Origin of the sequence: Bacteroides sp. AR20 (genome assembly GCF_964250605.1) — a bacterium.
GTDB classification, from domain to species: domain Bacteria; phylum Bacteroidota; class Bacteroidia; order Bacteroidales; family Bacteroidaceae; genus Bacteroides; species Bacteroides uniformis.
Genome location: NZ_CAXUGK010000004.1, coordinates 57672 through 115342, shown reverse-complemented (window position 1 = coordinate 115342; position 57671 = coordinate 57672). Strand labels below are relative to the sequence as shown.

Below are 57671 nucleotides of genomic sequence, written 5' to 3'. Positions count from 1 at the left end.
GTGCGCTTCCTCTCCATGAGTGACGGCGGGACGTTGTGCTACAGTTACGACGGCGAAATCTATACCCAGCAGCCGGATGCCACCCCGAAGAAAGTCGCCATAGAACTGGTGCGCGATGACCGGCCGCAATTCGCCAACCTGCAGTCTTCCGACGGAGCCACCTCTGCCGTTGTGTCCCCGGACGGAAAACAGATTGCCTTCACGCTGCGCGGAGAAGTCTTTGTCACTTCGGCAGACTATGCCACTACCAAGCAGGTGACGCACACACCGGCACGCGAAGCGGGCCTCTCCTTTGCGACGGACAACCGCACCCTGGCCTACGCCAGCGAGCGAGGCGGCAACTGGCAGCTCTACCTTGCCAAGATAGCCCGCAAGGAAGACCCTAACTTCCCGAACGCCACGCTGATTGAAGAAGAAGTGCTGCTGCCCTCCACCACCGTGGAACGTGCCTATCCGCAATTCTCGCCCGACGGCAAGGAACTCGCCTTTATCGAAGACCGCATCCGGCTGATGGTGCTCAATCTGGAGACGAAGAAGGTGCGCCAGATTACGGACGGCTCCACCTGGTACAGCACCGGCGGAGGATTTGACTACGCATGGTCGCCGGACGGTAAATGGTTTACACTTGAGTTCACGGGTAACAAGCACGACCCCTACTCCGACATCGGCCTGCTCAGCGCAGAGGGAGGCAAAGACATCATCAACCTCACCAATAGCGGCTACATGAGCGGCTATCCCCACTTTGCGCTGGACGGCAACGCCATCCTTTTCACCACCGAACGCTACGGCATGCGTGCCCATGCCTCATGGGGCTCGCTGAACGACGCCATGCTCGTCTTCCTCAACCAAGACGCCTACGACAAATACTGCCTGAGCAAAGAAGACTACGAGTTGCGCAAGGAGCTGGAGAAGGAGCAGAAGAAGTCTGCCGGGAAGGACACCCCCCAAGGCAAAAACAAGGATAAAAAGAAGAAATACGACAAGAAAGACAGCAATGCTGACGAAAAAGATGACCAGCCGAAAGACATCGTCGTAGAGCTGAAAGGCATCGAAGACCGTGTGGTGCGCCTCACCCCGAACTCTTCCGACATGGGCAGCACCATCATCTCCAAGGATGGCGAGACACTCTACTACCTGGCAGCCTTCGAAGGTGGCTACGACCTCTGGAAGATGAACCTCCGCAAGAAGGAAACCAAACTGCTGCACAAGATGGATGCCGGATGGGCAGACATGCAGCTGGACAAGGACGGCAAAAACCTCTTCCTGCTGGGCAGCCGCAAGATGCAGAAAATGGACACTTCATCCGACGCGCTGACCCCCATCACCTTCCAGGTAGATGCCAAGATGGACCTGGCTGCGGAGCGCGAATACATGTTCGACCACGTGTACCGCCAACAGCAGAAGCGATTCTACAATACCAATATGCACGGAGTGGACTGGGACAAGATGACCGCCGCCTATCGCCGCTTCCTGCCCCATATCGACAACAATTATGACTTTGCCGAACTGCTGAGCGAATGGCTGGGCGAGCTGAACGTATCTCACACCGGCGGCCGTTTCTATCCCAAAGGGCAATCCGAACCTACTGCCAGCCTGGGACTGTTCTTCGACTGGAACTACACGGGCAAGGGCATGCTCATTGCCGAAGTAGTGGAGAAAGGCCCCTTCGACACAGCCAACACCCGGGTGAAAGCCGGCACAGTCATCGAAAAGATAGACGGCGTGGAAATCACCCCCGATGCGGACTATTACACGCTGCTCAACAACAAGGCACGGAAGAAAACACTTGTTTCTCTCTTCGACCCGCAGACCAAGGAGCACTGGGAAGAGGTCATTATCCCCATTACGAACGGTGCGTTCAGCGATTTACTCTACAGCCGCTGGGTGAAACAGCGTGCGGCAGACGTTGACCGATGGTCGGGTGGCCGATTGGGTTACGTGCACATCGAGTCTATGGGAGACGACAGTTTCCGTTCCGTCTACTCGGACATCCTGGGAAAATACAACAACCGCGAAGGCATCGTCATCGACACCCGTTTCAATGGCGGTGGACGCTTGCACGAGGATATAGAAATACTTTTCAGTGGACAAAAATACTTCACCCAAGTGGTGCGCGGTCGCGAGACGTGCGACATGCCCAGCCGCCGCTGGAACAAACCCTCCATCATGGTGATGTGCGAGGCCAACTACTCCAATGCGCACGGCACGCCGTGGGTTTACAGCCACCGCGGACTGGGCAAGCTGGTAGGCATGCCCGTGCCGGGAACCATGACCAGCGTGTCGTGGGAACGCCTGCAAGACCCGTCATTGGTATTCGGCATCCCCGTCGTGGGCTACCGCCTGTCGGACGGCAGCTATCTGGAGAACTCGCAGCTGGAGCCGGACATCAAAGTAGCCAATTCACCCGAGACCATCGTGAAGGGAGAAGACACACAGCTGAAAGCTGCCGTAGAGGAACTGCTGAAGGAACTCGAAAAATAAGTACCGCCCTGCCCCACGCAGGAATACCGGTCATATAGGCCGATATATATATTAAGATGATGTGTCAAAACGGTTGATGGCACATCATCTTTTTTTATATGCCACAAGGAAGCAAGACTTTTTCTATCTCACTTTTTTGCACTATCTTTGTGACATAAATTCCTAACTCTTTAACTGATTATGTTTGCTGACTTGTTAAACTCCTCCTATTTCGCGCTCTTTCTCATTGTGGCTTTAGGCTTCATGTTGGGAAGAATCAAGATTAAAGGGCTTTCGCTCGACGTCTCCGCCGTCATCTTCATTGCCCTGCTGTTCGGACACTTCGGTGTCATCATCCCCAAAGAATTAGGAAACTTCGGACTGGTGCTCTTCATCTTCACCATCGGCATCCAGGCCGGTCCCGGATTTTTCGACTCCTTCCGGAGCAAGGGCAAGACGCTTATCATCATCACCCTGCTCATCATCTGCTCCGCCGCCCTGACGGCAGTAGGACTGAAATATGCCTTCGACATCGATACTCCCAGTGTCGTGGGACTGATAGCCGGTGCCCTGACCAGTACGCCGGGACTCGCCGTTGCCATTGACAGCACCCATTCCCCACTGGCATCCATCGCTTACGGTATTGCCTATCCTTTCGGCGTTATCGGCGTGATTCTCTTCGTTAAGCTGCTGCCCCGTATCATGCGCATCGACCTCGACAAGGAGGCGCGCCGGTTGGAGAAGGAACGCCGCAGCCAGTTCCCGGAACTGACAACCTGTCTGTTCCGCGTAACCAACCCCGCCGTCTTCGACCGGAGCCTGATGCAAATCAATGCGCGCGCCATGACCGGAGCCGTCATCTCACGCCACAAGCACAACGAGCAGATAGCCATCCCCACCGCCCAGACCATCCTGCACGAGGGAGACTACATACAAGCCGTGGGTAGCGAAGAGGCCTTAAACCAGCTCGCCGTCCTCGTGGGCGAACGCGAAGAAGGCGAACTGCCACTCGTAGACATGCAGGAGATTGAATCCCTGCTGCTCACCAAGAAGGATATGATAAACAAGCAGCTGGGCGACCTCAACCTGATGAAGAACTTCGGCTGCACCGTCACCCGCATCCGCCGAAGCGGCATCGACCTCTCCCCCTCGCCCGACCTCGCCCTGAAATTCGGCGACAAGCTGATGGTGGTGGGCGAGAAGGACGGCATCAAGGGAGTGGCACGCCTGCTGGGCAACGACACCAAGCAACTGTCCGACACCGACTTCTTCCCCATCGCCCTGGGCATCGTGCTGGGCGTGCTCTTCGGCAAGCTCAACATCTCCTTCTCGGACAGTCTGTCGTTCTCTCCGGGACTGACGGGAGGCATCCTGATGGTCGCCTTGTTCCTGAGCGCCATCGGAAAGACCGGCCCCATTCTGTGGTCCATGTCCGGCCCTGCCAACCAACTGCTGCGCCAGCTGGGACTGCTGCTCTTCCTTGCCGAAGTAGGGACATCGGCAGGACGGAATCTGATGGCCACGTTCCAGGAAAGCGGCTGGCTCTTGTTCGGCGTAGGCGCCGCCATCACGCTGGTGCCCATGCTGGTGGCAGTATGCGTAGGCCTGTTCGTGTTCAAGATAAACATTCTCGACCTGCTGGGCACCATCACCGGCGGCATGACCAGTACGCCCGGCCTTGCCGCCGCCGACTCCATGACGGACAGCAACATACCGAGCGTGGCCTATGCCACGGTATATCCCATTGCCATGGTGTTCCTCATTCTGATAATCCAGGTGATAGCCTCCGCAGTCTATTGACGCATGAAGACGTACAGCCGGACAGAAACCATCGCCCGCATGAACGCACTGGCCGGAGCCAATGTGCCCTTCCTCTTCATCGTAGACTACGCGCAAGAGCAGTCGCACATTGAGCCCCTCGACCGGATAGACCCCGCCACCTGCCTTTTCCAATTCCCGAAGGCAGGCAACACGGAGACGGCTGCAACAGCCCTTGCCAGAAGCACAGCCGCCCGATGCGCCGGCCCTATCCAGTGGGACATCACTCCCCCTTCCCCCGCCGCATACAGACATTCGTTCGACCTCGTGAAGCAAAACCTGCTGGCAGGCAACAGCTACCTGACGAACCTCACTTGCCGGGTACCCGTCACCACCAATCTGACACTGGAAGAAATATTCCTCCACTCCGAAGCCTTGTACAAGCTGTGGCTGAAAGACCGGTTCGTCTGCTTCTCCCCCGAAATCTTTGTCCGCATAGAGAAGGGCAAGATAAAGTCCTTCCCCATGAAAGGCACCATCGACGCTACCCTGCCCGATGCGGAACAGCTCTTGATGCAGGACACCAAAGAGGCAGCCGAGCACGCCACCATCGTCGACCTGATACGCAATGACCTCAGCATGGTTTCGGAACACGTCGAAGTGACCTCCTACCGCTATATAGACCGCCTGCAAACCAATAAGGGCCCCATCCTCCAGACCAGCTCCGAGATATGCGGCACCCTGCCCGAAGACTACACCGCACACCTGGGCGACATCATCTTCCGCCTGCTTCCTGCCGGCTCCATCACCGGCGCCCCCAAGCCCAAAACCGTAGAAATCATCGCCCAGGCCGAAGACTACCGCCGGGGCTTCTACACCGGCATCATGGGGCATTATGCCGACGGACAGCTGGACAGCGCTGTCATGATACGCTTCATCGAGCAGGAAAACGGCCAGCTCCACTTCAAGGCAGGAGGCGGCATCACCGCCAAAAGCCGGTGGGAAAGCGAATACAACGAAGTAATACAGAAAATATATGTGCCTATTTATTGAAACCATACGCATCGACCACGGAAGGGTCTGCAACCTTTCCCGCCACAACCGGAGGCTGAACGATACCCGCGCCCACTTCTGGCCGGAAAGCACACCGCTGCAACTGTCCGATTATCTGTCGTCTCCCGGCTGTGGAGCAGGCATCACCGGGGCGGGCATCGTCAAGGCACGCGTAGTGTATGGTGAAAAAGGTATTGAAGACCTCAGCTACTCCCCCTACGCCGTGCGGCACGTGCATTCGCTGGCACTGATGCAGGCCGATACCATCGACTACACCTACAAAAGCGCCGGACGCGAACCGCTGAACTGCCTCTTTGCCCTGCGCGGCGCATGCGACGACATTCTGATTGTGAAACAAGGCCTGCTGACAGACACCTCCATCGCCAACATCGCCCTTTCCGACGGTACCCACTGGTACACGCCGGCACATCCCCTGCTGAAAGGGACCAAACGGGCAGCCTTGCTGGAAGAAGGAATCTTGCAGGAAAAAGATATCAGACCGGAAGACTTGCCTTCATTCTCTACTGTCAGGCTGTTCAATGCCATGATTGACTGGGGAGAACTGGAACTCCCCGTACGGAACATCATCCCGTAGAGCCTCTACTCGTGCATATCGTTGAGATGTATCTCCAAAGACTTCACCGATATATATATTTCGTACACCGATATGGCCAGCGAAATAATCAGCAATATCAGCGCCAAACCGAAGATATAGGCCGAAAGCAGATGGAGACGGATATAGACAAAGAACATGCTGACCACGCACAGCAGCAGGCTGCCGATGCCCGCCACCTGCATGGCACGCGTCAGGTAGAGCCGCTTCCTCAGGTTGGCAATCTGCGCCGCCTTCACCGAAGACGGGTTCTCCATGTACTGTTCCTTCAAGGTGCGCACCAGTTGGGCATAGGACAAGAAACGGTTGGTATAGGCCAGCATAATCAGCGATATGGCCGAAAACAGCAAGGCGGGGGTGGTTAAATCTATTTCCATAAGAATGATGCTTAATTATATCTATCCGTCCCGATAGCAGGACTTACCTCCGCAAAGATAAACGAAAGATTGAAACCACAGAAACAAGTTTCCTTTTTTCCATTTCCCAAAGATTTATCCTACTTTTGCAGTGACAATAAAAAAACTCCTTACCACCGTAACTTAACAAATACGACCATGCGATATACCGTTTCCGCTCCTGCCTCACTGCACGCAGCCATACAGCTCCCGGCATCCAAAAGTATCAGTAACCGGGCACTCATCCTCCACTCCCTTGCCCACGGCAATATCCTGCCCCGCAATCTGAGCGATTGTGACGACACCATAGTGATGACTCGCGCCCTCGACGGAAATCCCGGACATATAGATATCCTTGCCGCCGGCACCGCCATGCGTTTCCTCACCGCCTACCTCAGCGTAACTCCTGGCACCCGAATCATCACCGGTACGCAACGCATGCAGCAACGCCCCATCCGCATACTGGTAGACGCCCTGCGAGAGCTCGGCGCCCGCATAGAATACGTCGGAAATGAAGGGTTCCCTCCCTTGCGCATCACCGGAACAGAACTGACCGGCAGCGAAATATCCCTCGCCGGCAATGTCAGCTCACAATACATATCCGCCCTGCTGATGATTGGTACCGTCCTTCCCAAAGGCCTGCGCCTGCACTTGACGGGTGACATCATCTCCCGCCCCTACATCAACCTGACCCTGCAACTGATGCGCGACTTCGGCGCCCAAGCCGACTGGGTCTCCGAAGATTGCATCACCGTCAGCCCCGGCGGATACACGGATACCCCTTTCACCGTAGAAAGCGATTGGAGCGCCGCCTCTTACTGGTATCAGATGATGGCAATAGAAGGAATTAAAAATGAAAAAATAAAAGGGGGAGACAGAAGTAGCGCAAAAGAAAGTGAAGACAGCACGAAGGAAGAAGCGCACACGGCAGAAATCGAACTGCTCGGTCTCTTCGCCCACAGCTATCAAGGCGACAGCCGCGGCGCGGAAGTCTTTACCCGCCTCGGCGTCCATACCGAATATACAGACCGGGGAGTAAAACTGACCCGGAAGGGTACTCCCGCCACCCGTCTCGACGAAGACATGGTGGACATCCCGGACCTGGCGCAGACCTTTGTCGTCACCTGCTGCCTGATGGACATCCCTTTCCGCTTCACCGGACTGCAAAGCCTTAAAATAAAGGAGACCGACCGTATCACCGCCCTCATTACGGAACTGCGTAAACTGGGTTACGTCGTGCGCTCCGAGCAAGACAGCATCTTGTTGTGGGATGGCGAACGCTGCCCGGCAGACGCTGACCCCGTCATCGCCACCTACGAAGACCACCGTATGGCCATGGCATTTGCCCCCGCCTGCCTTGTACTGCCCCAAATACAGATAGATGAACCACAGGTCGTTACCAAATCTTACCCTGCTTACTGGGAAGACTTGCAAAAGGCGGGATTTAAAGTCTGCCAAAATGCAATGCAATCTTAGAATAAAGCTTTTATTCTTAGAAATACAGCCTTTATTCTTAAGAATATAACCTTTATTCTTAGAAATAAAGGATACATTCTAAGATTAGGATGTATCCAAAGTAGTTTTACACTACGTTCCAAGCAAGTAATGCCTGCGTCGGGTGGAAGTAATCTACCTACCTGCAATCTGAAGCATTATTTTGTCGTGTACAAAACAATATGTATCTTTGTCCGTTCTATTAATGGAACATGTTTTTCAAGAAAAGGAAGCCCATGTGGATATTGATTATTAGCCTGATTGCCCTTGCCCTCGTGGCAGCCACAGCCGGAATTATACGCAACCGGAAACTGCAGAAGAAGATAGACCGCGGCGAACTGGACGCCATGCCCGAAGTGCAGGAAGTGGATGCCGAGTGCTGCGGACAGCATGAAATCTGCGAACGTGACAGCCTGCTGGCAGCCGTCAGCAAGCAAATAGAATATTACGATGACGAAGAACTGGACAAATACATCGGCACCGCTCCCGATGCCTATACTCCCGAGCAGGAAGACGAGTTCCGCGACGTGTTCTACACCATGCAAGACACGGACGTAGCCGGATGGGTGCGCAGCCTGCAACTGCGTGGCATAGCCTTGCCGGACAACATCAAGGATGAAGTGTTCCTCATCATCGGCGAACGCCGTCTCACCCCCCATTCCTAACACTCCACATCCAACTTTTAATTTTTAATTCTTAATTTTTAATTGAATAAATGGAGCTACTGCAATACACTTTTTTCCAACATGCCCTCATCGGCAGTCTGCTGGCAAGCATTGCTTGCGGGCTGATAGGCACATACATCGTCACCCGGAGACTAGTGTTCATCAGCGGCGGATTGACGCATGCATCTTTTGGCGGTATCGGCCTGGGATTGTATACCGGCATTTCCCCCATTCTGTCGGCAGCCTTGTTTGCAGTCTTGTCCGCTTTCGGTGTAGAGTGGCTCAGCAAACGGAAGGACATGCGGGAAGACTCCGCCATTGCCGTATTCTGGACATTGGGCATGGCACTGGGCATCATGTTCACTTTCCTCTCGCCGGGATTCGCACCCGACTTGTCCGCCTATCTCTTCGGCAACATTCTCACGATTACCTGGAGCGACATCGCTCTATTGGGAGGGCTTGCCCTGCTGCTGATACTGTTTTTCGCGCTGTATCTCCATCCCATCATCTACGTAGCCTTCGACCGGGAGTTTGCCCGCTCGCAAGGTATTCCGGTGCAGGTATTCGAATATGTACTGATGATGTTCATTGCGCTGACCATCGTGGCATGCCTGCGCATGGTGGGCATCGTGCTGGTCATTTCGCTGCTCACCGTTCCGCAGATGACCGCCAACTTGTTCTCGCACCGGTTCCACCGCATCATCTGGCTTTCCATCGGCATCGGTTACCTCAGTTGCCTGGGCGGGCTGATGATTTCTTTCTACTTGAATGTCCCCTCGGGTGCATCCATCATATTCTTTTCCATCATTATCTATGCCATTTGCAAGACAGGAAAAAGTTTTTGGCTATATTTGCAACGCTAAATCAAAAGACACAATGGAAATCAAAATTCAGTCATTAGACCAGATTCACGAAGCCGCCCGCCAGTTCATCGCTGAAATGGGTGATAATACCGTCTTCGCTCTTTACGGAAAAATGGGGGCGGGCAAGACAACTTTCATCAAAGCCGTTTGCGAGGAGTTGGGCGTTTCCGACGTCATCACCTCCCCTACCTTCGCCATTGTCAACGAATACCGTTCCGACACTGCCGGCGAACTGATTTACCATTTCGACTTCTACCGCATCAAGAAACTGGAAGAAGTGTATGACATGGGTTACGAAGATTACTTCTACAGCGGCGCCCTCTGCTTCATAGAATGGCCGGAGCTGGTAGAGGAACTCTTGCCGGGCAACACCATCAAGGTCACCATCGAAGAAGTGGAGAACGGAGAGCGGGAAGTCACGTTAGAGAGCTTTGAATAATAAGGCATGCTTTTCCCCCGCTTTAATTTTTAATTCTTAATTCTTATTTCTGATGAGCCAATACATCGTTCAAGGGATTTTCGCCGTCGCAGGCATCATCGCCTTGCTGGCAGCCATATTGGACTGGAACTGGTTCTTTACTGCCCGAAACACCCAGTTTATCGTACAAAATGTAGGGCGGCGACAAGCCCGCCTGTTCTACGGTGTATTGGGTGTCATTCTCATCGGCACGTCCATCTTCTTTTTTCTGAATACGCCACCGGTCACATAAAAACAAAAAATCGCGGATGAAGCCATGCCCATCCGCGATTTTCCTATACTTTTGATACAGACTATTCTTCGTCCAAAGATTCCGTATATTCCATCTCACCTTGTACGATGAAAAGGATTTCTTCCGGATCATAGTCACCCATCTCATCCTTATGGGCTTCCTTGACAATATAGTCCACGATTTTCCCCAAATCAATCTCGATGTACCCATCCGCATCCGGCTGTGCATCAAGGATGCCGCTCTCGGAATAGTACTCGTCAATCAAATCGAGAAAATAATAGAACTCGTCGTCAGAGAACTTCTCTTTCAACTCCTGCGGCAAATAATTCTTGATGTACTCGATGGTCTTTTCATCATCGACATCATTCTGCAAAAAATCGTCTTCCATTCCCATACTTACTATTGCTTAAAGGGTTAATGTTATTGACTATTTGACGATTTACTATTTACTATTTAGCTGCGCCATGATGCCGAAAGGGTAAATCGTAAATCGTCAAATAGTACCTTATAATATCGCTTCTATCTTGGCCACGTAAGCAGATTTCGGAGCAGAACCTACCTGCTTGTCCACCAGCTCTCCATTCTTGAAGAACAAGACTGTAGGGATGTTGCGTATACCATATTCGGCAGCCACATCACCGTTCTCATCCACGTCACATTTGCCAATAATCACCTTTCCTTCATATTCAGTAGCCAATTCATCGATGATTGGTCCCACCATCTTACAAGGGCCGCACCAAGGTGCCCAGAAATCCATAACGACCGGCTTTCCCTCTGCCAGGATTTCTTGAAAATTGCTGTCTGTAATTTCTAAAGCCATTTCTTTTAATATTAAATGTCAACTATAATTATTAATTTACTGTCAATTGCGTTTTATCAACCTTCGCTTTCGAAGCAAAGATAGTGCAAACCGAATGCAAAACAAAATGAACTTGTTCATTTTTTATGCCGAGGTGCAGCCTATCTTCGTTTTCCAACAAAGATAACTAATTAATCCTGAACTCAAGGTCTGGACGCTCTTTTAAATAAGTAATCAGTTCACGCCCCACGGAAAGCTTCACGGGACGGGAAATCAAATCGACCGTCATCTTGCTATCCTCATCTCTGACTTTGAAATAAAGCTCCGTACTGCCCGGACGTTCCTTGGTCAGTTCTGCCAGTTCAGTTATCAAAGCCTTGTTCAGCACACTCAGCGGAATGAGAATGGTTATCTTCTCAATCAGTTTCTCCTTGACGTCAGGCAACAGTTCCATGGAGGTTATCTTCAGCTCCAACTCATCCTGCCGCCATTGCTTGGGCTGGCAACGGGCTTTGATGAACAAGAAGGTACGTTCACCCAGATACCCCTGATAGGTCACCCAATCATTTCCGAAGAAAGGAAGCTCTGCCGAACCGGAATAGTCTTCAATCTTGGCTATGCCGTAAGGATTTCCATTTTTACTGATACCGCGACGCACGGCGGTCACGATGCCACCCATTGTTATTTCGCGTCCCACAAGTGCCGTCTTATCTTCCAGCTCTGCCATGTGAGTGTTGCAAACATGCTCCAGAACTACGGAATACTCATCCAACGGGTGTGCGGACAGATAGATACCTACCAAATCGCGCTCCCGGTTCAAACGGTCGAGGTCGCTCCAACGTTCCGCTACCGGTATTTCCGGAGTGGCGATATCCACCACATTCTCACCGCCGAACAAGGAGTTTGCAGCCGCAGCCTGGTCGGCCTGGTAACGGTTACCATACCGCACCAAGGTTTCGAGGAAGACCTCGTTCTTGGAATTTACGGCAAAATACTGCTCTCGCTTCAGCTCCGGGAAGCTGTCGAACCCGCCCGCCAAAGCAAGACATTCCAGATTCTTCTTGTTGCAGGCTGTCAGATTGACACGCTGCACAAAATCAAATATACCCTTGAAAGGACCATTCTTCTCGCGTTCCTCCATGATGCTCTGCACAGCACCCTCGCCTACCCCTTTCACCGCGCCAAGACCAAAACGGATATTGCCTTCCTTGTTCACGGTGAACTTCAGGTTACTTTCATTCACATCCGGCCCCAATGTATTGATGCCCATTGCCTTGCATTCATCCATCAGTTTGGTTATATCGGTAATATTCGCCAAACTTCGGCTCATGACCGCCGCCATGTATTCGGCCGGATAGTTGGCCTTGAGGAAAGCCGTCTGATAGGCCACCCACGAATAGCAAGTGGCATGTGACTTGTTGAAGGCATAGGACGCAAACTTTTCCCAGTCGGCCCAGATTTTCTCAAGCACTTTCGGGTCGTGGCCGTTCTTTTGTCCACCCGAAATGAATTTCGGCTTCATGTGGTCCAGCTTGTCACGCAGTTTCTTACCCATCGCCTTACGTAAGGCATCGGACTCACCACGGGTGAAGTCTGCCAGCAAACGCGACAGAAGCATGACCTGCTCCTGGTAGACCGTAATGCCGTAGGTATCCTTCAGATACTTCTCCATGATGGGGATGTCATACTCGATGGGCTTGCGTCCCCACTTACGGTCGATGAAGTCGGGGATATAATCCATAGGTCCCGGACGGTAGAGGGCGTTCATGGCAATCAAGTCCTCGAAAGTGCTCGGTTGCAACTCACGCAGATATTTCTGCATACCGGCCGATTCAAACTGGAACGTACCGATGGTGCGGCCGTCGCAATAGAGTTTATAGGTAGCAGGGTCGGAAATGGATATCTTGTCGATGTCGAGTTCCAAGCCGCGGTGCAGACGTACATTGGCAACGGCTTCCTTAATGATGGACAAGGTTTTCAGTCCGAGGAAGTCCATCTTGATAAGTCCCGTATCTTCGATGACGGAACCTTCGTATTGGGTAACGAGCATCTTCTCGCCCGTCTCCTTATCATCCGCCGTGCTGACGGGTACCCAATCCGTGATGTCGTCACGGCAAATAATAGTACCGCAGGCATGCACACCCGTACCGCGTACATTACCTTCCAGCATCTTGGCATATTTCATCGTATCGCGCACCAGGGGATCGGGCGAAGCCTCCGCAGCCTGCAATTCGGGCACGTAGGCAATGGCATTGGGCAGGTTGAGTTTCTTGTCGGGAATCTTATCCGGCACGAGCTTGCACAGACGGTCCGATTCGCTCAAAGGCAGTTTCTGCACGCGCGCCACGTCCTTGATGGCCATCTTGGTCGCCATCGTGCCATATGTAATGATGTGCGCCACCTTCTCTTGCCCGTACTTCTCCGTCACCCAGCGGAGCACTTCTCCACGCCCGTCATCATCGAAGTCCACATCGATATCAGGCAAAGAGATACGGTCGGGATTCAAGAAACGCTCGAACAGAAGGTCGTATTGAATCGGGTCTATTTTCGTGATGCCCAAGCAATAGGCCACCGCCGAGCCGGCAGCCGAACCACGTCCCGGTCCTACCGAAACGCCCAGCTGTGTGCGGGCGGCATTGATAAAGTCCTGCACAATCAAGAAGTATCCCGGGAAACCCATCGTCTTCATGATGTACAGCTCAAAGACCAGACGTTCCTTCACCTCGTCGGACAAGGGATCACCGTACAGTTTTTTAGCACCGTCGAATGCCAATTTTGCCAGATAGTCGGCTTCCAGCTTGATACGGTACAGCTTGTCGTAGCCCCCCAGACGCTTTATCTTGGCATTGGCGGCATCCTCATCCAGCACCACCTTGCCGTTTTCATCCTGGGTAAACTCATCAAATAAGTCCTTTTCGGTATATTTCTGCCGATAGCCCTCTTCCGTTCCGAAATCTTCCGGAATAGCAAACGTAGGCATAATAGGAGCGTGGTCGATGGAATAATATTCCACCTTGTCCAAAATCTCCAAGGTATTGGACAAGGCTTCGGGAACATCCTCAAACAAGGCGTTCATCTCAGCCTTTGTCTTCATCCATTCCTGCTTGGTATAAAGCATTCGGGTAGGGTCATCCAGATCTTTACCCGTGCTCAGACAAATCAGGCGGTCGTGCGCTTCTGCATTCTCTTCATCCACAAAGTGGACGTCATTGGAGCAGATAACCTTAATGTCATATTTCCGGGCAAGCTCCAGCAACTTGGCATTCGCCTTCTGCTGAAGCGGATAGGCTTCGTGGTTGGCACGGGGAACAGTGGCTTTATGGCGCTGAAGCTCCAGATAGTAATCATCGCCAAACAGATTCTTATACCAGCGTACAGCTTCTTCTGCCTCTTCCAGCTGGTCATTGATAATCTTCTTAGGAACCTCGCCACCGATACAAGCCGAGCAGACAATCAGCCCCTCATGGTACTTTTCCAGTTCACTGCGGTCTGTACGCGGACGCATATAGTATCCCCTTGTCCAGGCATGCGATACAAGTTTTATCAGATTGTGATACCCCTTCTCATTCTTTGCCAGCACAATCAGGTGATAGCCACTCTGGTCCGGCTTCCCCTCCTTCTTATCCATGGTTCGGCGGGCCACATACATTTCACAGCCTACAATCGGCTTGAACAGCTTGCTTTCCGCTTCTGCCATCTTGGCACGACAATCGGCAATCTCCGCTTCCTTGTCTTCACACTCTATCTCACCGCTTTCAATACCGGCAATCCTTTTCTTGAGGTCCTTTATCTCCCCCTTTGGCCCGCTGTTCTTCTTGTTGACATAGTTGGTGAACTCCTTGATACCGAACATATTTCCATGGTCGGTCACGGCAATGCCTTTCATACCATCCTTCATGGCCTTGTCAACCAGCCTGCTGACACTTGCCTGACCATCCAGAAGAGAGTATTGGGTATGGACATGTAAATGAACAAAATCTTGCATATATATCCTTTCTATTGAGAGCCTAAAATTACAACCTCTATCACAGCTAACAAAAATATTTCCCAAAAAGTTATCAACATGCACATTTCTCTCTCCAAATCCTTGTTAGATTTTCAAAATAAGCCTATTTTTGCAGATAATTTCTATCTAAATTAGCAAATACGATATACATGGGTCGATTAAAAAGATTAAAAAAGATACGCATACACCGTGAAGGAACACATACATTGGCAGGCAGCCTGGTTCTGATTCTGGCTGTCAACACTGCCCTTTACTTCGGATTGGAATGCAAAGTTCCTTTTTACGTAGTAGCGGTCATCAGCCTCATAGTATATGGCATACTCGTGAACTTCTTCCGCTGCCCCATCCGTTTGTTCGGACAAGAAACGGAGAAAGTCGTGGTAGCTCCTGCCGACGGTAAAATCGTAGTGGTGGAAGAAGTGGAGGAAAACGAATACTTCCACGACCGCCGTATCATGGTATCTATATTCATGAGTCTGGTTAATGTACACGCCAACTGGTATCCGGTAGATGGTACGGTAAAGAAGGTATGGCACAAAAACGGGAAGTTCATGAAAGCCTGGCTGCCCAAAGCCAGCACCGACAACGAGCGTTCCACCGTAGTAATAGAAACTCCGGAAGGCGTGGAGATTATGGCACGACAGATAGCCGGAGCCATGGCGCGCCGCATCGTGACCTATGCCGAACCGGGCGAGGAATGCTATATTGACGAACATATGGGTTTCATCAAATTCGGATCCCGCGTAGATGTCTTTCTACCGTTGGGCACCGAAGTATTCGTTAAACTAGGACAACTGACTACCGGCAATCAGACTGTGATAGCCAAACTTAAATAATAAAAGAACAACAATGGCAAACTGCATTACCCGCCATATTCCAAATACTCTGACCTGCCTGAACCTATTCTCCGGGTGTATTGCTTGTGTCATGGCATTCGAAGCCAGATATGAATGGGCACTCGCTTTCATTATCTTCAGTGCCGTATTCGATTTCTTCGATGGCATGATGGCACGTGCACTGGACGCACACTCCATTATCGGCAAGGATTTGGATTCTCTGGCAGATGATGTCAGTTTCGGAGTGGCCCCTTCCCTGATTGTATTTTCCTTGTTCAAGGAAATGGACTATTCGGGCGCAATGGAAAGCTTGGCCGGCGTTTTCCCCTATCTCGCATTTCTTTTGTCCGTATTCTCTGCACTGCGGCTTGCCAAGTTCAACAACGATACCCGCCAGACGAGCTCTTTCGTAGGACTTCCCGTCCCGGCAAACGCCTTGTTCTGGGCTTCATTGGTGACGGGCGCTCACGACTGGCTGGTGAGCAGCAATTTCCATCCGGTTTATCTGTTGCTGCTGGTCTGCCTTTTCTCATGGCTGCTTGTATCGGAGATTCCAATGTTCTCACTCAAATTCAAGAATCTGTCATGGAAAGACAATAAAACAAGCTTCATTTTCCTGCTTGTCTGCATTCCGTTCCTCATCTTCTTGGGAATCTGCAGCTTTTCTGCAATCATCGTCTGGTATATACTGCTTTCGCTTATTACAAGGAAAAGTAAATAAACAAATCTTTGGCACGGTTGTTGTATTGAAGTTCGCAGAAAACGAACACATAAAAAGACATTAGCCCATGTTTCATATTTTAGGATTTTTATTCATCATCATAATTGCCATTCTGCTCATTGGCCTCAGCATTATCGGTACTGTCATCCGGAACATATTCGGATTGGGCGGACGCCGTACTTCCTCCAACTCCGGTCCCTACCAAAAAGGAAATGGTAATTACCAGCCGGGAGGGTATTCCTACAATGATAATAGACAATCGTCTGAGGAGGCACAAACTGAAGAAGGTGAAATACGTCCCCGCCACAAGAAACTGTTCTCCAAAGACGAGGGAGAGTATGTGGATTTTGAAGAAATCAAGGAGTAGGGATTAGGGATAAAGGATTAGAGATTATTTGCGCTTGGCGGCAAAGAACTCTTTCATCAGGGCGGCACATTCATCTGCCAGAATTCCTTTTACTACTTGTGTTTTGGGATGCAATGCCTGCGAGGCATAGCGCTGATACCCTCTTTTCTCATCTTCGGCGCCAAACACCAGACGCCCCATCTGTGCCCAGGCAATGGCACCGGCACACATCACGCAGGGTTCCACTGTGACATAGAGAGTACATTCATTCAGATATTTGCCGCCAAGAGTTGCAGCGGCAGCGGTAATGGCTTGCATCTCGGCATGGGCGGTGACATCCGTCAAAGTCTCCGTCAGATTATGGGCACGAGCTATGATACGGTCCTTGCACACCACAACTGCACCTACGGGAACTTCTCCCCGTTCACCGGCCTTATAGGCTTCCAAAAGCGCCTGCTTCATATAATAGCTATCGTCCAACGCCACCCCCTTTAATTTTTAATTTTCACCTCCTCATGTCGTGCTCACCGAACAAAGTAGGATAATCCTCTTCCATATTCTTATGGATAAACATGAGAATAGTCTCCCGCAGCCAACGCGACTTGTTCGTTATCTTGTATTTCTCCAGATAACGGTCCACAATCCGCTGCTCTTCCTCGCTCATCAGGCATACCATGCGCTGCTCGCGTTTCGGTTCTTCGGGCGTTGCTTTCGCACACGTTTTATCTCTCTTTCTCATATTTCCTGCAAAATTACTTTTACTTCTGTAAAAACAAAACGAACCTACGTAATTTTTATATCGGAAACACTTAAATAGCACTGAAATATTTTTTTGACCGGTAAACTTAAAGTATTTCTTAAAAACATTTTAATTTAGTAATTAAAAACGTATTTTTGGAGAGTTCTAAATTTAAAAGGTATGAAACATGTAAATTATCTTAGTTTCTTTCTACTCACATTGTTCAGTATAAGTTTTATCTCATGTAGTGACGATGACGATAATAAACTTAATACCGGCATAACCAATCAGAGTTGGACAGAGGGAAAATCCCTGGAGATCAGCCAGGATAATGAGTTGTCTGTAAGCTTCAATGCTGCAGCCAAATGGGTAGCTTCCGTCACCTCAGGAGCGGATTGGTGCAAACTGAATACGACCTCGGGTACAAAAGGACAAAGCACCTTGAAATTATCTGTAAGTACAAGTTCCACCACCGACCGGACAGCCAGAATTTCCATTAATATAGACGGCTATTCTCCTGCAAGTTTTGAAGTTACACAAAAGGGGACCAGTGTTCCCCAAACCACTGAAGATATGGAGATTAACGCAAAAGTTGATGAATATCTGAGGGAAATGTATCTCTGGAACGATGAATACAAAACGTTGAATCTTGACCATAACAAAGGCTATGAAGACTTCTTCTATGATGCATTGGGAAGTATGACTACCAATACTTTGGATAAAAAGGCTACTGCTGATGGGAAATATACTCTCTTTTCATACATACAGAAAAAAAATCCCATCGGTTCAACCCGTTCCACTCAATGGGTAAAAAAAGAACAAACCTATAGTTTCGGTATTACCGGAGCAGACGTCCGCGCAATTGGAAGTGAAGATAATTACACTATCTACTTCTTTGTACAAGGTGTTTATCCCAATTCACCGGCAGCACGAGCAGGTATTAAACGAGGTTCCTCAATCATGCAAATAAACGGAGAGAAGTTAACCATGAATAATTATTGGCAACATTACCTAGATTTACTGATACCTGCTTCGGCTTTCAGTCTGAAAATTACAGAGGAGGATATGGAGGGAGGTACCCAGTAAAAAGACATATCTTCCGAAGCCATGTACTGCAATCCTGTTCTTTTCAGCAAAGTGACAACAGAAGAAGAAACTCCAGGGCACAGGATCGGCTATCTTGTTTATTCTGGATTTGAGGCTGGATATGACCAAGAATTATTCGATGTATTCAAAGAATTCAAAAGCCAGAATATCACTGACCTAATTTTGGATTTACGTTACAATGGAGGTGGCCACGTTATATCAGCCAACCTAATAGCAACTTGTATAGCCGGCGCAAAATCTGAAGGCAAGGTGTTTACAAGCCTGAGATATAATAAAGAAAGAATGGAAAAACGCAACAATAAACGTGAGGAAGAATTGTTTGCATATTCCAACTATGAGAATCTGGCTACATCTCTATCAGCAGGTGCCTTAAACCTTCAGCACGTCTATTGTATCGTAGGTAGCGGAACAGCATCAGCCAGTGAACTTGTCATCAATTCTCTAAAGGGAATAGATGTAGAAGTAACACTTATAGGTAAAAGAACTACCGGTAAGAATGTAGGTATGGAACCAGTAGAATATACCATAAGAAATAATGTCTACGAAGTAGTTCCCATTACCTTCCAGATCTATAATGCCAAAGGTGTTGGAGATTATGAAAATGGGTTCACACCTGACATCGAAATAGATGAAAACGACCCTTACGGCAGAGGAGACGGATATTACATATACAGAGACTATGGTTCGGATAAAGAGTTCCTATATGCCCGTGCCATCCAGGAAATCACCGGTCAGGCTCCGGTACCCACAACACGCAGTGCAGAAACCCTGATGAGAGGCAAAGCCTTGAAGGTCCCTGCCATCTACCGACGAGGACATGAAGGCATGATTAAATTGCCGAAATAATGGCAATACACAATATTCTTGGAAAAGCCGGTGAAGACGCCGCTGCCAAATACTTGGAACAGAACGGTTACACCATACGTGACCGTAACTGGCGGAAGAATCACCTTGAGCTGGATATTGTAGCCGACAAAGATAAGGAACTGATTATTGTGGAAGTGAAAACCCGTAGCAATACGGATTACATTGAGCCGCAGGATGCCGTGAACTGGCAGAAAATACGACGTATTGTCGTAGCGGCCGATGCCTATATCAAGCACTTCTGCTTGGATGCACCCGTCCGCTTCGACATCATAACGGCTGTAGGCGAACCGGGTGCATTCAGGATAGAGCATCTCAAAGAAGCCTTCTATCCGCCGATGTTCTGAGAGTTGAAAATTGACAAGCAAGAGTTATTTCAATCGTAAATTGTAAACCGTAAAACCGTAAATACCATCATGGACATCGAAACCGCCCGCGAATATTGCCTCAGCAAAAAAGCCGTCACGGAATGCTTTCCGTTTGACGAATACTCGCTCGTGATGAAAGTCATGAATAAAATGTTTGCACTTATCGACCTGGAAAGCGCCAACAAGATTTGTCTGAAATGCGACCCCGAATATGCACTCGAACTGCGGGAGCACTATGTTGCCATCGAAGGTGCCTATCACTTCAACAAAAAGTACTGGAACCAGGTGCTCCTTGACGGTGACGTCGACGACAAACTGTTGAAGCAACTGATAGACCACTCCGTGGAAGAAGTATTGAAGAAGTTCACCAAAAAAATGCGTACCGAATATGAAGCCCTGCCCTGACACATTCCCGTTCCCGCTGGTGGCATTGGACGAGACGGCATCGACCAACCAATACCTCAGCCAGCTTTGCAACCAGTTGCAAGAATCCGTTGCCGAACTAACAACCGTGACTGCCGAGTTCCAAACTGCCGGTAAAGGCCAGCGCGGCAACACCTGGGAAGCTGAAGAAGGCAAGAACCTGCTTTTCAGCTTTGTACTCTACCCTTCTTTTCTGGAAGCCCGCCGGCAGTTCATCCTTTCACAAATCGTTTCCCTCGCCATTAAGGAAGAGCTGAGCAGATGGTCTGATGAAATCACCATCAAATGGCCGAACGACATTTATTGGAAAGACAAGAAAATCTGCGGCATACTGATAGAGAACGACCTTTCCGGACATCATATCAGGCGCAGCATTGCCGGAATCGGCATCAACATCAACCAGGAAGTCTTCAACAGTGATGCTCCCAACCCCGTCTCACTGAAACAAATCACCGGAAAGGAGCACGACCGTTATGAAATCCTTGCCCATATCCTAAGACGTGTACAAATCTACTACAACAGCCTCCAAATGGAGGACTTCGCCGTCTACTCCGACGAGATATCCACACGGTATGCCCGCTCCCTTTTCCGTCGCCGGGGATTGCACCCTTATGAAGATGCCAACGGCAAGTTCCTTGCCCGGTTGCTGCGTGTAGAGCAAGACGGACGGTTCGTGCTGGAGGATGAAGGAGGAAGTGAACGGGAATATCTGTTCAAGGAAGTGCAATACATTCTGTAAGAAATGTACAACCCGTGCCATCGCATTGGCATAAAGACATCCGGATGTCCGGATGGAATCGCTCAACAAGTTGAAGGAAAATGCTACGAAATAGCCCTTAAACAGTCAGTTCATACACCTCCTCGCACACCGGCATGTCCATACCTTTGTACACCACTACAATCTTGTGCAGCTGCGTAGTGCCAACGGCACGTTTCACTTTCAGCCGACCGACTTCGCGACGGCGGCGATACAAAGATATTGAAAATCTACGGAATAGGCGAAGCAAAAAGAAGAAGAAGTAGTGCAAAAAAGGTTCATCCGAGAAAGGCGTCAAGCCTAAATCTGCATAAATATGTGTCGTGTTGCATATATATTTGCAGGATGCTGCATCTATAGATGCAGCGCGTTGGAACTATAGATGCAACGCGTTCCGTATATAGATGGAACACGCTGGAAATACAGATGCGGAAAAGTGCATGAAGTTTCACCGGAAAATCCGATGGATAGGTCGATATGCAGAAAAGGTGAAGGATGTGAGGCATTGAAACTCGAATAATTGATAACTGAAGTACACACAGATAATTTCTCATTTAACTACGCATTTTCCGGAAGAACCCCCAAAAAAACATTATATTTGCCCACATGAAAGTAATGACACAGGCGTTATTTCTTATCCTTGTCCTATTGGGCTTCTGCGCCTGCGGACACAAGCCCTATCCACAGTCACTGATTATTGCGGACAGCTTGACGAATGCATGCCCGGACAGTGCCATTGCTTTGCTGAAAAACATTGAAAACACCCTGCAGACCGAACCAGAAACCACGCAGATGTATTACCGGCTGCTCTGCATCAAGGCAAACGACAAGGCATACATACCCCATACGTCGGACAGCCTGATACTACCCGTATTACATTATTATATAGAGAAAGACGATGAACGACATCTGCCGGAAGCTTACTACTATGCCGGACGGGTGTATCGTGACTTGGGAGATGCACCGCAGGCACTGGATTACTTTGAAAAGGCTGCGGAGGCATTACCTGAAAACGAAGGATATCAGTTGAAAAGCAAGATTTACAGCCAGATGGGGACACTGTTCTCCTATCAAGAAATCCATGACGAAGCAATGAGGATGTATAGAAAGGCACAGCAATGTGATGAAGCCTTAAAAGACAGCTCAAGCATGGTTTTTATTTTACGGGACATTGCTTATGAATACCGTTGTTACGAACAGACAGACAGCACCTTATACTATTATCAAAATGCGTATGACCTGGCAACTGCCATACGAAATAGCAAGCTTGCAGACATGGTGCAAAACCAGATGGCAAGCCTCTACATTGAACAAGGGAAATATGCCTTAGCGAAAAAAGCCCTGCAACCATCTCTTAACAATATGGATGAACCAAGCAGAAGCGGTATCTTTTCCATAGCTTCAAAACTCTATCACAAGACCGGGCAACTTGACTCTGCTGCTTACTATTATCGGGAACTGCTGGACTTCGGCACTGTATATGCCAAGAAAGCCGCCCATCAGGGATTGGCTGAAATAGCCTTGACATACGGCAACCTGCAAGAAGCCGCCCTGCACTTATCCCTATACGAACACTACATAGACTCCATCAACCAAATCACCGATACCGAGAATATCCGCCGTCTGAACTCCCTCTACAACTATCAGATACGCGAAAAGGAAAACAAACGTCTAAAGACAGAAAATGAGCGCAAGCAGATAGTCATTTTCTGTATTCTGTCGGTTGCCGTTCTGACAGTTTTAGCTACCATATCTATCTATATACAGTATAGCAAGCGAAAAAAGGCTGAATACCAGATGCAGATAGAACGGCTGAACCGGCTGAAAGAAGAACAGTATCAGAGAAGCGCACGGTTCATAGAAGAGAACAAGCTGAAAATTGAAGAATTAGAAAGGCAGTTGGGCGAAGTCAATCAAGAAAACACCACCTTGAAATCTCAGTTACAAAAGCAGAAAGAGATCATATTCCACACTAACAAGCAGGCAGAAATGGAATGGGACGAACACGAGAAAGCAAAAGCCGCCTTTTTGAAATCGGACATCTATAAACATTTCAGGACATTGGCCCATTCCAAAAACAATATTCCCCAAAGCCCAAAAGAGAAAGAAACAAAAGAGCAACTTGCCCAAGACTGGATACTGCTGGAACAAGGCATAAACTCCGCCTACAAGGGTTTCTCTGAAAACCTGAAAAGACTACATCGGTTCAATGAACACGAATGGCATGTCTGTCTTCTCATCAAGATAGGAATACCGCCCGTTGATATGGCTATAATCACTCGACATAGTGCAGAATCCATCACAGCCACCCGAAGAAGGCTCTATGAGAAAGTATTTCAGCAAAAGGGAGATCCCAAAAAGTGGGATACGTTTATCCTCTCACTTTAAGCAAGTTATACGTTTTTTGTAGACTTTTTGTACACTCCATGTAGTTATTTTGTACACTCTCTGTAGGCAGTATAGTTGAATTGTACAGTTTTTGTAGGCTTCATTTCTTTCGTAAAACACAAAAAGGGAGTTGTTTTGCGAATAGAACTAAAAAGAAAAACTGAAATGAGACATTTACTACTTACTTGCATTTCTTTTCTATTTTGTATAAATAGCTTGGCTGAAGAAGTCGTTGTGGAACTTTATAGAAATTATCCAGAGGATAGGGTTAAAGACTATCGCTCCATCACTTTGGAGCCTACCGCCACTATTGACGGAAATACGATTCGTATCTATACAAATGTAGCAATTATGGACTTTCATGCGTCTATAAAAGATAGTATGGGTAATACTGTTTATACTTACAATGACACGGCACCTTCGCGATGCCATACATTCGAAGTATACGGTTTGCCTGAAGGAGAATATATCCTTGAATTCAAAATTGGAGAAGATTCTTTTTACGGAGACTTCATTATTGACTAAAAGTGATAGCTATCCCAATAATTATTAACTCAAAATGTAACGATTATGAATGAACTAAATTTTACTTTGCCCCTTGAAGTCATACAGCTTAAGGAGGAAGAAATGGCCCTACTAAAAGGAGGAGCCAATGAAGATGTTTACATGAATAACGGTTGTGATTGCAATTGCGGTGATTGCTGCAGCGCAAGCAAACCAACTATGCCACCACATCGTATAGAGCATACTTAAAACTCTTAGAACGGCAGAATATAGTATAAAATAGTATGAACTAATTATCTATATTCTGCCTTTTTGTCAACTTCAAATTTACATATACCAATGAAAAGCAGTTACTACAATTTGTATACGCCATGCAATGCAGGCATACTATGGTTCAACACATACCATGACAACTATATGGTGACAAATTGCCAGACCTATGACCTCATACAAAATGGCAAATATGACAAGATTAGCGCAACCACTTTAAAAGCTTTACAAGGAAACGGCTTTATTGTAGAAAACGATGTAGATGAATATAGTAATCTCATACAAGAATACCATAAAACCGAAAGCTCCGGTACTTTTAACCTGACTTTTCTTCCTTCTTTAGACTGCAATGTAAGATGCTGGTATTGCTTCGAAAAGCATATTGTAGGCAGTCATCTATCTTGTCAGCAACAAGACAAAGTATTCAGATATGCACAAAATCTACTAAACAGAGAAGACATATCCGTCATACATTTTTCTCTGTTTGGCGGCGAACCCATGCTGTACTTTAAAGAAGAAGTTGCACCTCTGCTGTTTAAAATAAAAGATTATGCAAAGACAATGAACAAGGATATTAAAGTTTCCATTGTCACAAATGCAACTTGCATCACAGAAGACATCATTCCTATATTGGCCGAACTAAATGCCACCTTCCAGATAACCATTGACGGATACAGAGAAAAGCACAATTCCATCAAAAAATCACCGAAGTTTAAAGAAGGCACTTATGATGTAGTAATGAAAGCTATTCATGACCTAACCAATGCTTATGATTCACGCATCAATTTAAGAATAAATTTCGACAATCAAACATTCAAGCATCTGAATTCTGTTATAAATGATATACAAGATGTAGAGAGAAAGAAGATAAGGATTCATCTGGAGCGTGTATGGCAAACCACAGCATCAGACGATTATACGACAGGTACTTATCTCAAAGAATTCATCAATGACATGTTACGATTAAATTTCCGTTTGTCATATCTCAATTTCGGCAGACGGAACTACTCGTGCCTCATGGATTTAAAGAACAATGTGGTCATATCCTATGATGGAAATGTTTATAATTGCACTGGAAGAGACTTCACGGACACTCACCAAGAAGGGGTACTGACTACGGACGGAAGCATAGAGTGGGAACTGAACAAGCTGGAAAGAAGAGCTACTATCAACACATACGATGATCCAGCATGTATCCGATGCAAACTATTACCACAATGTTGGGGACTCTGCAAACAAAAGATATTGGAACACCCCAATAAAGCAGAACAGATGTGTCCGCTAAAAACAATGGAAATCACCATGGACGAATATATTACATATCGTTTCAACAATGAATATATATCCCGCAAAATATTTGGCAATGAGCAACCCATCTCTTTTACTTAACGTTAACAAATCATGAATAAAACGTTCTTGATTATCCTTACTATATCATGCCTGTTTTTTCACTCAGCCAATGGACAAAACCTCCGGCAGCTTTCAGGCATCGTAACAGATACCCTTGGAAAAGGAGTTGAACACGCAACCATACGGATTCAAGCGATGTCCGACTCCTCTTCACATCAGACATTCACAGATAAAGACGGGCAATACATATTTGGAAAGCTACCGGAAAAAGAGTACACATATTACATCTTCCATGACAATTACCAAAGCGTGAACGGAACTATCTACCTGAACGGCGATAAGGAATTAGAGCATACTCTTTACCCAATAAAAAATGTGAATTTGGACAACGTCGTAATAACCGCAGACCGTAGCAACGTCATAAAATCCAATGCCCAAAGCACCCTTTTTCATCTGTCCGGAAATGCAAGGAAAGAGAAAAGCATTTACGAAGCCTTGCAAGAAATACCCAATTTAAAGGTGGATTTATCCATGCGGAAAATAAAGACCGCTGATGAACAGAATGTAATCATATTGGTCAATAATATGCAACGGGACACCTCCATAGAATCCATTGACCCGGAAGAAGTGGAAAGTATAGAAATAATGGAAAATCCACCGGTCAAATATCTAAAAGACGGATATACAACGGTGCTCAATATAAAACTCAAAAAAAGAAGCCAGACTTACCAGCTGCTGAATCTGTACAATGACGTCCATCCGGGAATGGTGACAAACTCTCACAGTGGAAGTTTTGAAACTGGGAACGACAAATTCTCTTTCTATACCATCTTGTTCTGGTCGGGAGCCAACCGTGAAAAAGGAAATGAATACGGAGAACAGCATTACTCCGAAACAGACAAAGACTACAGCGCAAATACCCGGCACAATTCGCACAATGCCGCCTTTTACATAGGGGGAGACTTTGTGCCCAATCTTAAAAACTATCTCTCTTACAGTTTATATGCCGATTATAGTAACACAAAAACAAGAAAGTGGGGAGAAGGGAGTATCTCACAAAAAGGGACTTCCTATGAATATGATGTCCGGAGATTAACCCACAACCGTCCCATTACCTATGCCGGAAAAGTATTGCACCAATATCGACTGAACGAGAAAAGCCTGCTCGAAAGTACCCTCAGTTACAGTTACAGCCTCAATAAAGACAACAACTGTAACCATGAATTTTCTGACAATTACAACTATTCCAATGAGAACCGCTATAAAATGGTTTATCAGACCGGCAGTTACATAGCCGAATACCAAAAGAAATGGGACAACAAAAACGAACTGACAATAGGAAGTGGCACTTACTATATAAACGGGAAATTGGACAACACTTCGACCGCAGGCAGCAATACTTTCGACTACCGAAGCTGGAACGAATACCTATATTCCACATACAGCAGTGCAAAAACACCTTTTTCGTATATGCTATCGTTGGGATTAGATTGTCATTACAATAAAATAGAAGACATCAAGAATCAATACTACAAGATAAGAGTTTCGGGAAATGCAAGCTACTCATTCCGAAAGCATCATCTGCTTAAAGGCTACGTCAGGGGATATACATCCAACCCCTCCATTTCCCTGCTGAACCCGTACAACACCTCCACAGACAGCCTTCAGGTCATCAAAGGAAACCCCTACCTTGAGCCAAGTTATACCATCGAGAGTGGAGTAGCCTACCGGTTCACACAAGGAGCGTGGTATATAGAACCCGACATCTGCTATGCCCAATATATGGATATATACGAAAGAATAGGCCGGAAGGAAGGAGAGGTTTATGCCTACACTTACGAAAACAAGAAAAGGGAGTCCCAGCTTATCGCCACGCTCAGTGCCAGATACAATATAAAAAATGTAGGGCATATCGGCTTGATGGGAAGATACCGTAGGTGCTTTTTTGAAAATACCACAAAAAGCTGGATAAGCATTTACCCCAATTGGCGTTTCTATTATAAAAACATTTCGTTGAACGGTTCCATCAGCTTCCAGCCCTATTCTCATGAGGAATATTCCAAAAGGAAGAATTCTACCGATTGCAGAATGGTACTTAACTGGAGTATAAATACCAATTGGAACGTAGGAATCGGCATGCGCTATATGATAGAACCTTATGAATATGCTTACTCTATTGACGATACCCGGTTGGATTATCACAGTTACATAAATTACGATTACCCCAAACGGGACAAAATGCTTTACTTCACCGTTCAATATGTATGGAAACATAAAGCCCCAAAAAGAAAAAGCCAATATCTGCAACAAGAAAAACCGAACATACAGTTATTGAAAGAATGATGAGATTCCCACTCCATAAACAGTACGACTCTATGCAGTGCGGTTTAGCCTGCTTACAAATGATATGCGATTTCTTTGGAACAAACTATTCATTGGAAACAATATCCCGATACTGTTTTGCAACTACGGAAGGAACATCATTACGCAGCATCAATGAAGCTGCTTTAAAATTGGGATTTCATACAATAGTGGGAAAGGTAACAATTCCCCAATTAAAAGAAGCTTCATTGCCTTGTATCCTATATTGGAATCAGAAACATTTTATCATATTATGTGATATAAAAAAACGAAAGAAGAAGAATATTTACTATATAGCCGATCCAGCAAAAGGATTGCTAAAATACACGGAAGAAGATTTTAAAGAAAATTGGTTTAATACATTTGTTAAGAACGAAGAAGCTGGCATCGCCCTCTTCCTCCAACCCACCCCAGCCTTCTACGAAAAGCAGGAGGAGCACAAATCGGAAAAGCGCTCCTTCTCCTTCCTCTTCGGCTATTTCCGCCAGTACCGCCGTTACTTCGGGCAAATCATCCTGGGACTACTGATTGGCAGTGTCCTGCAACTCATCTTTCCCTTCCTGACACAAGCCATTGTGGACGTAGGAATCAAGCACCGAAACCTGAATTTCATCTATCTGATACTTATCGGACAGTTGATGCTGACCGTCAGCCGCACATCAGTGGACTTCATACGTCGGTGGATATTGCTACACATCAGCATGAGGATAAACATCTCGCTGGTCAGCGACTTCTTCATCAAGCTGCTGAAGCTGCCCATGTCCTTCTTCGACACCAAGCTGATGGGCGACCTGCTGCAACGGATGAACGACCACAATCGGGTGGAAAAGTTCCTTACCACGCAGACACTCAGCGTGATGTTCTCGTTGTTCAGCTTCATTGTGTTCGGAGCCGTGCTGTTATGCTACAATCTGCCGATATTCTGTATTTTTCTGGCAGGCAGCATCGCCTACTCCGCCTGGATTGCCCTCTTCCTGAAACGCAGGAAGCAGATAGACTACCTCTACTTCGAGAAGCAGGCAAAGAACAACAACAAGACCTACCAGTTCATCACCGCCATGCAGGAGATAAAGCTGCAAGACTGCGAACAGCGCCGCCGCTGGGAGTGGGAAGACGTGCAGGCCGAACTTTTCGAAGCCAACATGAAGAGCTTGAAACTGCAACAAACACAAGAAGCAGGCAGCATCTTCATCAACGAAATAAAGAACATAGTGATTACCGTAGTGGCAGCAACCGCCGTGATAAACGGGCAAATGACGTTGGGTATGATGCTGGCGGTGCAGTACATCATCGGGCAACTAAGCTCGCCCATCGAGCAGCTGATGAATTTTATCTACTCTCTACAGGACGTGAAGATAAGTTTGGAACGTATCAACGAAATACACGAGATGGAAAACGAGGAAAGCGACACGAATGCCCTCACCGCCTTTCAAAGCCAAAACAAAAGCCTACGGCTGAAAATGGTGGACTTCAAGTACGACCCGCACGCCTTGAACAAGACACTGGACAGTGTGGATTTTGAGATTCCCGAAGGGAAAGTGACTGCCATCGTGGGCACCAGCGGAAGTGGAAAGACGACAATCATCAAGTTGCTGTTGGGCTACTACCAGGCATTGGGTGGAGAAATCTCTATCGGCGGCACAGACATCAACCGCTTCAACCTGAAGTGGTGGCGCAGGCAATGCGGCGTAGCGATGCAGGACGGGGTAATCTTCTCCGAATCCATCGCCAGAAACATTGCCGTGGACGACGGGGAAATAGACAAGACGCGCCTGGCAGAGGCCGCCCGTATCGCCCGCATAGACGACTACATCATGCGCCTCCCCCTAAAATACAACACCCTGATAGGACAAGACGGCGTAGGGCTGAGCCAAGGACAGAAGCAACGGATACTGATAGCCCGCGCCGTCTATAAGAATCCGCAGTACATCTTTCTGGACGAAGCCACCAATGCACTGGATGCCAACAATGAACGGGCGATTGTAGAAAACCTGATGGAATTCTACAAAGGGAAAACGGTAGTCGTAGTGGCGCACCGCCTGAGTACCGTCAAAAATGCAGACCGGATAGTGGTGATAGACCAAGGAAAAATCATAGAAACCGGAAAGCACCAGGAACTGATAGCCAACCGGGGAGCTTATTATAACCTCGTAAAAAACCAATTGGAATTGGGCAGTTAGCGCATGGGAGACAGCATGAATTACAGAATAACAGTATGGAGAACAAAGACATAGAGCTCAGAAGCGAGCAGGTACGGAGAATCATCGGGCAGGTCCCCCCGATGCTAGTGCGCAGCGGAATCGGCATTATCGGCCTCATCGTGGCACTGCTGCTGGCCGTAGCGGCATTCGTGCCCTACCCCGAAACGGCAGATACGGACATCACACTGACAGGCATCCGGAATGGGCAGGCCATCGCCACCGCAGAACTGCCATATGCCTGCATCACGCAAATCAATCCGGGCATGAAAGCCGAAATAGAACTGGAAGGATATACAAGCAAGGAATACGGCTACCTGCAAGGAACCGTCACCAACGTCTCTCCCCGGATAATCAGCCGCGACGGGGGGAACAACTATTTCTGTTTTACATTGTCATTGCAAGAAGCTCCTTTTATGCAGCAAGGCATGAAAGGGAAAGTTTCCGTCATCTTGTCCGAAAAGACTCTGCTCAAAAGGATATGGGAATAGACCGCTACGCCTCCACAATATTTCTCGGAATATTTAAAAAGGGCACGGTAGAGGTTATCAAACTCAAAAGTTTTCCCTACTCGACGACATCCATAAATAGCTATAAATTCAGACTCCTTGGAATCCATATATTCCATCAAGGCTTTTTGTTCCCTAATGCGCCCTACAATCTCTGTTTTCATGTTCCCCTTTTTATTACTTGCGCAAAGCTATAAAAAACATAGATTACGCAAGTAATAAATTTATTACTTGCGCAATCCATACTTCAAGAGGGAGATTAAGCTACTGTTAACTAAAGAAGAATATCCCGACAGCCTATTCACTACTGCCCTACTTCAAACTTTACTTCAGTTCCTTTCAGAAGGGGGGAAGCAAACTTTACTTTAACCGGTCCCTCTCCTCCGGTAGTCTGTATATAGGCCAGCAAACGCCCGTGGTATACGCGGTGACGGTTATCGGTATAATCACTCATGTCACTGTTGTCAGAGCCTTCGAGCCCAAGCAGACGCGCCGCTCCTTCAACTGTACACGTAATTTCATTGTCGCCAAGTTTCACAACAGTACCTTCTTCGTCAACCACCTCTACGGTTATGTGCGCAGTGGCGCGGTCGCCGGACAAAATAGTGCGATCCGCCGTGGCACGGATGGCATAAGGACGTCCGGATGTCCGGATGGAATAGCTCGACAAGGCATTTCCTTCCTTATCGCAGCCCTCAGCACGAAGCTCACCAGCCCGGAAAGGAATATCCCAGTAGATGATGCCGGTCTTTTCATCATAAGGTTTCATCTCGCCTACCACCCTGCCGTTGAGCAGCAAACGCGCCTGCGGAGCATTGGTATAACACACCACACGTATGTTCTGCCCCTCGTCATAGTTCCAGATGTCCCATGCATCAGGCGAAAGGAATACATGCTCGGGATGCTTGGGATGGACATATACCGGATATGTTCCTGCATACGTGACCGGATTCTCGCACCACAACGAAGCCCGGAAATGTCCGCGTGGCTTGGGGAAACTTCCGAAATCGAGCAAACCCGTGTACAAACCGCGGGACGGCCATCTGCCCGATTCACCCAGATAATCCGTACCGGTCCAGATGAACTGCCCGAAGATGAAATCCTTGTCGCGGACGGCATACCAGGCATCAAGCCCCGAACCCGTCTCGCTTCCATAGATAATGCGGTCCGGATAAGTGGCATGGTCTTGGTCGTAGCGGTTTTCCGTATAGTTATACCCCACCACATCCACAGCATCGGGATACTCCGTCTCGTTCGACATCACGACCCCCGCCAAAGCTCCGGTCACGGGACGGGAAGTGTCCACGGCACGTACACAGGCAGCCAGACGCTTTGCTATGGTTCCGATGCGCATGGCATCGGGAGCATCCGGCTTATAGCCCCCGAACATAGGCTGGTTGATTTTAGCTCCATCAAGAACGGGATGCGAATAAGGGTCGTTCGGATAATCCACTTCATTGCCGATACTCCACAAGAAAATACAGGTATGATTGCGGTCACGACGTACCATATCGGTTACGTCCCGTTCTATCCACTCCTCGAAGAAGTCGAAAGTACCGTCATAACTCGGAGTACCCACATTCCAGCCTTGTACCCATTTGCGTTTCGGAAACTCCCATTCGTCAGAGACTTCATCCATTACAAGAAATCCCAGGCGGTCACACAGTTCATAAAGAACGGGGGCTTGTGGGTTATGGCTCATGCGGATGGCATTTACGCCAATCCCTTTCAAGTTATTCAGGCGGCGTTCCCATACCTCCGGCGGCACTACTGCACCCAGCACTCCTGCATCATGATGCAGGCATACACCTTTTACCTTCATCCAGTTGCCGTTGAGGGCAAAACCTTTGTTGGCATCAAATTCCAGCGTACGCAGTCCCACTTTGGTCTCACTGCCGTCAATGCGTTTGCCATTGGCAAGCAATTCGGTTTTCAATGTATACAGATACGGATTATCCAGATTCCAACGATGGGGTTTGGACACTTTCAAGTCAAGACTTTGCTTGGCAATGCCCTCTTTTCCATCGGCAACACGCACACGGCGTTGTGCCACCTGCTTTCCGGCAGTATCGTACAGTGAAGCCTTCAGTTCCAGTTTGTCGGAAGTTGCCTTGTGCTTCTCCACCTCTACATCGACCGCAACGACGGCTTGCTTGTCTGTCAGCGAAGCGGCATGCCAGCCCACACCCCATTGCGCAATATGTGTATCGGGAGCAGCCACCAGCCATACATCGCGATAGATGCCCGACCCCGTATACCAACGTGAATCGGCATAACGGCTATGGTCTACACGGACAGCCAGCACATTGTCGCCTTCCTTCAGGTAAGGGGTCATGTCGTAAAGAAACGATACATAGCCGTTGGGGCGCCTGCCAAGCAGATGCCCGTTCAGGTAAACCTCGCTCCGGTTATATACCCCTTCGAAATAGATATAATGACGTGTTGCGTTGTCTTCAACCCTGAAGTGTTTGCGATACCAGCCTATCCCACCCGGCAGGTACCCGGTGCAACTGGCCAGTGTGGGCGACAATTGCCCCTCTATGGACCAATCGTGTGGCAAAGAAAGCTTCCGCCATTCGCTGTCGTCATAGTCAGTCCGGACAATAGCCGAGTCGTCCGTCAGCCGGAACAGCCATCCGTCATTGAATTTTGCGGCATCGCCAAATGCCACCTGCGCCTTTATCGGAGCAACGACCAGCATTGCCAGCAAAAAGACAAGAGCAGTCCTGTTATTCTTAAAATACATTTTCATATAGATTTTCTTTGAAGTTAAACTAATTCCTTACTTCAGGCTATACACCACGGTTGTCACACTCTTGGCTTCCAGAATCACCTGCTTGCCTGCCGCCACCGTTCCTTCCACCAGATTCTTGCTACCGGTAGTTGTATAAGTAGCTATTGACTTCGCTTCATTGCTCCATCCCACATGCGTTTCACCTAAGCGAACCGCCTTATCAGACATGTTTGTATAGACGGCCACTACCTTATCCCCCTCGGGAGAAAGCCAGGCGGAACCGAAAAAAGTACGCGATTCGTTCAAGTCGAGGGCAATACGGCGGTATCCCGGACGGATAAAGCGGCTGTAATTGCCCAGTACCCAAAGAGTGGCAGTAGCCTGATAGCTTCCCTCCTGCTCTATATCACCATACTCGCCACCGGCAGGTACCAGCGAAATCAAGAGAAAACGGTTCTTATGCCCCCAACGGGAAACATCCATCGATGTCCAGTAACTCCAGGAAGACACCCCAGCCACAGTGAGGTCATTGTGGATGACCTTCGACATGTAGAAAGCGATATCCATCTCAGAAGCCTGCTCGTAGCCCACGAATTCGGAACTGCTGTAATTATCGCCCAGCATACTCCATTCACTCTGCCAAACATCCAGATTATACTGACCGGCAGCCTGGGCCACTTGCTTGCGCACGTTGCGCATACCGTCCCATGTGCCGTCAGTCCAATAGCTGTGTCCGCAAATGAGATTCTTCACGTGTGCCAAGTCACCCACGTAGGCGGAAGAGCCGGGTGTAAAGAAAGCTGAGAATATATTACTGCGGTTGGCATCGCCTTTCACTTTATACAGATACTCCCAATCACCGGATTCGCCCAAGAGAATGTCTGTGGAAAGCCCCCGGTCATCCAACGACATATCCAACTCGCGTGCCAGTGCAGCCACTTCGTCATTGGTCCAGCCACTGCCCTCCTGACCGCTGTCCCAGTTGTACTGCGGCTCGTTGACGGGCGAGATATGGCTTATGTGATAGCCTTCACCGGTATAACGGGCCGCTACATCGGCCATATATCCTGCAAAGTCACCATAATGCTCCGGTTTCAGATTGGAAAGTCCCCCTCTGGCGGAAAATCCTTTTCCATTATAGGTGTACTGCACGGGAGGTGTATTGCTGAAAAGAACGAAATTGTTACATCCCAGCTCCTTGGCACGGTCCATGAAGTAACGTTGTCCCTCGCAACGGGTCCAGTCGTACGTCAAGTCATCCGTAAGATAGGATTCCGCACGACGGGATTTATCCTCGATGCCGCTGGCTTCACCTTGCGCGGCACTGCCGCCACCAAGATTCACCCGCCATTGGGAAAGGCCGATTCCTTTCGGCTTGCCGCCCACAATCTCTGAAGAAAAAAGCAGTTCCGTAATCCCCGCACGGTGCGAAGTCCATGACTTGCCCACAAAGGCAGGCGACCAACAGTCCGAAGCGCCAAAGCCGGCTATTGTCTGGAAAGTCTGTCCGGCATCGATGCTCACCAGTTTCTCTACGCTGTTTGTAATGTCCGGACCCTCAGGAGTGTCTGGAGTATCCGGCGTAACGGGAGAATCGTCGCTGCAAGCCATTGCAGCAAGCAGTGCCGGAAGAATAAAAATGTGTCTCAAATTCATGATATTGTTTCGGATTAAAAAAACTGCCGCGGATAATCCATTGCAAACTATCCGCGACAGAATATAAAGACCTATTGAATAATCAGTTCCTGCAACAATCTGTTTTCATCAGAATGTGTTTAATTCCAACCTGGGTTCTGGGTAATGGAACCGTTGGACATCGTGATTTCGTACAAAGGAATGGGGAACACCATGTCGCGGTTTTCATTGAAAGTGATGCCTTTGTCACTTGCTTCACCTTGATTTTCCCACTCAAGAGCGTCACGGGTAGCCTCTTCAGTGTTCCACTTCACAAAGGAACCGTTCGGTCCCAGGATATTGCTAATCATCTTTTTACCATTTGTATCAGTCCAGCGGCGGATATCATACAGACGGTTCTGCTCGAAAGCCAATTCCAAACGGCGCTCCAGGCGAATGGCACTTTGCAATGCCTTTCCACTTGCCGTAACGTCATCCAACTTGGCACGTCTGCGCACCTGATTGAGAGCATCACGGGCAGAAGCGTCATCACCCAGTTCATTGCAAGCCTCAGCATACATTAAAAGGACATCGGCATAACGCAGAATACGGTGATTCAAAGGACTCTTGTCCGTGGCGTAAGCCGTTGCATCGCCTTGAGCACGATATTTCATCGGCAGGAAATACTTGCGGATGATACGCGCAGACTTATGGTCAGCGGGATTGATAATATAGCAATTGGGGTCCCAACCATATTTATCAAGATATTCCTGATACTTATTCAACGCTTTGCTTGCGTCAATGAAATCTTCGAATTGGTCTTCGCCGGCAATTTCTGTACAGCCCGACTTGATTATTGTCCATTTCAAACGTTCCGTATCACCGGCCTCAATATAAGCTTGCTCCAAATTTGCCGTAGGCTGACACCAGCTCCAACCATCACCAGGACCATTACGGGCACCGGTTACCGTAGCAAGCGCCCCTCCTAAGCCCAAAGTGGGATGATATTCATACTGGATTTCCAGAAGGCTCTCCGCACTGTTGTCATAGTCGACATTCCATACCTGCCCGAAATCGGGAAGCAATTGGTATTCGCCTTCATCTATCACAGTCTTCAACACATCATGGGCAGCCTGCCATTTCTCCTGATAGAGGTACACTTTACCCAATAATCCTAAAGCGGCGCCACGGGTAGCATGCCCTACTTGCGCAGTACTGCGTTGCGGCAGTATTTCGGCAGCTGCCATCAGGTCATCCTCTATGAATTTGTACACGGCTTCTGCCGTAGCACGTTCTGTTCCCTCCACTTCTTCCGGCATTTGGAAACTGGTCATCAAGGGCACCCCGCCAAAATTTCTCACCAGTTCGAAGTAATAGTAGCCACGCAGGAAACGGGCTTCTGCCACCAGACGGTCTCTGGTTTCTGTCTCTTGGGTTTCGAGAGCCGCAATGCGATCTATGGCTATGTTACAACGTAAAATACCTTTGTAACGGTACTGCCAAAAATTGGAGATAGGGCCATTGCTGGCACCGTTTCCCTGATAATGCGCCAATGAGATATAATCACTCTGAGACTGAGAGGTATTCCCCATCCAGGCATCATCTCCACACATTTCGGAAAGTAACCACACGGTGTTGATTTGCCACCATCCTCCATATGTCATGGCCTGATAACAGCTCGTGACTGCGGATTCACACTCTTCTATGGACTTATAATAAGTGTCCACGTTCAATTGCCCGCGTACGTCTTCCGTCAGGAAGTCCTCGCAAGAGGTAAACACCAGCGAAGCAATCAGAACTACTATTGTAAATATTCGTTTCATGGATAATCAAGAATTAAAATTTGAAGTCAATGCCAAACAAGAATGTTCTCGGATTAGGATAAGCCACGTTGTCAATACCGGTATTGATGGCACTGCCAGAGCTGTCGGTAGTACCGTCAACCATCGGGCGTTCGGGGTCCATTCCCGAATAACCGGTAATGGTAAACGGATTCTGTGCAGAGAAGGAAAGACGCAAGTCAGCACCTCCAACCCATTTCTTAGGAAGCGTATAGCCTATCTGCAACAGCTTGCAACGCAAGTAGGAACCATCTTCCACATAGAAACTGGAAACGCGGCTATAGTTCAGGTTCAAGTCATTGCTCGACAAACGGGGAATATCATTGCCGGTACCCTCGCCATGCCATGCTTTCTCCAGTGTACCTGCCCAGACATTCTGTCCACCTGAACCGGAGTACCGTCCTTTGGTGACATTGTAAATATCATTACCGAACGTACCATAGAAATTGGCTGCAAAATCAATGTTCTTATAACGCATACCAATATTCAGACCCATCATTAAATCAGGATAAGGATTACCGATATAATCTTTGTCATTGGCATCGAGCACTCCGTTATGGTCCCGGTCCTTGAAGCGGATGTCTCCCGGTTTTGCATTGGGCTGAATCAGTGTTCCGTGTTCGTCAGTGTGCGCATACACCTCTTCCCAATTCTGGAACAAGCCATCGGCCACGTAACCGTAGAAACGGGAGATAAAACCACCATCTTCGTTACGGATAATCTGGTCGCTATTGAATCCACCGACATTGATAGGACCGTCGCCCGAGAACTTGATGGCCTTGTTGCGCACGGCAGAAAGGTTCAGACCAAGATCGTAAGAGAAATCCTTGCCGATTTCATCGCGCCAGGTAAGTCCCACTTCCCAACCGCGGGCCTGCATACTACCGATGTTCATCCAAATCTGGCTGTTCCAGTTATCATATCCCAAAGAGAGGATGTTCTGTTTCTGGTAGAGCATGTCAATGGACTTTTTCTGGAAATATTCGAATGTTACACCCAAACGTGAATCAAGGAATGACATATCCACGCCTACGTTCCAATCTTCCACAGTCTCCCACTTCAACTGGTTGTTACCTACTGTAGACACGAAGTAACCATTTGCCAACGTATTGCCATAATAGTATTGGGTTTCGCTCAACAAAGTAAGGGTAGCATTATTGTTGATATTCTGATTACCTACACGGCCCCAGCCTCCACGAAGCTTCAGGTCACTGAAGATGTCCTGGTCCTGCATAAATGCCTCACTGATGACACGCCAGGAAGCGGAAACAGACGGGAAGAGGGCATACTTGCTGCCCTTCGGGAAACGGGAGGAACCGTCGGCACGGAGAGATGCCGAAATGTAGTAACGGTTATCGTAGTTGTACATGACACGGCCCAGGAAAGAAACCAGTGTATTGTAAGTGGTTTCACCGTTGGCCTCGTCCGTACCCTGCTGTCCGGCATTCACTTCCTGCATCTGGTCCAGATTATTGGGAACATTATCACGCCGTGCCTGAGTATTGTACCATGCAAAACGTTCGGCAGTAAAGCCAGCCATTACATTCAAGTTGTGCTTTTCAGCGAAAGTGTCCATGTAAGTGGCTGTATTCGTCCAGTTCCAGTCAAACCACTCCTGATTGCGGCGGGTGATTTCGTTCAAGTCTTGTTTCTCCAACGGATCCATATTGAACTTCGGAACGAATGAATCAGAACGGCGATAGTGTGCATTGGCACCGAACTGGGTGCGCAACGTCAGCTTTTCTATCGGGTTTACCTGCAGATAGGTATTCAGAATGGCACCCAACTCGCGAGAATGAGCATTGCTACGGGCAATTGAACCGGCGGGATTCCACTCCTGGTTGTTGTAAGAGCGTTGATAGTTGTTGTACTCATTATCCTCCCATTGGTCCTGCGGACGGAATACCGGAGTTGTCGGGTCCATAGCCATGGCTGCCGAGAACTGGTTTGGGGTATCATCCCATGATTCGACACGTGGAGCAATATCAACTCCCAATTTTACATACTTATTAAATGTATATTCAGTATTCAGACGGATATTTATCTTATCCCAATAACCTACATCAAACTGTGAGTTGTTACGATAATAGCCCACGCTAAAGTTATAAACAAACTGTTCTGAGCCACCGGCAACACTAAGTGAATGGTTCTGCACCAAAGCTGTTTTATTGACTACAGTATCCCACCAGTCTGTACCACCGGGATTGGTCGTAGCACCCGTATCGTTCCAGATAGAAGAAAGGGCATCATTCGTATAACGGGTATTGAACACTTCTTTATATTCAGCCGCACCGGCAATATTAGGTTTGGCCACGGTCTGGAAACCAACAGAAGAATTCCAATTGATGCGGGCTTTACCAGTCTTACCTTTCTTTGTAGTAATCAGGATGACACCGTTTGATGCACGTGTACCATAGATAGCGGCAGCCGAAGCATCTTTCAATACTTCCATGGAAGCAATATCGTTACTATTCAGAAAGTTGATATTGTCACCTACCGGCATACCATCCACTACATACAACGGATTCGTACCGTTTACGGTAGTTACACCACGAATCAGCACCTTCGGAGTAGCTCCAGGGCCACCACCACTGGTGACTTGTACACCATTTACCTTACCCTGCAAAGCATCCATAGCATTACCGGTCACGGTTTCAGTGATTTCATCGCCTTTTACTGTAGCAATAGAACTGGTCAAATCGCTCTTTTTCACAGCACCATAACCGATAACCACCACTTCATCCAGTAATTCCGCAGCCTCCTTCAGTACCACGTTAATCGTAGTACGTCCACCTACAGCTATTTCCTGAGACTCAAAACCAATAGAAGAGAATACCAACACTGCATTCTTGTCTACATTGGGTAATGTATAATCACCGTCGATACCGGTAATTGTACCCGTACCGGTACCTTTCACTTGAACTGTAGTTCCAATCAACGGCTGCTGGTCGGTGGCCGAAGTCACCACACCCTTAACCGTTATCTGCTGCGCATAACCGCAAAGGCTTATCAGCGCAAGACATAATAATAGAATTTGCTTTTTCATATCTTAAATCTAATGTTACTTTTTAATTAGCAGGCACAATCTTGCCGCGACCCAAATGCGCGTCAAACTCAAAGCGGTAGTTGCCGGTCACCGTAACCGTAGGCTTCATCCAGTTGTCACCTACCATCGAGCCGTCTTCCCAACGCTGATTGGTGCCTTCCCAATTAGGATTCACATCCCCTTTCTTACTGAAGTAACCAAACTTCTCTACATTCTGAGAGTCGTCACACCGCCATTCCACATGATCCCACCATCCGTCGGGATGATAATTGGATATGATGAAGTTCATTTCTTCACCGGCTTCCAGCGTCCAAGTTCCATTTTCCGGATAATAGAAAAGATGAGGATTATTTTTATCCTGGGCAAACAACTGATTTCCCGCATCCTGAGGAGAACCTCCCCAACCGATATAGAAATCAATGAACGATTCCCCATTCTCCCAACGGTCAAAACAAGGCTTTCCATATTCATATTTCATCGGATTTGTAGCCTCTGTCACCGAGTACGTGCGCATACTATAAGTAGACTCTTTCACATTGATGTCTATTTCATAATAAACACCAGCCTCATCCAAGACAATAGGTTTAGCCGTTTCCGGGTCATCCGTCAGTTTTGTATTATCCTCCGGATCAAGGCCAAAACAGATAGGAGTAAAGTCTGTCTTTTGCGGTAAGAAGAAAATTTCCGTACCGGCAGCTTTATTATAATAACGTGCACGATATTGGTACTCGCCCGTATGGTTAATCACCATCGGTACACCGAAAATATCACTGTTCAATTCCTCTACGGTTGCCACATCGGCCAGATACATTTTGGGGAAGTCAGGCATTTCAGATACACTGATGGTACTATTGGTCACTGTCTGATTGCCTCTGGCATCCACAGCCGTCAAAGTCACATCGTAACTTTTCACCTCATTAGGCAGAATAATCTTCTCCGTAAAGCTCAAAGTAGATTGCCCGCCAGCCTCTATACGGCGGCTTTCAAAACCTTCTACCCCAGGAATCTCAATGAGTACATAATCCAGTATGCGGTCATCTTTCACCGTGAAATTCAGGTTGAACTTTGTTTCATCCTTTATCAGTACGGTAACCTCCTTACCAGGGGCAATTGTAAATGTAGGATTCTCAAAGTCCCCATCCATCGTTATCAACACATCCTGCGACACTTCACGCCCGCCCGCATCTGTTACGGTCACTTTCACGGTGAAGCGTTCACCGATTTCATCACGCTTGAGGTCATAAGAATAGCTCAACTCATACTCCGTTTGGGGAGCTCCATAGATTTCGACCAAATCAATGGTCTTGTTCAGATAAAGATCGGCACATTGCAGATTGACGGATACAATTCCATCCTGGTCAGCCAACGAACCTTCAATGGTAAAACGATGGCCGGCACCGGATTCAATATGATCCGTCACCAATGTCATAGTCGGAATCTGCCCGTCTACATCAGAGTATCCGTCATCGTCACTACATCCAGTAGTCCATAAAGCCAGCGATAATAACGCCCAGAAAGTGGCGTTAAAGAAATGCTTCTTCATAAATATTGTTATTAAAGTTAAACAAAAAAGTACATTTTGTTCCGATTTATAATAATCGGCAATGCAAACATATGCCAATTTTCGATTCAACAGCTGTATAAATCTTGCAGAGAAGGCATATAAATCTGTCAATGCACGATTTGTGCACATCATCTAAAGATTTTATTTGTACTTTTGACTCATGCAATGAAAAACGACCCGTTATGAAGAAGATTCTACTTTCCATTTTCCTATGCCTGCCATTCCTGCTATCCGCGCAGCCATATACCATAAAACATCTGAGTATCCGTGAAGGGCTGTCCAACAACCATGTGGTAAGCATAGCCCAAGACAAACGGGGCTCTCTATGGTTTGCCACAGAAGAGGGTTTAAATAAATTCGACGGAATACGCTTCCTTACCTATTATAAAGAAGAAACAACCGGCAAGCAAAGCATCACCGGCAACGAACTGAACTGTCTGCTGGACGATCCCATCGACTCCATCTTATGGATAGGAACCCAGCGTGCCGGAATCAATGCATACAATTATGCCAACGATTCATTCATCACTTACAGACACAACGAAAACAACCCTAAAAGCCTGGTTACGGACGACATTACCAAAATCATTGCCGCCTCCGACGGTAACCTATGGATTTGCACCTATTGGAAAGGCGTGGACTATTTTGACAAGCAAACCGGGCAATTCACCCATTACAATACCGAAACCGTACCGGGTTTTGCAAGCAACCATATCTGGTCTGCCATAGACGGTGGTAACGGACTACTCTATATCGGGCATGTGGACCGGGGATTCAGTATACTTTCCATAAAAGACAAGACAGTCAAGAACTTCACACACGAGCCGCAAAACCCCAACAGCCTGCCCGGCAACGAAGTGACATGTGTCTACAAAGACAAAAGCGGAAACATATGGATAGGAACCGATAGAGGAGTGGTACTGTTTAACCCGGAAGCGGAAAGTTTCATCCCCTTCGACGACAAAACCAACTGCATATCGCACCGTGTATATGATATACACCAACTGGATGACAACAGACTTTGGATAGCCATGGAATTCGGCGGCATTGCCGTAGTGGATTTGTCCCAACAGCTTTTCCGTTCGTCGGACCAGATTCATGCGCTTTCTATCCGGGAGGGAGACGATGAATACGGCTTGTCCAACTCCAGTATCCGTTGCCTGCTCCAAGATTCCTTCGGTAATGTATGGGCAGGTTCCTGGGGAGGCGGCATCAACTTCATAAAACGCGAGCCGTCACTCTTCAGCACTTATAAATATTCTCCTTTTCCATCCACCAACAACAGCCTGAACAGTAAAATAGCCTCCGGTGTCTGTATGGACAAAGCCGGTAACCTCTGGATAGGAACCGATGGAGGAGGAATCAACGTATTCAACAAGGGAAGACGAATAGCCATATACAATGCTGACAACAAGAAATTCAGAAGCAATACGGTGCAGGCAGCCTTGTGCGACTCAAAGGGAGGATTATGGTTCGGGCTTTTTTATGGAGGAATAGCCTACTACAACCCCAAGAGCCAAAGCTTCCGGCAGATTTTCTCCGAAGACAAGTCACGCACTGACGTACGTTCCTTTCATGAAGACAAGCAGGGAAACATTTGGGTCGGAACCAGCGAAGGCGTCTATCTTATAGATTGTGACAGCAAGACAATCAAGGCACACTACAATCTGGAGAACAATCTGGCCCGCTGTGTGCTGAAGGATTCCGAAGACCAAGTATGGGTAGGATTCTTCGGAGGAGGCCTGGGCCTCTATGACCCTCAACTCCAAAGCATCCAGCTCTTCAACGTCCTGGCCAAATTCCCCTCCAATACCATCAATGCTCTCTACGAAGACAGCAGAAAGCGGTTGTGGGTGGCCACGGGTGAAGGTTTGGTATGCTTCCCCTCCCTGACAGACAGAAACTACAAAGTATACCAACGTGAAAGCGGACTGGCTAACACCCACATACAAGCCATCGGTGAGGACAAGGCAGGAAATATTTGGGTGAGCACCAACAAAGGTATCAGCTGTCTTGTGGACAGTAAAGACATTTTCTATAACTACGACTATCACGACAACCTCCCCATGGGAAGCTTCAGTCGGGGCAGTGTAGCCTACGGACAAGACGGTAACTTTTACTTCGGCTCTATAAACGGTCTGTGCTACTTCAACCCGGAAGTTGTATTGCAGGAACGCAAATCACCACCCGCATTCATCACCAACATTGAAATTACCGACCCGCTGAACAAACCGGAAAACGGACAGAGCACCATTGCCTTAAACGGACAGAAGAACGTGCAACTGAAATATACACAGAATAGTTTCAGTATCCGGTTCAACATCCAGAACTATGCCCTGGTCAACCAAGTGGAATATGCCTATATGCTGAAAGGACTCGAGAACTCCTGGTATACGCTTACAGACCCCAATAATGTCACCTTTCGTAATCTTCCTCCCGGGAAATACCAGTTCCAAGTGAAAACGCGCATGCGCAACCAAGCATGGTCGGACGCAACCACCTCATTGAACATCCGCATCGCCCCACCCCTTTGGCTTACTTGGTGGGCAAAGTCATTCTATATCCTGCTGTCCCTTATCATCCTTTTCTCTATACTCTATGCCTACAAGAAAAGACTGGATGCTGAAGCACTGTACCAACTGGAGAAGCAGAGCCACGAACACGAGCAGGAACTGAACAACGAACGCCTGCGCTTCTACACCAACATCACCCATGAACTGCGCACCCCGCTTACGCTGATACTGGGTCCGCTGGAAGACATACAGAAAAGTGATACACTATCCACCAAAGACGCACAGAAGATATCCGTCATTCACCAAAGTGCCATCCGGCTACTGAACCTCATCAACCAGATATTGGAGTTCAGAAAGACCGAGACCCAGAACAAGAAACTCTGCGTGAGCCGGGACAACCTCGTACCCCTTATCCGCGAGATAGGCCTGAAGTACAAGGAACTGAACCGGAAGCCAGCCGTCGATATCCGGCTGGTGGTGGAGAAAGAGCATATGCCTATATACTTCGACAAGGAAATTATCCAGACCATCCTGGACAATCTGATATCCAATGCCCTAAAGTACACGGAAAAGGGTAGCATCAGCATCGGTATCCGACAGGTGGAACGTGCCGAAGTGAACTATACGGAAATCCGGGTCAGCGACACGGGATACGGTATCAAGCCGGAGGCACTACCCCACATATTCGACCGTTATTACCAGGAAGGCGGCAAACACCAGGCTTCGGGTACCGGTATCGGACTTTCTCTGGTGAAAAACCTCGTAGCCCTACACGAAGGGGAAATCCGCGTAGAGAGTGCTCCCAATCAAGGTAGTACCTTCTACGTCAGCCTGCTTACCGACAACAGTTACCCGCAGGCACTGCATGCCGATTCGCAGGAAAAGGAAAGCAACGTCCAGCATATAGAAGAGGCACAAGTAAATCAAGTTTCATCCAGCGACAAACCCATATTGCTGGTAGTGGAAGACAATCCGGACATCTGCGACTATATAGCCGAATCCTTCTCCGACCACTTTGAAGTAAAGACTGCCGCCAACGGAAAGCTGGGCAAGGAAAGCGCCCTGAAAGAAATACCTGACATCATCGTCAGTGACATTATGATGCCGGTAATGGACGGAAACGAGATGTGCCGTGAGCTGAAAAAAGACGTGCGCACCAGCCACATACCCATTATACTGCTGACAGCCAAAGACTCGCTGCGCGACAAAGAGGAAGGCTACCAGGTAGGTGCCGACTCCTACCTCACCAAACCGTTCAGCGCCAGCCTGCTGCATAGCCGTATAGAAAACCTGCTCCAGTCGCGGCGCAACCTGGCAAACCATTTCAGCGCCAATGCCGCCATAAGCAATAAAGCGGCTGTCATTACAGAATCGCTCAACAAGCTGGACAACGAGTTTATCCACAAGATAAACCAGCTGATAGAGGAACGGCTTTCTTCAGACAAAATAGACATCAGCTATCTTTCGGATAAAATGTGCATGAGCAATTCCACCCTCTACCGCAAGATGAAAGCGCTTACCGGACTTTCCACCAACGAATATGTCCGCAAGATAAGGATGAAACACGCCGAGCAATACCTGCTGGAAGGCAAATACAACATTTCGGAAATAGCATTCAAGGTAGGTATAAACAATCTGTTCTACTTCCGGCAATGCTTCAAGGAAGAATTCGGCTACATACCTTCGGAATATCTGAAGAGATTAAAAGAGACCGGAGAGAAATAAGAGACAAACAGCCCCTTCCTATTAGTCGGAATGCGGACAGCTATTTCAGCTCCAGCTCCATCTTCTTTATCTTTTCCAGCGTATTGCCTGCTTCCATGGAGGGGAATACCTGAAGCACGCGTTGCAGGTATGCCTTAGCCTTGCCGTAGCTATTGGTGAACACGTCTGACAATCCGTTGCGATAGCGTGCATACTGCATCCTTGTGGGGGAAGTTATCTTTTTATAGTCTTCTTCGAGCTTCTTCTTATCCTTCTCGGCTTGGAGATAATAATAATTCCCCAAGAAGATATTGGCTTGGAGATTGTCGGCATCCAGCATCAATACCTTTTCATAGGTTTTTAAGGCATCTTTCTCCTTTCCCCGCATCATCTCCATTTCGGCACAAGAGACAAGTGCAGGTACGTCTTCGGGATGACGCTGCAAGAACTCCTTATAGAAGAGGTAGGCTTTATCGTAATTCCGCATTTCCTTGTAGTGCACAGCCAGCACATCCGCAAGACGAGGAGCCACCTCACTGCTCTTGTCCACATTGGTCCAGTAGAACATTTCCGTCCTATCCTCACCGGCATTTGCCGCCTGGCGAAACAAACTCACCGCATAGTCATCTTTACCCTCGGAAAGTGCATCGGACACTTTCGAAAGCAACTCATCTGCCGACTGTCCCCAGACAGACAGCGGACACATCAAGAACAAGGAGAAAAGCAACGTTAAGGTTTTCATTTTTAGTGTATATATATAGTTTAACAGCCCAATCAGTCTCATAGAAATCTACCTACAAAACTACGCATTTTTACGGCAACCATCAATAGTTGAAAGTAGAAAAATAGTTAACTTTGCCGACCTTAATGAATTAAATAATATAAATGAAGCCCAGAGACAGACAAATACTGCAAATAGCCTTACCTTCCATCGTATCGAACATCACCGTGCCGCTGCTCGGCCTGATTGATGTAGCCATCGTCGGCCATCTGGGTTCGCCCGCCTACATAGGCGCCATTGCCGTGGGTGGCATGCTGTTCAATATCATCTACTGGATATTCGGCTTTCTGAGGATGGGTACCAGCGGAATGACCTCGCAAGCATTCGGCAAGCGGGATTTGCCGGAGGTAGTCCACCTGCTGTTGCGTTCTGTGGGCATAGGCGTGGCAGTCGCATTCTGCCTCATCCTGCTGCAAACGCCTATCAAGCAGGGAGCCTTCCTTCTCATCCATCCCACGGACGAAGTCAGAGAGATGGCAACGCTCTATTTCCATATCTGCATCTGGGGTGCCCCTGCCATGCTGGGGCTATACGGACTGACGGGATGGTTCATCGGCATGCAGAATTCGCGTATCCCCATGTATATAGCCATCACACAGAATGTGGTCAATATCATTGCCAGCCTCGGACTGGTTTATCTGTGTGGGATGAAAGTAGAAGGAGTAGCTTTGGGGACGTTGATTGCCCAGTATGCTGGCTTCCTGATGGGCATTGTCCTTTGGATGCACAACTACGGCAGGCTGAAAAGATTCTGGGAAATTAAAAATTATAAATTAAAGATTAAAGGGAGAGAAGGGGCAGGTATCTGGGAGAAAGAGGCGATGTTCCGGTTTTTCCAAGTGAATAGGGATATTTTTCTGCGTACCCTTTGCCTGGTGGCAGTCACGTTGTTCTTCACTTCGGCGGGAGCTTCGCAGGGAGAGATTATTCTGGCGGTCAACACGCTGCTGATGCAGCTCTTCACCTTATTCTCGTATGTAATGGACGGCTTTGCCTACGCTGGCGAAGCCTTAAGCGGCAGATACATAGGCGCACGCAACCGGGAAGCCTTTACAGACACCGTCCGGCACCTCTTCGGATGGGGAGCGGTGATGGCGGTTCTCTTTACATTGGTTTATGCGCTGGGAGGCAATGCCTTCCTCGGACTATTGACGGATGACAAAGAAGTGATAGCTGTTGCCGACACCTATTTTTATTGGGCGCTTGCCGTGCCCGCCGTCGGGATAGCCGCCTTCATCTGGGACGGCATCTTCATCGGTGCCACCGCCACGCGAGGAATGCTCCTCTCCATGGCAGCGGCAGCTGTCAGCTTTTTTATCTTATATTATGGGCTGCATCCCGTCCTGGCAAACCATGCTCTATGGCTTGCCTTCCTCACTTACCTGCTGATGCGGGGAGTGGTGCAGACAGGCTTGAGCCGGGAAGTCATCCGACGGGCATTTCCCAGCAAGAAGGAACCTGCTTGGCGTTAGGGGTAGGCTATGAACAATTTCAAGGGAAAAAGCATTATCTTTGTATCGCTATGACTGATATAAAATATGGATTCCACCCTCCAGAACAAGGCGTCAGGTAGCCAGTATACGGTGCCAAACAAGTTTCAACTTTTGGCACCATCGGTTTCAATGCGAGAAACCGACGGTTTCAAGTAGTGAAACCAACGGTATCTCGGAATAAGACTGACGGTATTTGCATTTGGAACCAAGTCACTCATAGCAAGAGTAATGACTTATACAAAATTGTTATGGCAGAAAAGAATATAGTTCAAGAGACATTTCCCGTATTGGGAATGAGTTGCGCCTCATGCTCCGCACGGGTAGAAAAGACGCTGAACCATCAGTCAGGTGTCAAGAAAGCGGTCGTAAACTACGCTTCGGCAACGGCAACCGTGGAATATGACCCTACGAGCTGTTCTTCCGAGGCTTTGCAGCAGGCTGTGCAGGCGGCCGGATATGACTTGTTGATAAACCAGGACGGCAACACGCTCGAAGAGGCGGAAGAGGCCCACAACAAGAAATTCAGCGTATTGAAATTCCGCACAACCTGGGCCATCATCTTGTCTATGCCCGTTGTCATCATAGGCATGTTCTTCATGGATATGCCCCATGCCAATCCCATCATGTGGGCGTTGTCCACTCCCGTCGTATTCTGGCTGGGGCGGGGATTCTTCACCAGCGCCTGGAAACAATTGCAGCATGGCAGCGCCAATATGGACACACTGGTAGCCATCAGTACGGGGACCGCCTATCTGTTCAGCCTGTTCAACATGCTATTTCCGGACTTCTGGCTATCCAGAGGCATCCATCCGCATGTATATTTTGAGGCGGCAAGTGTCATCATAGCCTTTATCCTGCTGGGCCGCCTGCTGGAAGAAAAAGCGAAAGGAAACACCTCAACCGCCATCAAGAAACTGATGGGGCTCCAACCCAAGACTGTGACCATCATTGTGGATGAAGGACACGCTGTCCCTCACTCTTCCTTTGAGCGCGTTATCCCTATCGAGCAGATTCGCCCCGGAGACATCGTCCTGGTGAAGCCCGGAGAACGGATTGCCGTGGATGGCATCGTGACGGAAGGTAGCTCCTACGTAGACGAAAGTATGCTGAGCGGCGAACCGGTAGCAGTATCCAAGCACAAAGACGCCAAGGTCTTTGCAGGTACCATCAATCAGAAGGGAAGTTTCCGCTTCCGGGCAGAGAAAATCGGCACGGATACACTGCTGGCGAAGATTATACACATGGTGCAGGACGCGCAAGGAAGCAAGGCACCGGTGCAGCAGCTGGTGGACAAGATAGCCGGGATATTCGTGCCTACCATTATAGGCATCGCAGTGCTTGCCTTCATCGCATGGATGCTACTGGACGGAACCGGCGGATTCACCCACGGATTGCTGGCATTTGTCACGGTGGTCATCATCGCCTGCCCGTGTGCACTGGGACTGGCTACTCCTACCGCCATCATGGTAGGCATCGGCAAGGGCGCCGAAAGGGGCATTCTGATAAAAGATGCCGAAAGCCTGGAGATTGCCAAGAAGATAGACACCGTGGTACTCGACAAGACCGGAACGGTGACTGAAGGAAAACCGGTAGTCAGCAAGCTGATATGGAATACGCAGGCAATGACGCCCGGTACTGGCGCCACTGCAGGCAATGCGCTGTCGGACATTTTCTATAGTCTGGAGAAGCTCTCGGAACATCCGTTGGCAGAAGCCGTGGTGAACCACCTCAAGGAGTCGGCCTCCATAGACATTCAAGACTTTGAAAGCATCACCGGAAAAGGCGTGAAAGGACGGGCACAAGGCCGGACCTACCTCGCCGGGAACCGGAAACTGCTGGAAGAAAACCATATCGCCATCCCCCCCTCCCTGCAGGAAGAGGCAACCCGACTGACATCGGAAGCACAGACCGTCATCTGGTTTGCCGATGAAGAAAACGTGCTGGCAATAGCCGGAATTACAGACCGGATAAAGGAAACTTCCATCCGTGCCGTCAGCGAGCTGCACGCCGCCGGCATCGAAGTCCACATGCTGACCGGAGACAATGAGGCCACCGCCCGTGAGATTGCCCGCAAAGCAGGCATCGCCCACTACCAGGCCAGTGTATTGCCGCAGGACAAGGCTGCCTTCGTCAGCCGGTTGCAGGCAGAAGGCCGGAAGGTTGCCATGGTGGGCGACGGCATCAACGACAGCGCCGCCCTTGCCCAAGCCGACTTAAGCATCGCCATGGGTGGAGGCAGCGACATCGCCATGGATGTAGCCAAAATGACCATCATCTCTTCCGACCTGACCAAGATACCGGAAGCTCTCTGTCTGTCGCGTCTCACCGTCCGGACCATCCGGCAGAATCTCTTCTGGGCATTTATATATAATATAATAGGTGTACCCATTGCGGCCGGAATACTCTATCCCATCAACGGCTTCCTGCTGAATCCGATGATAGCCGGTGCGGCCATGGCATTCAGCAGTGTCAGTGTGGTGAGCAACAGCCTGCTGCTGAAACGGAAAAGAATACATGAAGGAGAAGAAAACAAAGAAGTTGAACCGCCAACAGAAACAATCATGAAGAAAGAATTCAAAGTAGAAGGCATGATGTGCAACCATTGCCGCATGCATGTAGAGAAAGCATTGAACAGTATGGAAGGCATACACGCCACCGTAACCCTGAACCCTCCGGTAGCCACCGTAGAGTTTTCGGACGGTGAAAAGACGCTCGAAGAACTGCAGAAAGTAGTGACGAAAGAAGCCGGCGACTACACACTGAAGGCATAAGTGTAGAATTCATACGGTTTTCATACAGAAAAGAAGGAGGAAATCAAAGTAAATATCTACCTTTGCGCGCTAATTTACAGATAAAGATATGAACGCAAAAGCCAAAGGATATATTTTAGGTTCCATCGCCGCAGCCTCCTACGGCATGAATCCACTGTTTGCCCTCCCGTTGTACAAGGCCGGCATGGACCCGGACTCGGTACTTTTTTTCAGATACCTCTTCGCCATCCCGTTGCTGGGCATTATGATAAAGGCGAGAGGGCGGTCATTCAAGATACAGCGGAAAGAAACATTTCCGCTCATCATCATGGGATTGCTCGTGGCCCTCTCCTCACTGACGCTTTTCCTGAGCTATAACTACATGGCCGCCGGCATAGCGTCTACACTGCTGTTCGTCTATCCCATCATGGTGGCGCTTATTATGGCCATGGTTTTCAAAGAGAAGCTGGCACTGCAAACCATCGTCTGCATGCTGCTTGCACTGGGAGGTATCGGACTGCTCTACAAGAGCGAGGACGGCAGCACACTGAGCCTGATAGGGACACTGCTGGTTTTCGCGTCTTCCCTTTCCTATGCCATATACATCGTGGGCATCAACCAGACATCGTTGAAAAATGTGGCTACGCTTAAAGTCACCTTCTATGTCCTTCTCTTCGGCCTATCGCTTTTTGTGGCACGCCTGCTCTATTCCGGCGTACTGAACACACCGGACCAGTGGTATCTGTGGGCCAATCTGCTTGCATTGGCTGTCTTCCCCACCGCCATATCCTTCCTCTGCACTACCGGTGCCATCCAATATATCGGCTCCACCCCGACCGCCATTCTCGGCGCATTGGAGCCCGTGACAGCCATCTTCTTCGGAATAGCCGTCTTTGGAGAAAGCCTGACAGTCAGAGAAAGCTTCGGACTGGTGATGATTATCGTAGCCGTAACGTTCGTCATCGCAGGAGGCAATATTACAAGCCAACTGGTCCGCTTCAGGAAACTGTTCCCAAGACTCCCGATAAGAAGCAAAAAAAGAAACTAATCCTATAAAACCATCATCAACCATGAAGAAAAGTCTCTACCTGCTTTTACTGCTGTTGTTTCCTATCGGGCTGCAGGCTCAGTCCGAGGTTATAGTACTCCACCCGGATGAAGGCAAAGCCGAAGTGAACGAAGCCGAATACACCAGAATTTTCCTGGCAGGCACCATCGACATGGGCAAAAGCATAGACTGGCAAAAGGCAACCTGCGACTGGTTCCGCGCACGCCCCCAAGGTAAATACATCCTATACAATCCCCGAAGGGACAAGGGACTCAGCGGCGAAATGTCCGACTTTGAACATCAAGTGAACTGGGAACTGGAACATCTGGAAAAAGCCGACCTGATAATCATGAATATCCTGGCAAGCAGCAAGTCCCCCATCACCCTGCTGGAGATGGGACTGCACATGCGTTCGGGTAAACTGCACGTTATCTGTGAACCCGGTTTCTACCGCTACGACAATGTGCGGATTACTTGCAACCGCTATGGCGTTCCGTTATATCACAGCATGGACGAGTTCCTAAAGACTGTGCGTTAGGCAACTATCCTACCACATTCTGCTGCACTTTTCAGTTTAATTCTTTATCTTTGCTGCAAAGCAATGTAACAAAACTATATATTATGGCAACCTATAAAAGAATCTTATTGAAACTCAGCGGCGAGAGCCTGATGGGTGAAAAGCAATACGGCATCGACGAGAAACGCCTTGCCGAGTACGCAGCTCAAATCAAAGAAATCCACGAATTGGGAGTACAAATAGGCATCGTGATAGGCGGTGGAAACATTTTCCGCGGATTGAGCGGTGCCAACAAAGGGTTCGACCGTGTGAAAGGCGACCAGATGGGAATGCTGGCAACCGTCATCAACAGCCTTGCACTCAGTTCGGCTCTGGTAGCTGCCGGCGTGAAGGCCCGCGTGCTGACTGCCGTACGTATGGAACCCATCGGTGAATTCTACAATAAATGGCGTGCCATCGAATGTATGGAAGCAGGCGAAGTAGTCATCATGTCCGCCGGTACAGGCAATCCGTTCTTCACTACCGATACCGGTTCCAGTCTGCGCGGCATCGAGATTGAGGCGGATGTCATGCTGAAAGGTACCCGTGTGGACGGCATCTACACCGCCGACCCGGAGAAGGACCCGACAGCCACGAAGTTCCACGACATCACCTACGACGAAGTGCTGAAGCGCGGTCTGAAAGTGATGGACCTCACTGCCACCTGCATGTGCAAAGAGAATAACCTGCCCATCATCGTTTTTGACATGGACACAGTGGGTAATCTGAAAAAAGTGATGCAAGGAGAAGAAATCGGTACACTGGTGCACAATTGAATGGAAAATGGAGAATAAAAAATGAATGTTATTTAATTCTTAATTCTCAATTTTCAATTTAATAATTATATTTGCAAAGTTTCAAATCAAAGCTATTTCAAAACGAAAATAATATGAGAGACGTAAAAGACATCTTAGACGAAGCGCAAGAAAGTATGGACATGGCCATCATGTATCTGGACGAGGCACTGGCTCATATCCGCGCCGGAAAAGCCGATATCCGTTTGCTGGACGGTATCCGTGTGGATTCTTATGGAAGTATGGTTCCTATCAACAATGTGGCAGCAGTAACCACTCCGGACGCACGCAGCATTGCCATCAAGCCATGGGATAAGAGCATGTTCCGCGTCATTGAAAAGGCCATCATTGACTCCAGTCTCGGCATCATGCCCGAAAACAATGGTGAGATTATCCGTATCGGCATCCCGCCACTGACGGAAGAACGCCGTAAACAACTTGCCAAACAGTGTAAGGGAGAAGGAGAAACTGCCAAGGTAAGTGTACGTAATGCACGCCGTGATGCCATCGACGCCTTGAAGAAATCCGTAAAGGACGGACTGGCCGAAGACGCCCAGAAAGGCGGTGAAGAAAAGCTGCAGAAGATTCACGACAAGTTCATCAAGCAGATTGATGACATGCTGGCTGCAAAGGATAAAGAAATCATGACCGTTTAATTAAGTTGAAAACGGAAAATGGAAAGTTGAAAATAAACCGATATACCAAGTATAGAAGCCTTTCAACCTTCCATTTTCAACTTTCAACTTTCAACTTTCAATTATTTTGAGGGGACTCGTTATAAAAAACACCGGAAGTTGGTACTTGGTACGGACTGACGACGGAAGGGAGATTGAATGTAAAATCAAAGGGAACTTCCGGCTGAAAGGCATACGAAGCACTAATCCCGTGGCTGTAGGCGATTATGTGAACATCATACTGAACCAAGAAGGTACGGCCTTTATCAGCGAGATAGAGGACCGGAAGAATTACATCATCCGCCGCGCCTCCAACCTTTCCAAGCAATCGCACATTCTTGCTGCCAACCTCGACCAGTGCATGCTCATAGTGACGGTGAACTATCCCGAGACCTCCACTACCTTTATAGACCGTTTTCTCGCCTCTGCCGAGGCATACCGTGTTCCCGTCAAGATTATATTCAACAAAGTGGATGCCTACGATGAAGAGGAACTGCACTATCTGGACAGCCTGATCAACCTTTACACCACCATCGGCTATCCTTGTTTCAAGGTTTCTGCCAGAAAAGGGGAAGGCATCGACACTATCGAGAAAGAACTCAAAGGACGCATAACCCTCTTTTCCGGACATTCCGGAGTAGGGAAATCGACACTCATCAAGGCAATACTGCCCGATATAGAGATTAAAACCGGAGAGATATCCACCTATCATAATAAAGGTATGCACACCACTACCTTCTCAGAAATGTTCCCGGTTCCGGGCAACGGATATATCATTGACACTCCGGGCATCAAAGGTTTCGGAACATTCGATATGGAAGAAGAAGAGATAGGCCACTACTTCCCGGAAATATTCAAGGTATCTGCCGACTGCCGTTACGGCAACTGTACCCACCGCCACGAACCCGGATGCGCTGTACGCGAGGCTGTCGAGAAGCACTATATCAGCGAATCCCGTTACGCTTCTTATCTGAACATGCTGGAGGACAAGGAGGAGGGAAAATACCGGGCTGCTTACTGATTTGTCATTTTATCACCTTTCCAATCCATATTCTTACACTTTTTAACTCTTTATCTTTTAAACTATTCTCTTTTCCCGTAGTCTAATCTAAGGCTGATTTTATTACTACTAATACTACAACATGAATAAGAGAGTTAAATGGGGCATCATTATCGTGATTGGTGCCGGACTGATTGGAGGAGGAATCTACTCCCAATTACCTAAAGAGAATGAAGAATTAGCCGCTGCAGACAAGGTGATGACCGGTCAACGTAGCGGTAAGAAAATTCTAAACGTAAACGCAAAAATAATCAAACCGCAACTGCTGAAGGATGAAATACAAATCAGCGGCAGCCTGCTGCCGGATGAGGAAGTGGATCTTTCTTTCGAGACATCCGGCAAAATCATAGAGATAAATTTTGAAGAAGGCAGCTTCGTCAAGAAAGGACAATTACTTGCCAAAGTTAATGACCGGCCGCTGCAAGCACAATTGCAACGCCTCGTCTCCCAATTAAAGTTGGCAGAAGACCGCGTGTTTCGCCAGAACGCCCTGCTGGAAAGAGATGCGGTCAGTAAAGAAGCCTACGAACAAGTAAAGACCGAGCTGGCCACCCTGAATGGCGACATTGACCTGATAGAATCGAACATCGCACAAACTGAGCTGCGTGCTCCTTTCGACGGTGTCATCGGTCTGCGCCAAGTCAGTGTGGGTACTTACGCTTCCCCTACAACCATTGTAGCCAAACTCACCAAGATTTCGCCGTTGAAGGTGGAATTTGCCGTACCCGAGCGGTATGCCAATGACGTAAAGACCGGCGCCGGACTGGACTTCACTCTCGAAGGAAAGCTAAAAACCTTCCACGCCACGGTTTATGCACGCGAATCAAAGATAGACCCTACTACCCATACCCTGACAATCCGTGCACTTTATCCCAATGCCAACGGAGCTGTGCTTCCGGGCCGCTATGCCAGCATCAAGCTGAACAAGGATGAAATTCAGGACGCCCTTGCCGTACCGTCCGAAGCCATTGTACCGGAAATGGGAAAAGACAAGATATTCCTCTATAAGTCGGGAAAAGCCCAGCCGGTAGAGATTACTACGGGAATCCGTACGGAAGCGGAAGTACAAGTATTGCAAGGCTTGCAGGCAGGAGATACCATCATCACCTCGGGAACCCTGCAACTCCGTACCGGACTACCGGTAACACTGGACAATATCAATTGACAACTGTCAATTATCAACCGTTAATTATCAATTGTAAAGAATGAATATATCCGAATTAAGTATACGGCGACCGGTACTCTCGACAGTACTTACCCTGATAATCCTGCTGTTTGGCTTCATCGGCTACAATTATCTGGGTGTACGCGAGTACCCATCTGTAGACAATCCCATCATATCAGTATCCTGCTCCTATCCGGGTGCCAACGCCGATGTCATCGAGAACCAGATAACGGAGCCTCTGGAGCAGAACATCAACGGTATTCCCGGCATACGCTCCCTCTCCAGTGTCAGCCAGCAAGGCTCATCACGCATTACAGTAGAGTTTGAGCTTTCCGTTGACCTGGAAACCGCCGCCAACGACGTACGTGATAAAGTGTCGCGTGCACAACGCTATCTGCCTCGTGACTGTGACCCTCCTACCGTATCAAAAGCCGATGCGGACGCCACCCCTATCCTAATGGTTGCCCTCCAAAGCGACAAACGTTCCCTACTGGAGCTCAGTGAAATAGCCGACCTGACTGTCAAGGAGCAGCTTCAGACTATTTCAGATGTAAGTAGTGTAAGCATCTGGGGAGAAAAGCGCTATTCCATGCGGCTTTGGCTGGACCCCATCAAGATGTCCGGCTATGGAATCACTCCTCTGGATGTAAAGAATGCGGTGGACAACGAAAACGTAGAGCTCCCTTCCGGAAGTATCGAAGGAAACACTACCGAGCTCACCATCCGTACGTTGGGTCTGATGCATACAGCCGAAGAGTTCAACAATCTTATCCTGAAGGAAGACGGTAACCGTATTGTCCGCTTCAGCGACATTGGACGTGCCGAACTGGGACCAGCCGACATCAAAAGTTATATGAAGATGAACGGTGTGCCCATGGTAGGTGTCGTAGTAATTCCGCAGCCGGGTGCCAACCACATTGAAATAGCCAACGCCGTATATGACCGCATGGAGAAGATGAAGAAAGACCTTCCCGAAGATGTTCATTACAACTACGGTTTTGACAATACCAAGTTTATCCGCGCTTCTATCGACGAGGTGAAGCAGACGGTGTATGAGGCCTTTGTACTGGTTATCATCATCATTTTCCTCTTCTTGCGCGATTGGCGTGTGACGCTTGTGCCATGTATTGTAATCCCCGTTTCGCTGATTGGAGCTTTCTTCGTCATGTATCTGGCCGGTTTCTCCATCAATGTGCTCTCCATGCTTGCCGTGGTGCTTGCCGTGGGCTTGGTGGTGGACGACGCCATCGTGATGACGGAGAACATTTATGTCCGCATCGAGAAAGGGATGCCACCGAAAGAAGCCGGCATAGAAGGAGCCAAGGAGATTTTCTTTGCCGTCATCTCCACTACCATTACGCTGGTGGCGGTATTCTTCCCTATTGTATTCATGGACGGTACGACAGGACGACTGTTCCGCGAATTCAGTATCGTGGTCTCCGGTTCGGTGATTATCTCCTCCTTCGCCGCATTGACTTTTACGCCGATGCTTGCCACCAAACTTTTAATCAAAAGGGAACAGCAGAGCTGGTTCTATCGCAAGACCGAACCTTTCTTCGAAGGGATGAACCGGGTATACAGCCAGTCACTGGCCGCCTTCCTGAAACGGCGCTGGATTGCCCTGCCCTTCACCATCGTCACCATCCTGCTTATCGGAGTCCTTTGGAATACTATCCCGGCTGAAATGGCGCCATTGGAGGACCGTTCGCAAATCAGTATCAATACAATGGGTGCCGAAGGAGTGACTTACGAATATATCCGCGACTATACCGAAGAC

47 protein-coding genes (2 of these 47 cut by a window edge) are annotated in these 57671 nt (G+C 48.4%); 34 read left to right on the top strand and 13 right to left on the bottom strand.

Translation table 11 applies throughout. The features are described 5' to 3' along the window. The 4 genes from ACESTD_RS03805 to ACESTD_RS03790 form a co-directional block, all read left to right on the top strand. Nucleotides 1-2481 carry the 3' portion of a S41 family peptidase gene (locus ACESTD_RS03805; RefSeq protein WP_373158679.1) on the top strand. The gene continues 792 nt to the left of window position 1, outside the view, so only the last 2481 of its 3273 coding nucleotides appear in the window; its start codon lies beyond the left edge, outside the window; the stop codon is at nt 2479-2481. A gap of 180 nt (nt 2482-2661) precedes the next feature. Continuing rightward, the gene (locus ACESTD_RS03800) at nt 2662-4260 is read left to right on the top strand and encodes an aspartate:alanine exchanger family transporter (RefSeq protein WP_005824164.1); all 1599 of its coding nucleotides are present in this window, start codon (nt 2662-2664) and stop codon (nt 4258-4260) included. A 3-nt stretch (nt 4261-4263) separates the two neighbouring features. After that, entirely contained in the window at nt 4264-5271 is a 1008-nt protein-coding gene (locus ACESTD_RS03795) for an aminodeoxychorismate synthase component I (RefSeq protein WP_005824166.1), read from the top strand. Beyond that, nucleotides 5255-5866, top strand: coding sequence for an aminotransferase class IV family protein (locus tag ACESTD_RS03790; RefSeq protein WP_005824168.1), 612 nt, complete (start codon nt 5255-5257; stop codon nt 5864-5866). The genes ACESTD_RS03795 and ACESTD_RS03790 overlap by 17 nt, the downstream gene beginning before the upstream one ends. A 5-nt stretch (nt 5867-5871) precedes the next feature. Here the strand turns inward: ACESTD_RS03790 and ACESTD_RS03785 are convergent, their stop codons facing one another. Beyond that, complete coding sequence (locus ACESTD_RS03785; protein WP_005824170.1) at nt 5872-6261, bottom strand: DUF2721 domain-containing protein; 390 nt, start codon at nt 6259-6261, stop codon at nt 5872-5874. 177 nt (nt 6262-6438) lie between these two features. Here ACESTD_RS03785 and ACESTD_RS03780 point away from each other — a divergent pair, with 177 nt between their 5' ends. The 5 genes from ACESTD_RS03780 to ACESTD_RS03760 all read left to right on the top strand — a co-directional run bounded on the left by ACESTD_RS03780 (nt 6439) and on the right by ACESTD_RS03760 (nt 10011). Beyond that, nucleotides 6439-7755: a 3-phosphoshikimate 1-carboxyvinyltransferase gene (locus ACESTD_RS03780; protein WP_022402297.1), complete on the top strand. Its 1317-nt coding sequence runs from the start codon at nt 6439-6441 to the stop codon at nt 7753-7755. A gap of 254 nt (nt 7756-8009) precedes the next feature. After that, nucleotides 8010-8438 (top strand): hypothetical protein, encoded by a 429-nt coding sequence (locus tag ACESTD_RS03775; RefSeq protein WP_035450311.1) that lies wholly within the window; start codon nt 8010-8012, stop codon nt 8436-8438. A 50-nt stretch (nt 8439-8488) separates the two neighbouring features. Next, on the top strand, nt 8489-9301 hold the full coding sequence (locus tag ACESTD_RS03770) for a metal ABC transporter permease (RefSeq protein WP_016274158.1): 813 nt from the start codon (nt 8489-8491) through the stop codon (nt 9299-9301). A 13-nt stretch (nt 9302-9314) separates the two neighbouring features. Beyond that, entirely contained in the window at nt 9315-9740 is a 426-nt protein-coding gene (gene tsaE, locus ACESTD_RS03765) for a tRNA (adenosine(37)-N6)-threonylcarbamoyltransferase complex ATPase subunit type 1 TsaE (RefSeq protein WP_016274159.1), read from the top strand. Nucleotides 9741-9792: 52 nt separating this feature from the next. Then, entirely contained in the window at nt 9793-10011 is a 219-nt protein-coding gene (locus tag ACESTD_RS03760) for an immunity 17 family protein (protein WP_005835118.1), read from the top strand. Between the two features lie 61 nt (nt 10012-10072). Here the strand turns inward: ACESTD_RS03760 and ACESTD_RS03755 are convergent, their stop codons facing one another. From ACESTD_RS03755 to dnaE, 3 genes are all read right to left on the bottom strand, one after another. Then, nucleotides 10073-10405 carry a hypothetical protein gene (locus ACESTD_RS03755; RefSeq protein ID WP_005824189.1) on the bottom strand — a complete coding sequence of 111 codons (333 nt, stop codon included), beginning with the start codon at nt 10403-10405 and terminating at the stop codon, nt 10073-10075. 111 nt (nt 10406-10516) lie between these two features. Further along, nucleotides 10517-10831, bottom strand: coding sequence for a thioredoxin (gene trxA, locus ACESTD_RS03750; protein WP_005824191.1), 315 nt, complete (start codon nt 10829-10831; stop codon nt 10517-10519). 166 nt (nt 10832-10997) lie between these two features. Beyond that, nucleotides 10998-14795 (bottom strand): DNA polymerase III subunit alpha, encoded by a 3798-nt coding sequence (gene dnaE / locus ACESTD_RS03745; RefSeq protein WP_057089757.1) that lies wholly within the window; start codon nt 14793-14795, stop codon nt 10998-11000. Nucleotides 14796-14965: 170 nt separating this feature from the next. Here dnaE and ACESTD_RS03740 point away from each other — a divergent pair, with 170 nt between their 5' ends. The 3 genes from ACESTD_RS03740 (at nt 14966) to ACESTD_RS03730 (ending at nt 16740) form a co-directional block, all read left to right on the top strand. Continuing rightward, entirely contained in the window at nt 14966-15652 is a 687-nt protein-coding gene (locus ACESTD_RS03740) for a phosphatidylserine decarboxylase family protein (protein WP_005824199.1), read from the top strand. A gap of 13 nt (nt 15653-15665) precedes the next feature. Next, on the top strand, nt 15666-16373 hold the full coding sequence (pssA, locus tag ACESTD_RS03735) for a CDP-diacylglycerol--serine O-phosphatidyltransferase (RefSeq protein WP_005835110.1): 708 nt from the start codon (nt 15666-15668) through the stop codon (nt 16371-16373). Between the two features lie 67 nt (nt 16374-16440). Beyond that, on the top strand, nt 16441-16740 hold the full coding sequence (locus ACESTD_RS03730) for a DUF4834 family protein (RefSeq protein ID WP_005824202.1): 300 nt from the start codon (nt 16441-16443) through the stop codon (nt 16738-16740). A 24-nt stretch (nt 16741-16764) separates the two neighbouring features. On the opposite strand, the gene ACESTD_RS03725 is transcribed toward ACESTD_RS03730, so the two are convergent. After that, nucleotides 16765-17199, bottom strand: coding sequence for a nucleoside deaminase (locus ACESTD_RS03725; protein ID WP_080597314.1), 435 nt, complete (start codon nt 17197-17199; stop codon nt 16765-16767). A gap of 25 nt (nt 17200-17224) precedes the next feature. Next, nucleotides 17225-17458, bottom strand: coding sequence for a hypothetical protein (locus tag ACESTD_RS03720; RefSeq protein ID WP_005824205.1), 234 nt, complete (start codon nt 17456-17458; stop codon nt 17225-17227). A gap of 180 nt (nt 17459-17638) precedes the next feature. Here ACESTD_RS03720 and ACESTD_RS03715 point away from each other — a divergent pair, with 180 nt between their 5' ends. From ACESTD_RS03715 to ACESTD_RS03695, 5 genes are all read left to right on the top strand, one after another. After that, entirely contained in the window at nt 17639-18544 is a 906-nt protein-coding gene (locus ACESTD_RS03715; RefSeq protein ID WP_373158680.1) for a BACON domain-containing protein, read from the top strand. A gap of 21 nt (nt 18545-18565) precedes the next feature. After that, nucleotides 18566-19411, top strand: coding sequence for a S41 family peptidase (locus ACESTD_RS03710; RefSeq protein ID WP_022402295.1), 846 nt, complete (start codon nt 18566-18568; stop codon nt 19409-19411). Next, nucleotides 19411-19776: a YraN family protein gene (locus ACESTD_RS03705; protein WP_005835106.1), complete on the top strand. Its 366-nt coding sequence runs from the start codon at nt 19411-19413 to the stop codon at nt 19774-19776. The genes ACESTD_RS03710 and ACESTD_RS03705 overlap by 1 nt, the downstream gene beginning before the upstream one ends. A gap of 69 nt (nt 19777-19845) precedes the next feature. Next, nucleotides 19846-20202 (top strand): MmcQ/YjbR family DNA-binding protein, encoded by a 357-nt coding sequence (locus ACESTD_RS03700; RefSeq protein WP_373158681.1) that lies wholly within the window; start codon nt 19846-19848, stop codon nt 20200-20202. Next, nucleotides 20186-20959, top strand: coding sequence for a biotin--[acetyl-CoA-carboxylase] ligase (locus ACESTD_RS03695; protein WP_005835105.1), 774 nt, complete (start codon nt 20186-20188; stop codon nt 20957-20959). The genes ACESTD_RS03700 and ACESTD_RS03695 overlap by 17 nt, the downstream gene beginning before the upstream one ends. A gap of 97 nt (nt 20960-21056) precedes the next feature. Here ACESTD_RS03695 and ACESTD_RS03690 read toward each other — a convergent pair whose 3' ends face one another. Then, nucleotides 21057-21194, bottom strand: coding sequence for a hypothetical protein (locus ACESTD_RS03690; protein ID WP_373158693.1), 138 nt, complete (start codon nt 21192-21194; stop codon nt 21057-21059). Nucleotides 21195-21583: 389 nt separating this feature from the next. Between ACESTD_RS03690 and ACESTD_RS03685 the strand changes: the two genes are divergently transcribed. From ACESTD_RS03685 to ACESTD_RS03655, 7 genes are all read left to right on the top strand, one after another. Beyond that, a complete protein-coding gene (locus tag ACESTD_RS03685) occupies nt 21584-23365 on the top strand; it encodes a tetratricopeptide repeat protein (RefSeq protein WP_373158682.1) in 1782 nt (593 codons plus the stop codon). Between the two features lie 165 nt (nt 23366-23530). Next, nucleotides 23531-23890, top strand: coding sequence for a DUF3244 domain-containing protein (locus ACESTD_RS03680; RefSeq protein ID WP_373158683.1), 360 nt, complete (start codon nt 23531-23533; stop codon nt 23888-23890). A 45-nt stretch (nt 23891-23935) separates the two neighbouring features. Continuing rightward, a complete protein-coding gene (locus ACESTD_RS03675; RefSeq protein WP_368661026.1) occupies nt 23936-24118 on the top strand; it encodes a TIGR04149 family rSAM-modified RiPP in 183 nt (60 codons plus the stop codon). A 90-nt stretch (nt 24119-24208) separates the two neighbouring features. After that, nucleotides 24209-25528: a radical SAM protein gene (locus ACESTD_RS03670; RefSeq protein WP_373158684.1), complete on the top strand. Its 1320-nt coding sequence runs from the start codon at nt 24209-24211 to the stop codon at nt 25526-25528. A 12-nt stretch (nt 25529-25540) separates the two neighbouring features. After that, nucleotides 25541-27832 (top strand): carboxypeptidase regulatory-like domain-containing protein, encoded by a 2292-nt coding sequence (locus ACESTD_RS03665; protein WP_373158685.1) that lies wholly within the window; start codon nt 25541-25543, stop codon nt 27830-27832. Beyond that, nucleotides 27829-30030 (top strand): peptidase domain-containing ABC transporter, encoded by a 2202-nt coding sequence (locus ACESTD_RS03660; RefSeq protein WP_373158686.1) that lies wholly within the window; start codon nt 27829-27831, stop codon nt 30028-30030. Before ACESTD_RS03665 ends, ACESTD_RS03660 begins: the two co-directional genes overlap by 4 nt. Nucleotides 30031-30065: 35 nt before the next feature. Continuing rightward, nucleotides 30066-30539 carry an HlyD family efflux transporter periplasmic adaptor subunit gene (locus ACESTD_RS03655; RefSeq protein WP_136009535.1) on the top strand — a complete coding sequence of 158 codons (474 nt, stop codon included), beginning with the start codon at nt 30066-30068 and terminating at the stop codon, nt 30537-30539. 322 nt (nt 30540-30861) lie between these two features. Here ACESTD_RS03655 and ACESTD_RS03650 read toward each other — a convergent pair whose 3' ends face one another. From ACESTD_RS03650 to ACESTD_RS03630, 5 genes are all read right to left on the bottom strand, one after another. Next, complete coding sequence (locus ACESTD_RS03650) at nt 30862-33303, bottom strand: sugar-binding domain-containing protein (protein ID WP_151882370.1); 2442 nt, start codon at nt 33301-33303, stop codon at nt 30862-30864. Nucleotides 33304-33339: 36 nt separating this feature from the next. Next, on the bottom strand, nt 33340-34947 hold the full coding sequence (locus ACESTD_RS03645; RefSeq protein ID WP_005824217.1) for a glycoside hydrolase: 1608 nt from the start codon (nt 34945-34947) through the stop codon (nt 33340-33342). Nucleotides 34948-35066: 119 nt separating this feature from the next. Next, a complete protein-coding gene (locus ACESTD_RS03640; RefSeq protein WP_055288498.1) occupies nt 35067-36728 on the bottom strand; it encodes a RagB/SusD family nutrient uptake outer membrane protein in 1662 nt (553 codons plus the stop codon). 13 nt (nt 36729-36741) lie between these two features. Continuing rightward, nucleotides 36742-39792: a SusC/RagA family TonB-linked outer membrane protein gene (locus ACESTD_RS03635; protein ID WP_373158687.1), complete on the bottom strand. Its 3051-nt coding sequence runs from the start codon at nt 39790-39792 to the stop codon at nt 36742-36744. Nucleotides 39793-39814: 22 nt separating this feature from the next. Next, on the bottom strand, nt 39815-41335 hold the full coding sequence (locus ACESTD_RS03630; RefSeq protein ID WP_008665740.1) for a hypothetical protein: 1521 nt from the start codon (nt 41333-41335) through the stop codon (nt 39815-39817). 203 nt (nt 41336-41538) lie between these two features. Here ACESTD_RS03630 and ACESTD_RS03625 point away from each other — a divergent pair, with 203 nt between their 5' ends. Beyond that, nucleotides 41539-45594, top strand: coding sequence for a hybrid sensor histidine kinase/response regulator transcription factor (locus tag ACESTD_RS03625; RefSeq protein WP_130081655.1), 4056 nt, complete (start codon nt 41539-41541; stop codon nt 45592-45594). Nucleotides 45595-45634: 40 nt separating this feature from the next. Here ACESTD_RS03625 and ACESTD_RS03620 read toward each other — a convergent pair whose 3' ends face one another. Then, nucleotides 45635-46315, bottom strand: coding sequence for a lipopolysaccharide assembly protein LapB (locus ACESTD_RS03620; RefSeq protein ID WP_034523335.1), 681 nt, complete (start codon nt 46313-46315; stop codon nt 45635-45637). A 143-nt stretch (nt 46316-46458) separates the two neighbouring features. Between ACESTD_RS03620 and ACESTD_RS03615 the strand changes: the two genes are divergently transcribed. The 9 genes from ACESTD_RS03615 to ACESTD_RS03575 form a co-directional block, all read left to right on the top strand. Further along, nucleotides 46459-47826, top strand: coding sequence for an MATE family efflux transporter (locus ACESTD_RS03615; RefSeq protein WP_117652456.1), 1368 nt, complete (start codon nt 46459-46461; stop codon nt 47824-47826). Nucleotides 47827-48095: 269 nt separating this feature from the next. Next, entirely contained in the window at nt 48096-50618 is a 2523-nt protein-coding gene (locus tag ACESTD_RS03610) for a heavy metal translocating P-type ATPase (RefSeq protein WP_373158688.1), read from the top strand. An 88-nt stretch (nt 50619-50706) separates the two neighbouring features. Then, entirely contained in the window at nt 50707-51645 is a 939-nt protein-coding gene (locus ACESTD_RS03605; RefSeq protein WP_005824237.1) for a DMT family transporter, read from the top strand. Between the two features lie 22 nt (nt 51646-51667). Next, nucleotides 51668-52183: a nucleoside 2-deoxyribosyltransferase domain-containing protein gene (locus ACESTD_RS03600; RefSeq protein WP_005824239.1), complete on the top strand. Its 516-nt coding sequence runs from the start codon at nt 51668-51670 to the stop codon at nt 52181-52183. An 83-nt stretch (nt 52184-52266) separates the two neighbouring features. Continuing rightward, a complete protein-coding gene (gene pyrH, locus ACESTD_RS03595) occupies nt 52267-52977 on the top strand; it encodes a UMP kinase (RefSeq protein WP_005835090.1) in 711 nt (236 codons plus the stop codon). Nucleotides 52978-53090: 113 nt separating this feature from the next. After that, entirely contained in the window at nt 53091-53651 is a 561-nt protein-coding gene (frr, locus tag ACESTD_RS03590; RefSeq protein WP_005824243.1) for a ribosome recycling factor, read from the top strand. Between the two features lie 106 nt (nt 53652-53757). Next, on the top strand, nt 53758-54690 hold the full coding sequence (gene rsgA / locus ACESTD_RS03585; protein WP_034523089.1) for a ribosome small subunit-dependent GTPase A: 933 nt from the start codon (nt 53758-53760) through the stop codon (nt 54688-54690). Between the two features lie 121 nt (nt 54691-54811). After that, nucleotides 54812-55894, top strand: coding sequence for an efflux RND transporter periplasmic adaptor subunit (locus tag ACESTD_RS03580; protein ID WP_373158689.1), 1083 nt, complete (start codon nt 54812-54814; stop codon nt 55892-55894). Nucleotides 55895-55934: 40 nt separating this feature from the next. Then, on the top strand, nt 55935-57671 hold the 5' portion of the coding sequence (locus tag ACESTD_RS03575) for an efflux RND transporter permease subunit (protein WP_022402285.1). It continues 1296 nt past the right edge of the window; 1737 of the gene's 3033 nt are visible here — the first part of the coding sequence; it begins with the start codon at nt 55935-55937; the stop codon falls past the right edge of the window.

Bases quoted from the DNA above. Each gene is read 5' to 3' on its own strand.
- ACESTD_RS03620 (WP_034523335.1), bottom strand. From the start codon at position 46,315: ATGAAAACCTTAACGTTGCTTTTCTCCTTGTTCTTGATGTGTCCGCTG.
- trxA (WP_005824191.1), bottom strand. From the start codon at position 10,831: ATGGCTTTAGAAATTACAGACAGCAATTTTCAAGAAATCCTGGCAGAG.
- ACESTD_RS03730 (WP_005824202.1), top strand. From the start codon at position 16,441: ATGTTTCATATTTTAGGATTTTTATTCATCATCATAATTGCCATTCTG.
- ACESTD_RS03640 (WP_055288498.1), bottom strand. From the start codon at position 36,728: ATGAAACGAATATTTACAATAGTAGTTCTGATTGCTTCGCTGGTGTTT.
- ACESTD_RS03755 (WP_005824189.1), bottom strand. From the start codon at position 10,405: ATGGGAATGGAAGACGATTTTTTGCAGAATGATGTCGATGATGAAAAG.
- ACESTD_RS03710 (WP_022402295.1), top strand. From the start codon at position 18,566: ATGTACTGCAATCCTGTTCTTTTCAGCAAAGTGACAACAGAAGAAGAA.
- ACESTD_RS03580 (WP_373158689.1), top strand. From the start codon at position 54,812: ATGAATAAGAGAGTTAAATGGGGCATCATTATCGTGATTGGTGCCGGA.
- ACESTD_RS03650 (WP_151882370.1), bottom strand. From the start codon at position 33,303: ATGTATTTTAAGAATAACAGGACTGCTCTTGTCTTTTTGCTGGCAATG.
- ACESTD_RS03660 (WP_373158686.1), top strand. From the start codon at position 27,829: ATGATGAGATTCCCACTCCATAAACAGTACGACTCTATGCAGTGCGGT.
- frr (WP_005824243.1), top strand. From the start codon at position 53,091: ATGAGAGACGTAAAAGACATCTTAGACGAAGCGCAAGAAAGTATGGAC.
- ACESTD_RS03665 (WP_373158685.1), top strand. From the start codon at position 25,541: ATGAATAAAACGTTCTTGATTATCCTTACTATATCATGCCTGTTTTTT.
- tsaE (WP_016274159.1), top strand. From the start codon at position 9,315: ATGGAAATCAAAATTCAGTCATTAGACCAGATTCACGAAGCCGCCCGC.
- ACESTD_RS03770 (WP_016274158.1), top strand. From the start codon at position 8,489: ATGGAGCTACTGCAATACACTTTTTTCCAACATGCCCTCATCGGCAGT.
- ACESTD_RS03670 (WP_373158684.1), top strand. From the start codon at position 24,209: ATGAAAAGCAGTTACTACAATTTGTATACGCCATGCAATGCAGGCATA.
- dnaE (WP_057089757.1), bottom strand. From the start codon at position 14,795: ATGCAAGATTTTGTTCATTTACATGTCCATACCCAATACTCTCTTCTG.
- ACESTD_RS03720 (WP_005824205.1), bottom strand. From the start codon at position 17,458: ATGAGAAAGAGAGATAAAACGTGTGCGAAAGCAACGCCCGAAGAACCG.
- ACESTD_RS03785 (WP_005824170.1), bottom strand. From the start codon at position 6,261: ATGGAAATAGATTTAACCACCCCCGCCTTGCTGTTTTCGGCCATATCG.
- ACESTD_RS03675 (WP_368661026.1), top strand. From the start codon at position 23,936: ATGAATGAACTAAATTTTACTTTGCCCCTTGAAGTCATACAGCTTAAG.
- ACESTD_RS03800 (WP_005824164.1), top strand. From the start codon at position 2,662: ATGTTTGCTGACTTGTTAAACTCCTCCTATTTCGCGCTCTTTCTCATT.
- ACESTD_RS03645 (WP_005824217.1), bottom strand. From the start codon at position 34,947: ATGAATTTGAGACACATTTTTATTCTTCCGGCACTGCTTGCTGCAATG.
- ACESTD_RS03600 (WP_005824239.1), top strand. From the start codon at position 51,668: ATGAAGAAAAGTCTCTACCTGCTTTTACTGCTGTTGTTTCCTATCGGG.
- ACESTD_RS03630 (WP_008665740.1), bottom strand. From the start codon at position 41,335: ATGAAGAAGCATTTCTTTAACGCCACTTTCTGGGCGTTATTATCGCTG.
- ACESTD_RS03615 (WP_117652456.1), top strand. From the start codon at position 46,459: ATGAAGCCCAGAGACAGACAAATACTGCAAATAGCCTTACCTTCCATC.
- ACESTD_RS03610 (WP_373158688.1), top strand. From the start codon at position 48,096: ATGGCAGAAAAGAATATAGTTCAAGAGACATTTCCCGTATTGGGAATG.
- ACESTD_RS03775 (WP_035450311.1), top strand. From the start codon at position 8,010: ATGTGGATATTGATTATTAGCCTGATTGCCCTTGCCCTCGTGGCAGCC.
- ACESTD_RS03695 (WP_005835105.1), top strand. From the start codon at position 20,186: ATGAAGCCCTGCCCTGACACATTCCCGTTCCCGCTGGTGGCATTGGAC.
- ACESTD_RS03700 (WP_373158681.1), top strand. From the start codon at position 19,846: ATGGACATCGAAACCGCCCGCGAATATTGCCTCAGCAAAAAAGCCGTC.
- ACESTD_RS03790 (WP_005824168.1), top strand. From the start codon at position 5,255: ATGTGCCTATTTATTGAAACCATACGCATCGACCACGGAAGGGTCTGC.
- ACESTD_RS03715 (WP_373158680.1), top strand. From the start codon at position 17,639: ATGAAACATGTAAATTATCTTAGTTTCTTTCTACTCACATTGTTCAGT.
- ACESTD_RS03780 (WP_022402297.1), top strand. From the start codon at position 6,439: ATGCGATATACCGTTTCCGCTCCTGCCTCACTGCACGCAGCCATACAG.
- pssA (WP_005835110.1), top strand. From the start codon at position 15,666: ATGGCAAACTGCATTACCCGCCATATTCCAAATACTCTGACCTGCCTG.
- ACESTD_RS03680 (WP_373158683.1), top strand. From the start codon at position 23,531: ATGAGACATTTACTACTTACTTGCATTTCTTTTCTATTTTGTATAAAT.
- ACESTD_RS03685 (WP_373158682.1), top strand. From the start codon at position 21,584: ATGAAAGTAATGACACAGGCGTTATTTCTTATCCTTGTCCTATTGGGC.
- ACESTD_RS03605 (WP_005824237.1), top strand. From the start codon at position 50,707: ATGAACGCAAAAGCCAAAGGATATATTTTAGGTTCCATCGCCGCAGCC.
- ACESTD_RS03705 (WP_005835106.1), top strand. From the start codon at position 19,411: ATGGCAATACACAATATTCTTGGAAAAGCCGGTGAAGACGCCGCTGCC.
- ACESTD_RS03760 (WP_005835118.1), top strand. From the start codon at position 9,793: ATGAGCCAATACATCGTTCAAGGGATTTTCGCCGTCGCAGGCATCATC.
- ACESTD_RS03740 (WP_005824199.1), top strand. From the start codon at position 14,966: ATGGGTCGATTAAAAAGATTAAAAAAGATACGCATACACCGTGAAGGA.
- ACESTD_RS03625 (WP_130081655.1), top strand. From the start codon at position 41,539: ATGAAGAAGATTCTACTTTCCATTTTCCTATGCCTGCCATTCCTGCTA.
- ACESTD_RS03655 (WP_136009535.1), top strand. From the start codon at position 30,066: ATGGAGAACAAAGACATAGAGCTCAGAAGCGAGCAGGTACGGAGAATC.
- ACESTD_RS03795 (WP_005824166.1), top strand. From the start codon at position 4,264: ATGAAGACGTACAGCCGGACAGAAACCATCGCCCGCATGAACGCACTG.
- pyrH (WP_005835090.1), top strand. From the start codon at position 52,267: ATGGCAACCTATAAAAGAATCTTATTGAAACTCAGCGGCGAGAGCCTG.
- ACESTD_RS03635 (WP_373158687.1), bottom strand. From the start codon at position 39,792: ATGAAAAAGCAAATTCTATTATTATGTCTTGCGCTGATAAGCCTTTGC.